The organism is Staphylococcus sp. FSL W8-1207 (genome assembly GCF_038003745.1).
Lineage (GTDB): Bacteria > Bacillota > Bacilli > Staphylococcales > Staphylococcaceae > Staphylococcus > Staphylococcus equorum.
In genome coordinates this window covers 1725657-1780978 of sequence record NZ_JBBOPU010000001.1, presented here as the reverse complement: position 1 = coordinate 1780978, position 55322 = coordinate 1725657, and the positions used below count along the sequence as shown (strand labels likewise).

Below are 55322 nucleotides of genomic sequence, written 5' to 3'. Positions count from 1 at the left end.
TTATCGGTATTGGTGGAGGTTTAGTTATTGCGACAGGTAGTACACTTGGAGGCACATCAGTTATAGCTAAGATAATTAATAAATACTCAGAAATTAAAACATCGCAAGGCATCTTTGTGTTGGATGCACTCGTCGTTCTATCCTTTTTGATGGTACTTCCTTTACAAAATGTGTTATTTACAATCATTATGCTATTTGTAACCGAAAGAGCGACATCGTTTATCATAGAAGGATTTAATCCTAAAAAAGCAGTTACGATTATATCAAGTAAAAGTGAAACAATTAGCGATAAAATTAATGCTTTTACAGGAAGAGGCTCTACGATATTAACTGGTAAGGGCGGCTATGCTAAGAGTGAGACGCATATGCTATACGTGGTAGTGCCACAGTCTCAAGTGACGAGAGTGAAAAAGCTTGTTAACGAAGAAGATGAAAACGCCTTTTTAGTAATCCATGATGTGAGAGATGTTTTAGGTAGTACTTTTATAAATGTAAAATAAATTTATAAAAGTATTGATTTAAAAAAGAGTTAGGAGGTATAAGTTTTCTAGTTTCATTGAATAAATCATTGTTTCAATGAAAATATGTTTTGTATTCAGTTGAATATATATATAATTATTGCACTTTTGACACTTGGTAGTGTATACCTTATTAGCTTGTTTAAGTGTATATAGTGATTTTATGTTGTGCAGTCTCTTTTATAAAATTTATCCTTTAAATACTAATTAAAATTTGCTAAAGTTAAACGTGTTGCAAAATTCAGAAAAGAGGGACAAATTATGAAAAAGGGATTATTTGGTTGTTTGGGTTGTTTAGGTGTCTTGATTGTAATTGTGGTGATTATTGTGATTATTACTGCTGTTATGGGAGGCGGAGAATCAGATTCTAACAAAAATGAAACGAAAGAAGCTAAGATAGGAGAAAAAGTAAAAGTTGATGATTTAGAGTATACAGTTAATAGTGTTGAAACAGCATCGACAGTAGGCAATCAATACGTTTCTAGCAACGCTGACGGTATGTACATTGTAGCAGACGTGACTGTTAAGAATAACGGTGATAAAGCTATCACAATTGATACAGAATTATTCAAGATTCTGAACGGAGAAGCAACGAATGGTGCAGACTCAGCTGCCTCAACTGATGCTAATACGTCAGCCTCAAATCCTAGTGATATCGGGTTCTTTTTAGAACAACTAAATCCAGGAAATGAAAAAACTGGCAAAGTAGTTTTTGATGTATCTGAAGAAACTGCTCAATCAGATAAAACAAAAATGCAAGTAAAATCGGGTATATTTGGTAGCCAAAAAGCAAATATCAATATACAACAATAGGTTGAAAGTCTTCTGCGAATTGTTCGTAATTAGTGGAAGTAAAATAAAGGCGCTTTCGTTGAATTCATAGTAAAGTGAATTTATTCGGAGGTGTTTTTTTCTAAGAAAAAGTAACTGATGGAATTATTGAAAATACATATAAAAGATTAAACACATAAAATACGAAAATTTGGAGAGAAAGCCATTATTTTGTTGATTTTTAGATGTACAATAATTTAATGTTAACTCAAAGAAATACATTATATTTATCTATTGATATAGTTGATAAAATCATAAAAGAGTCTTATGATATGGAAACAGCCTTGAATTTAGTTTTATATATTAAATTATGGTATAGAAAAGTAAAAAAGAATGCCGTAATTACAGCATTCTCAAAATTAAACAGTTCGTTATTATACATAGCAAGTCCCCTCGAAGGGGGTGTTCAAGAACTGTGGTATCGCTGGTTGAAGACTTTCAAGTCCCTGATGAGTCCCTAAAATCACATCGCACCTAAAATCTCTAAAGTTTTATCATTTTCTTCTTTATATTTTTCTTCCAATAAATGAGAATAAATTGAAGTAGTTATTGATATATTTTTATGCCCAAGTCGTTTGGATATATAGTAAATAGATATACCTTTTGCAAGTAAATAAGAACAATGGGTGTGTCTGATTGCATGTGAAGTTATGGGTGGTATACCTATATGTTTACATGCTTTTTTTAATGTTTTATTAATAGCATTAGATGATATGATTGTTCCCATTTCTTTGAAAATGTAACCATCATAACTGATTACTTTTTCTTCTACAACTTTTAAAATGTGTTTCATATCTGATTTTGCTATATTAACGTGTCTAGGTGAAGAATCTGTTTTATGCTCATCTATATATAACTGATTTTTTATTTGATCTATATATTCCATCTTCATGTGCTTAACACCACTTATACGGCAACCAGTACAAATCATGATATATAGTGCTAATCCAGAACGCGTATTTTTATTTCTTAAATGGTCTTTTAGTTTTTCATATTCAGATAAGGATATATACTTATCTGTTTCGAGTTTAGTTTCGTTACCTGCTTTATAATTGACTTTATAAGTAGGATTTTTATTTATCAATCCATCATACATAGCATCATTTAACGCCGAACGAATCGCGCCGTTGGTTTTGCGTATGGTTTCTTTTGCATGAGTTTTTGAAAATTCGTTAATAAATTTTTGGTATATCTGTCTATTCAACTTAGAAAGTTCAATATTTCCTATTTTATTATTTTGTATATGTTGCAAAGTAAACTTATAGTGTCGATAAGTAGAGGGTGAAACAATCGGTTCCTTATAAGTTTCGCACCAATTTTTGAAATAATCTGCAAAAGTTAAAGATATATCGAAATTATAGCCCTGTCTTAATTCGTTCAACTTATCTAATCCTGCAGAATCAGCTTCACGTTTTGTTCTGAATCCTTTTCTTCTATAGCGTTTGCCCTCATGTTTAAATTCATATTGCCACTTTTTACCATCATAACAACGTGTTTGCATGTCACTCCTCCTAAAAAAGATAAAAATATATAGGGCAGAGGTAACTGCCCGTGGAATTATTCTTACGGTTATGTAAAACCATTTAAACTAAGTGGGGCATGTATACTTTAGATATATCCTCACCATGAATTTTTGTCATTTTTAGTTTCGCTTTTTTCAATAAAAAAGTACATAAAATTATAATTGTAACCATGCTTAAAGCATATAGCATATAAAAAATCATAGTAAACGCTCCATTATTTTAATAATATTTCATCTTCATCGTATGCATCGACAGAATGGGACACAAAGACGTGCGTTTTCAAAATTAGGCTATTTGAATTACTTTTACATTGTAGGTCTGAAATATGAAATTTAAATTCTTCAAAAACATTATCATTTGGCTCGATAATAACTTCATTAGACAAAGCATAAGCGGACAATTCATTGTCTAAAACTGCGAATTGACTATCTTTATCTGGATTATCGTAGCGTTCAATTAAAGTTAAAACGACTTTATTTATAGTTTGTTCAGAGTTACCACCTTTAATATTAATTCGACCTTCAATTTCACCTTTAGGGTAAATGCTTTTAGTAGCTATTAAAGTATTTATTTCCAATGACTTTATACCAATTGAAGTTAAAACTTTTTCAAACATTATATTACATTCTCCTTCGCTCTAAAATTTTATATTCAAGTATACTGTAACATTACAAAAATATATAGGGTACAAAAAATACCTTGAATGTTTTAAATGTATTGAATTAAACTTATAATGTACTTAATATAACTCGAGAAGGATAAGCTCTGGGTCCCCGAATGTGGGTAAGCGACAGCTGAGAATTCCTATGATCCAGAGGTTATCTTTTTTATTTGTCTTTTTTATAGCCTCTATTACATTTGAGTTCTTTTTAATTTCACCTATAATAAATTCGACCATTTGTTGTGAATAACGCGTTGAGTTTCCAAAATGATATGAGTATTTTTCTGTTCATCTATAGAATAACCTTCATTAGTCTGCTCAAGGATAGAGACACGTGTATATATTGCAACTTTTTTCATATTGTACAGCTTCTTTTATAAAAATTATCCTTTAAATCCCCTTTCATGTTTGCTAAAGTTAGACCCAACGCTTAAAAATTAGAAAAGAGGGACTATTATGAAAAAGGGATTATTTGGTTGTTTAGGTTGTTTAGGTGTTGTAGTCGTAATTGTTATCATTATTGCGATTATTTCCGCTGTCATGGGAGGCAGCGACTCAGGTGGCGAGTCAGGTGGTAAATCAGACTCGAGCAAAGACGAAAAGAAAGAGTTTGCAATAGGCGAGAAAGTCAAAGTCGATGAATTAGAATACACAGTCAACAGCATTGAAACAGCAGACACTGTAGGCAATCAGTACACATCAAGTAAAGCAAATGGTAAGTATATTGTCGCAGATGTAACTGTTAAGAATAACGGCGATGAGTCAATCATGATTGATACTAACCTTTTTAATATATTAAACGGCGATGCAACGAACAAAGCAGACGGGACAGCATCGACAAACGCCAACTCATCAGTGGAAAACCCAGGCGAGATTGGATTCTTTTTAGAACAGCTTAACCCAGGCAATGAGAAAACTGGAAAAGTCGTTTTTGATGTATCTGAAGAAACTGCTCAATCAGATAAAACAAAAATGCAAGTTAAGTCAGGTATGTTCGGTAGTCAGAAAGCAGAAATCAATTTAAACTAATAAACATAAAGCCTCATGTGATGTGGGGCTTTTTTCTTTTTGCCTAAAAGCTGCAATCTCTTAAAAAGTTGATGTAACTGTCACTCTTTCGATGCTCATAGTGAGTGAGATATTTCTCAAGTCCACTATCAAGGTGCTTATCTAATACACGCATACAGACCCACACAGCACTAAAACTGATACTGAATTTATTAGCTATCTCATAAGAGCTATTCTTCCTATATTCATAACGCTTATGTAACGGAAACAGTAAACAGCTTGCAAACGTGTCGGCCTCATATTCTTCACGTGTGTAGGTGCCAGTTCCTTTTTCACGGTCGTATAATGACTTCCCAGCATGATTGAGCTTGATATGGCCATACTCATGAGCAAGCGTAAAACGCTGCCTGCTTATACTCTTCAAAGCGTTATATACAATAAAAGACTTACCTGCTTTCTTAAAATGAAAAGCCTCATCTGATTGGCCGATAAAAGCGACCTCAGACCTTTTGACAACTGCAAGTTGAGCAAACTCGCCAAACGTAAACAATTGTACATCTTCATCATCGCGTATCATATCTTTTATAGGTACAGGAAACTTTCCCTCTATATAGAATGAGCCCGCTTTTTCTATCGCACGCATAAATGCTTGATTTTCTTCATAATCCACCCAAAAACTCCCTTTATTACTTGTCGTCTTTTGTTATTTCGTCCCAGTTATCAAAGAAAGCCTCAAAAACCTTAATAGCTCTCTTCCTGTCCTCCTCACTCATATTCTGAGCGGCTCTTTGCATGATACGAATATCTTCGGGCAAATCTTCGCCCTTATGATTTTCTTTTTCACGGTCTAGTAAAAAATCGACAGACACGTCGAAGTAGTCGGCAACTTTTTTAAGTCTATCTACGCCTGGAGTGCTTTTCTTCCATCGAGCAATTTGCCCGTTAGAAAAATCTAATTTCCTTTCAAGTTCTGCGATTGTAATATTATTTTGTGAGCATAAATTTTTTATGATTTGTACCGTATTCATGGGCTTTCTCCTTTTTTAACATACCTAAATATACAAATTATCTATTTTTTCTTTGACATTAGACTATACGTGTATTAAAGTAGGTATATGCTTTTGATTAGCTTACAAACACAGCGAATAAAAATTCAGTTCGCCAAAACGTATATTTAAAAGACTGTGTTTGTGAGGCTTGGGAGCTATTAGATAATTTAATAAATCTAAAAAATAACTAAACTGTCAAATGGACGAGTCTGTTTAATTAGCTAATAACTATGTCTTAATATTAGCATATAATCTATTTTAGGTAAATGGAAAACATTAAAAGATATGCTAATTATCTAATTTGCATGACGTCGACAGTTAAAGGAGGTCAGAAAATGGAAGATTTCGGGGCGTTTGTCCGCAACGAATTGAAAAAAAGAGGAGTCTCTCAAAGAACGATGGCAAAAGATTTAAATATCTCAGCCCCGTACTTAAGTGACATTCTCAACAATCACAGGGACGCGCCAACTCAGAAGCAAAGAATTTTTAATTATTTAAACAGTAAACACATTAAATGTTAATAGGAGGAATTGAAATGCAAAACATGCAAACGATTGAGATTGAAAGCAATTCGCAATTAGGACCAGTAGTTTCAAGTAGAACAGTAGCAGAAGAAATTAACAGAAGACACACACATGTACTGAGAGACTTAGAAAAAATACTACTCAGCCCAAATGTGGATTCAGTAATTATTCCTAGTGAATATAAAGATAGTACAGGTAGAAAGTTAAAAGAATACCTTTTAACTAAAGATGGTTTCACTTTGTACATGTTTAACATTCAAGGTCATAACGATTTTAAAATGGCTTATATTAATAAATTTAATGAAATGGAACAACAAATTCAAAATAAATTGCCAGGATCGTATAAAGAAGCTTTAACTGAATTACTAGTAAAAGTTGAAGAAAACGAAAAGTTACAACTTGAAAACAACAAGAGCAAACAGAAAATCGCTGAATACGAACCTAAAGCATCTTATCTTGATTCAATTTTACAAAATAAAAGTCTAGTAACAGTAGGACAGATAGCTAAAGATTATGGCATGTCTGCACAAGGACTGAACAAACTACTTCACGATTTAAAAGTACAGTACAAACAATCTGGTCAGTGGTTACTTTACTCCAAACACCATGATAAAGGGCTGACTCATTCATCTACAACGGAGATTGAACATAAGGATGGAAGCACCTCGGTGAGAATGAATACTAAGTGGACACAAAAAGGGCGTTTGTTCATATATAACTTATTAAAAGAAAAGGATGTATTACCAATAATCGAACAATAGGAGGAAACGGAATGAATGAAGTAAAGAAAGATATTTTAGTTAATTTAATTGAACGATTACCTAAGCATGAATGGGACAAAATTGTAATAGAAGTAGAAAAAGCATACAGCCATAAGACCATCAAGGTAGAGCTTGACAGTCCGAGCTGTGAATTAATTAAAAAATCACTTAGTTAAAACTTGAATGAAACTAGGGTGAATTCTGTAATTGAAATCTTTGTATCTGATATTAATGTAATCATATTCAAATATTTTATGACCCACTTCTTCAAACCATAGATTAGGACTTTCATATTTATTATCTATTAAGACATTAGGACATACTGATAAATTAATCCATTCACCAAGTAAGCAAGCATAAACGCGTTTAGTCAATAATTGGCACCTCCTTTTAGGAGAGTGTATCAGAAACTAAGGAGGAAATGGAATGGAACAAACAATAACAGTAAATGCAAGTATACCTGATACTCATGTATTAGTAGAAAAAGAAGAATTCCAGAAACTTGTAGAACTCATGTTAGATCCCGTATGGGACATGAACGATTTGAAAAAGAAATTAAAAATGTCTTCTGAAGACACAATTAAACGAAAGTTATTAGATAATCATAAATTTAAAAAAACACTGAAAGCACAAGGTATCGTTCATTACCCTAATCAAGAATTTAACAGATGGAGATTTAATGCAAGAAAGATGAACAGATTTATCGATGAACACTTTGAAGCTATACACGGAAAGGGGCGATAACATGAGAGGTTTACTAGCATTATCAACAGCAGTAGTAGTATTCTTCATAGCTTTGATATTCACGAAAGATTTTATCCACTTATTCCTAATCTACTGGGTAGCCGTTTGCTTTAGTTACATGGCTTGGGACAGTTGGATTAACTATTTAAAGACAGAAAAAAAGACTGAAAAGCGCTGCAACGCTTAACAGTCGAAAGAAACTTAAGTAAAAATATACAGCTTAAATATACACAATTTTAGGAGGATTAGTCAAATGCAAAAAAGTCACGAAAGTGAAGTTGTTGCTTACCTTGTTAAAGAAAAAGATGGTAAACAGCGTTATATCACTAATAAGCCTAATCATCCAGAAGACGCTAATTACAATATTCAACGCAGAAATGCTAAGCGATTGACCGGCCTTGAATCTATAGATGTCGAATGGCAAGACCACTTAATCGAAAAAGAGTTGACAGTAACAACCACATATTATCAAACATTCAGTATAGAAGAATTACGGGAGGTAGACAATGACTGAACAAACATTATTTCAACAACTTAATTCAAAAGACGTGAACGATCATGTCGAAAAGAAAAACGGATTAACTTATCTAGCTTGGTCTTATGCTCATCAAGAATTAAAACGAATCGACCCTACATTTGCAACAAAATATCACGAGTTTCCACATCCAGATGTAAACAGGGATGACTACTTTGTGCCATATCTTGCTACACCAGAAGGATATTTTATACAAACGTCAGTAACTGTTAAGGGTCAAACGGAGACAGAATGGTTACCAGTATTAGATTTTCGTAATAAAGCACTAGCAAAAGGTAGTGCAACTCCATTCGATATCAACAAAGCACAGAAAAGATGTTTCGTTAAAGCTGCTGCATTGCATGGTCTCGGTCTTTACATTTACAACGGCGAAGAAGTGCCGAGTGCTAGTGATAACGACATAACAGAATTAGAAGAAAAAATAAATCAATTTGTAACTATCTCACAAGAAAAGGGTAAGGACGCAAATTTAGATAAAACGATGCGTTGGCTTGGAATTTCTAACATCAACAAAGTATCGCAAAAAGAAATTGCTAATGCACATGTGAAATTAGATGCAGGATTAAAACAATTAGATAAGGATGATAAAGATGATAAATAGATTTGTTGGAGTAGGACGTTTAACAAAGGACCCAGAATTCAGAACTACACCAAGTGGGATAAGTATTGCAAACTTCACATTAGCATGTAACCGTCCATTTAAAAATAAAAATGGAGAACAAGAAGCAGACTTCATTAACGTTGTAACGTTCCGCAAACAAGCTGAAAACGTTAATAATTACTTGAATAAAGGTAATTTAGCTGGAGTTGATGGTCGTATTCAATCAAGAACTTATGACAACAAAGAAGGACAACGTGTTTTCGTTACTGAAGTTGTAGCAGATAGTGTTCAATTCTTAGAACCTAAATCGCAATCAAACGGACAATCTCAACAACAAAGCGGACAAGCTAAACCGCAACAAGCACCAGCTAAAGATAATCCGTTTGCTAATCCTAATGGACCAATTGATATTACAGATGATGATTTACCATTTTAATTGTACACAATGTAAATAAGGTGATTAAATGCCAATAATAAAAAACTACATCCAACAAGATGACGGCACAATAACAGCTGTCATCGAGGGTGTGACATTAGAAAATAAAGATTTCTTATTGTTAGATAACGGACTTGAAGTTGAGTGTGAAGTAAGCATCACAGATCCATACAAAATAACTGATAAGCAACGTAGAAAGATATTCGCACTTATGAACGATATAGAAGCTTATACAGGACAACCAAAGGATTATATGAGGAATGTATTCCAAGAGTATGTTCGTGTCTTATACGCCTATGAGAATCGAATATCACTAGCTGATTGTTCACGTAAAGTAGCTGGTCAAATTATAGATGTAGCGATTGAATGGATATTTGAAAATGATATACCACTTAAATTTAAAACAAGCGACCTTATCAAGAATGACAGAACATTTTTATACATGGCTACTATCAATAGAAAGTGTGTAATCTGTGGCAAACATGCAGAACTTGCACATTATCAAGCAGTAGGTAGAGGGCGTAATAGACGCAAGATAGAAAACTTTGGTAATAAGGTGCTTGCATTATGTCACTCCCACCATCAAGAACAGCACACGATTGGTATGGATAGCTTCAATAGTAAATATCATTTAACTGATAGTTGGGTGGATGTAGACGAGAAACTAAATAGAATGTTGAAAGGACTGAAAGTAAATGACAGATAGTATTAAAAGTTCCGTCTCGGGTTATGGATTAGTTTTCAAAAGAGTTATGAAAGATACAGATATAAGTATAGAAGCTAAAGCCTTGTATAGTTACTTGTCTGCTTATGCAGGAGCAAATGAAACAGCTTTTCCGGGCGTAAGTTTAATATGTCACGAGCTTAATATAAGTGATAAAAGGTTTCAGAAGTATAGAAAACAGCTCGAAGATAATGGCTACTTATCAATTGAAAGAGAAAGAACAAGTAATGGCTTCAGTAAAAATATTTATACCATAGAACACAATCCCGTATCAGGTCATTTCGTACCGGTACAAAACTTACCGGGAAGAAATCTACCGGGACAAAACGTAGGTACTACAATTAACAGTATTAAGAATAACAATAATACAAGTGACGTGACGGCAAAAATATTTGAATACATTAGTAATAATTTAGAGATGATACAAAGTCCATTGAAGATAGATGAAATAGAGTACGAGATCAATATGATAAAAGATGATGCTTATGAAATAACTAAGATAGCTGTTGATTACTGTAAAGAAAATAACAAAGGCATACCTTACCTAATATCTATATTAAAGAATTGGAATAAAGAAGGCATAGATACGGTAGAAAAAGCTAAGGCTAAAGTAGAGCCTAAAAAACGTAAGCAACCTAAAAAAGAATCAGACAACTTCCTCGAAAGGAAACGTCAAGAATTAATGGGAGGATAAACCATGTCAATGACTAAAAAAGAAGCTTTCGAAATCATTGGGATGTTAGCCAATGTATACAACATGGAATTGAATGATACTAAATTCAATTTGTGGATTAACTTCTTATGTGAAGATGGCGATTATGAACCATCAATGAAGATGGCTAAGAAATATATAAAAGATGGCAACGTCTACCCACCTAAGATACCTAATATCATGCGTAAGTTTCCTAAGACATTTAAAGATGATGGGCCAGATGAAGAAACTAAGCTGCATAGATGGAAGATGGATAACGACCCAGAATACGTTAAGCAACGTAAACAGGCGTTAGAACAATTTAGACGTAAGGTAGCAGAATTTGATAGAGGTGATGACATTGATTAACGAGCAATATGAAATTGAAAGTACAGTCATTGCCAGTCTATTACAGAAACCAGACTTACTAGAAAAATTAAGAATTAAACCTTACATGTTTCAAGATGAACATTTTAAAGGATTCATGGAATATGTGCTGGATCAAGGCAAAGTTGATTTGAATGAGATATATCTGAAAAGCATTAAGGATAAAGAATTTCTAAACAATGATGTCATAGGTCAACTATACAAAACAGATTTTATTGGTTACGGATTCTTCGAAAGATATCAACAAGATTTATTACAGAATTATCAAATCATTAAAGCGAACCAACTTGCTGATGATTTTAAACAATCTGCTACACCTGAAACGTTTAATGAAATGGTGGAACAACTTAAAGATTTAACGAGTATCGCAACTAAAAAAGAAGATGGTACGCAACGCTATGCTAAGCAGTTAGTTGAAGATTTGTATAGTGATGAACCAGTAGAACGTGTGAAAACAAAGTATCAACTTATGGATTATAAGATTGGTGGATTTGAACCGAGTCAATTAATTGTAATAGCAGCACGACCTAGTGTTGGGAAAACTGGTTTTGCTTTAAATATGTTATGGAACATTGCTAAGCAAGGACATCAAACTTCATTCTTTAGTATCGAAACAACAGGTAAAAACGTATTGCAAAGACTGTTAGCGACTATCACAGGCATTGAGTTGAATCGTATTAAGAATGTGCAAGACCTAACGCCAGATGAATTAACTCAATTAACAGGTGCGATAGACCAAATTCTTAAGTTAGATATCAATATCAATGATGATAGTACAACAACACCTCAAGACATTAGATCTCAAGCAATGAAGCAAAGCGATAAGCCACAAGTTATATTCATTGATTACCTACAACTTATGGAAACAGACACGAATGTTGATAGACGAGTAGCAGTTGAAAAGATATCTCGTGAATTGAAAATCATAGCGAATGAAACAGGTGCAATTATAGTGGTCCTTTCACAATTAAACCGTGGTGTTGAATCACGTAATGATAAACGCCCAATGTTATCTGATATGAAAGAGTCTGGTGGGATAGAAGCAGATGCAAGTATGGCAATGATGTTGTACCGAGATGACTATTACGAGCAGGAAGATGTAGATGATTCTGGTAAATCAATTGTTGAGTGTAACATCGCTAAAAATAAAGATGGCGAAACTGGTGTGATTGAGTTTAATTTCTTTAAGAAAACGCAGAGGTTTTTCACATGACAATAGGACAATTCCAAACATTACTGGGCTACCTATACAGAGAGATATACAAAGGCGATAAAGACGTTCAATCGTGTTTACTTGAGCTAGGTTACACAATTAAGAGATTGCTTAAAAATGGGCGCTTAACGCCCTTTGATGATTATGAAGAAAACAAGAAAATTATCTTTAAAAACTATAAAGGTGTGAATATAGATGGGGTTAATTGAAGGTAGTAAGAACAAATATTACTTATACCGAGATAACGATGAAAAAGTAGTATCTGTCTTACCATTGTCACCAAATGTGAATAGCGTCGGAAATATAACTGGCGCTTACTTCTCGGGTGGAGTTAAGAATATGACTGATGATGAGTTATTAAATTTTAAAGCAGCACATAATTTATTTTACGAACAAGAGTTAGGTTCGCAAATAAATATATTTGATCTATAGGAGTGAAGACATGGAAACAATCGAATTGAAAGTTGATGCGCCTATGTCATCACCTAGACCACGATTCAGAAATGCCGGAAAGTTTGTACAGACTTATATGCCTAAGAAGTATACAGACCATAAGAAAGACTTACAGTGGCAAATGCCAATGTTAATGATAGATGAACCAATCAAGTTAACAATAGAGTTCCATTTCCCATTATTGAAGTCATGGAGCAAGAAGAAGCATGTAGCAATGGTTGGACAATATAAGCGAACTAAACCAGATATAGATAACTTAATCAAAACAGTGTTAGATGCTGCTAATGGTCACTTATGGAATGACGATAATCAAATAGTAGAGATTACAAGTTTCAAGAAGTATGCAGAAGAAGCAAAGGTAATCATGCATTTAGATATAGAAGGTGATTTCGATGAATGAAGAAACGATAAAAATTAGATACAACGTGACATATGAAAAGTCATATACTTTCCCATCACATGCTAATGACGAGGATTGTGATATAGAGGAACGTATCTACAATGAAATGCTAACTAAAGAAGATGAATACACTGACGCAAAAGTGATTAGATTTGAAGAACCGACAATTATAGATAGAGGATTCTAGGAGGACAACTAATGAACATCAATTTAAGTAGAGCAAAAGATGATAAAGGTAACTTATGTTTCGTGATGATAGATGATAACGAAGAAGTATTTGTGGATGTAGAAGATTACAAGGAAGCGAAACAACTCGGTATCCATTACTTGAGAATTAAACATCATGCTAAAAAAGGTAGACGACACTTAAAAAACTACGTTAGAAAGTATGACCAACGTCAAGGTGTGGACAGACTCAATGCAGAGGACAGAGAGCGTGCTGAACGTAAGGTTGAGTTGGAAGAACATAAGCAACGTAAGGAACAGGAACGTCTGCAGATGATAGAGAGAGCTAAGCGTAGAGATGAATATTGGTTCGAAAATACATGGAATCAAATGTTTAAGGGGTGGGGTTAATGAAGATTAGAGAATTAGATCCTAACAAAGCACAATACATTATTGTACATGACTTAGGTAAAGGTGAATATAGCTATGGTATGAGAGTGATAGGCAAAGTGATTGAATTACGTTACAACTTCGACAAAGAGATTGAGAGTGCAATTATAGAATCTATGCCTGAACATCAATATGAAATTACGGAAGATAACAACTTTGAATTATGGAAAGATTACATTGCTAATAAGACTGAAAGTGTTAAGGGGTGAACTGTATGGGACAGAAACAACTTTATGAATACGTGATATACAAAGGTGATGAAATTATATGTGCTGGTACACGTAAGGAATGTGCAGAAAAGTTAGAGGTTAGTGAACAGACAGTTGGTTTCTTATCTTCTGGTGTAAATAAGAGACGTGCAGCGAATAGTAACAGACCGAATAGCATTAGGTTAATAGCAGAGAAAGTATTGATATCTGAGATAGAGAAAGAGCTAGCGATATGATCCTATCAGATACTATAAAAGTTAAATATAAATTAAATACATGTGGGCTACAGACACATGAAATTGCAAAGTTACTACGTGATAAAGGTGTTAAAGGATTCGTAATATCTTCGAATGATAGAAATGTAATCGTAGCAGTACCACGTGAGGATATAAAACGGAACAGGAAGATAATGGAGGATTTGCGCATATGAAACAATTCACAGTTTGGCTAGCAGTCGTAATCATACTGACAATCGTGCTATTGATAATGTGGACAACTATGTAAGGGAGTGGTGAGGGTGAAGAAGAAATTTACAATTGAAGTTGAAATGGAAGAAAGATGGATTGATTGTTTTATGTCGATGTTAAATAAAATGGAACACCTCGGTAATTTAGGAGTTTCCAGAGATGTTTCTATCTACTCAGATGGTGATGGAGATTTTCGACCTAAATTTAAAGCAGATGTAGATTGGGAAAAAGTAGAATCTGATATAGAAGATAACCATTATGATGCGGGGTAGTATGAACGTATTTTAAATCAATAAGGAGTGATGGCGAGTGAGTTATGAATATGTAGACTTCGGAGAACAACGTGATTACAAAGCAGAACGAGATACATTGAAAGATGATGTTTTAGCTTGGGCAGTTACTTGCAATAATTTAGAACAAGAAAATAAAAAGCTAAAAGCAGAACGTGACAAATTCGAAAAAATGCTCAATAAAGAATGCGAATGTGGCTATAAATTGGAAGGTCAATTGCATGATATGACAAAACAACGAGATACTTTAAGCGACGATCTATCTTGGTATAAAGCAAAGGTTAGTAGGTTGGAAGAGATTAGAGAGATTAAAGATAGTGCTTTAAAAGGTGCGGACATTAAAGTTAAAACGTTGGAACAACGACATTCAAAATTAGTAGATGAAAATACAAGATTGCAAAATGAATTATACACAATGGGATTAAATCAAGATGAAGCAGACGACAAAACAAAGAAATTGGAACGGGAGAATGAGGAACTTAAAGAAAGTCATATAAAACACATTGCTGATATGGAAAATTACTACAAAGACAGAGTGCAAGAACTCAAAGAAGAAAACAAAGACAAAAATAGAATAATATCAAAAAGATTAGAACACGAGAACAAGGAAAACATTCAGTGGTACCAAATGCATAAAGAATGTGCTGATGCTGTGTATAACAAGAAGATGATGTACGAATCCCTACTATCCGAAATCTCCCAACACATCGGCAACAAACCATCGAGCAGCACGTATAAGTATTTTAGAGCGAAGTTGGATGGTGTCGGGATTAAGGTGGGTGAGTAAATGTATTCTTTATTAGAACTTGAAAATGTATATGCCAGCCTCAAAGAAGGAATGAGTAAATTTCACGATTTTAAATTCGATACTTTACTGATAGTTGCAGCGATAACATTAGGAACTAATCATATTTGTAAAGCTATAAAAAATACTGAATGTAACAATGATTCCACAATAAAATATATAGATTAGATGATGACAACATCATGGGATGAACATTGATGAGAAAAGAGAAAAAAGCTAAATCAGTTTATTAACCGAAAATAGCTGAAATGAAAGGTGCAAGATAAGCCATGAAGCATAATATTGTAAATAACACATAAATAAATCCCTTAATTTCGTCACTCATAGATTCAACCCCTTTTATAGAATCAAGAAAGTAATTTTAAAATAGTCCAGCAATGAAGTCAATAATATTATAAAAACGAAAATCAGGGAGGACAAATAACATGAATGAACTAATCAAATTGGTAGAACAATGGAGTATAGGTAAAAACTTACACAAAAATAATTCAGATAGACAAGCATTGAAATTCTATGAAGAGGCTGGTGAAGTTGGTGCAGCATTATCACGTAACAAGATGGATGATCTAAAAGACGGTATAGGCGATACAGTCGTAACTTTAATTATATTGGCACAACAACATGGAATGACATTAGAGGAGTGTTTACAGTACGCGTATGACGAAATCAAAGGAAGAAAAGGAAAGACAATCAATGGAACGTTCATCAAAGAATCAGACTTGTAAAGATATAGACATATTACAAAAAGTTAAAGAGGTGTTACAGCGTGACTAATTATTTAATCCGACACATAACCGACTCTACAGGTCATCCGTTTGTAGAAGTTATTAAGCCACGTGAGAATGAGTGTTACGAGATTGTGAGTGCAGATAGTAAGGAAGAAGCTGAAAAGGTAGCTAAAAAACGTTAAGGAGGTTGGTTTGTAATGATAACTGCAATGATAAGTATTTACGCGATAAGTTTTCTGTTTCTTTTGCATCCAGTTATAGATGGATTTCTTTTAAAGAAAGAACGCAATAAACAAATCAAAGTGTATGTAGATGAAACAAACAAAATAGCTTTTATTGCACCTCAGAAGAAAGCAAGCCAAGAAGATATAGAAGAAATATATCAAAGTATAATATATTCCTATGATGAAGTCATTATGGTGTCACAGGATGTCATTTTTAAAGGAGCGTATCGTAAAGAATGAAAGCATTGGAATTGAGCAGGTTAGACCGTAAAAAACTAGAGGACTATATAGAGAATTTTGAGCAATATAAGAGAGAGCTTAAATTCACTGAGTACCTCATATTAGAAAACCATGAGCCTGAGAATTTAGAGGGCGGACAAAGTAACATGATAGGCAGACCTGTCGAGAATGAAGTTATTAAGAAGAATGAGGATAAGAAGTACAGACACCTCAGAGACGTAGTACATGGCGTGCAGGCTTTGTATAATAACTCAGATAGTGAAACTCAAGAGCTTATACGTTTAAGATATTGGGATTGTAAGCTCGAGTTGAGCAAATGGGAAGATTTAGCGGAATACTTCCATGTATCAGACAGAGCAATATACAGAAAAAGAGCTTTTATACTCGACCAATTAGCGAAAAACATCGGTTTTGTTTAAAGTTGGCAGTTTACCCCTCTTTAACTGCACTAAAAAAAGCCTTATTATGATATTATGTTCTTGTTTGGACAGCAAGAGCTACTCCTTTGGTATTTAGTGTTATTAGTTTCAAGTTGTTTACTGGTACTGAACGACCTTTACTAATTCTTTAGTCAAAAAGATTCAACCTTTCGTAATTTTTGCATGGTTACAAACATATTTCTCCTTTAGGTCGGCTGAGAGCAAACTCAGTCGGCTATTTTTATGATAAAATATTAATCAAAATAAAAAATGGGGGATTGTTATGGATAGATTAGATATTAACGAAGATTATTTTAAATTGTACGAAAACAGATTATATCACGTGTTTATTATCAATCCAGAGGCTCATAGTCGCTTTTATGGCAAAAAGTACGCTATTATCATAGAAAATAAAAATCAAATTATGTTTCCGTTAGACAAAGATGAAAATATTGAGAACCAAGTAGAATCTTATATTAAAAATTTTGATAAAGAATTAGAATATAAACATTAATTAGAAATCTTTACCCAGCACCCATTCCCATTGAGGTGCTATTTTTATACATGAATTTAAATGAGCTATTAGCATAATGAGGTGGTAATATACGATGATAGACTTAAATAAACGACAAAAAACATTTGCAGAAGCTTACGCTATTCCAGGTACTAGTACTTATGGTAACGCTACTAAGTCAGCTATTAGTGCAGGTTATAAAGAAAGTAGAGCGGAAGTTACTGGTAGCGAGCTAGTAAGAAATAGTAAGATACGAGAATATATAAAGGGTATAGAACAAGAATTATTCGATGAACAAATTATGAGTGGCAAAGAAGTGTTATATCGACTCACTCGAACTGCAAAAGCAGAAAATAAAGAAGTTGAACCTATGATAGTTAAAACAGGTAATTACAAAGAAAATCCAGATACCAGTAAAAGACAACTTGTTTATGATGAAAGAGTTGAACTAGTAGCACGTGAACCTAAGATGAGTGACCAAAACAAAGCACTTGAATTATTAGGTAAATATCATAAGTTGTGGACTGAGAAGCAAGAAATCACACAGCGCAATATTGAATTAAACATAGGTGAGTATGATGACGACAGCGACAGTTAATCTGAACATACCTAAGCCAAGTGAAGTATTTAACCGAAACATATTTGAGGTGCTGACAGATTACAGTCATTTCACAGAGGTGCATTATGGCGGAGGCTCGAGTGGCAAATCGCATGGCGTTGTGCAAAAGGTAGTTATCAAAGCGCTGCAGCAATGGAAACACCCTCGAAAGATATTGTGGCTCAGGAAAGTAGGCGCCACGATTGCAGACAGCTTATTTCAAGACGTGAAGAGTTGCCTTATTGACTTTAAGGTGTGGGACTTATGCGAATGGAACAAAACAGACAATAGAGTCATATTGCCTAATGGTGCAGTATTCCTGTTTAAAGGCATGGATAACTCAGAGAAGATTAAATCAATCAAGGGCATTAGTGACGTTGTGATGGAAGAGGCATCAGAGTTTAACCTGAATGACTACACACAGCTTACATTACGTCTGAGAGAGCGTAAGCATTTAGATAAGCAAATATACTTAATGTTTAACCCTGTGAGTAAGCTCAACTGGGTATACAAGTATTTCTTTGAGGGCGAGCCTCTCAACAACACATTAATAAAACAATCAAGCTATAAAGATAATAAGTTTCTTGATGAAATGACAAGACAGAATTTAGAAGATTTGGCAAAGCGCAACCCTGCTTATTACAAAATATACGCATTAGGCGAATTTGCTACGCTCGATAAGCTGGTATTCCCTAAATACGAAACAGCTATATTGAATACAGAGCAGCTGAGTCATTTGCCGTCATATTTCGGGCTCGATTTTGGTTATATTAATGACCCGAGTGCTTTCATGCACGTCAAGATAGACAGCAAGAACAAGAAACTCTACATCATAGATGAATACGTCAAGACAGGCATGTTAAATGATGAGATTGCAAAGACAATCAAGCAGCTAGGCTATAAAAAAGAAGAGATTACAGCCGATAGTGCAGAACAGAAAAGTATTGCAGAGCTTAAAAAGCTAGGCATTGAGCGTGTAAGGCCTACTAAAAAAGGTAAAGGCTCGATTGTTCAAGGCATTCAGTTCCTGCAGCAATTCGACATCATAGTTGATGAGCGTTGCTACAAGACAATTGAAGAGCTGAACAACTACACATGGAAAAAGGATAAGCAGACCGAAGAATATTATAACGAGCCTGTAGATACTTACAATCACTGTATAGATGCTCTCAGATATAGCGTAGAGCGTTTCTACAATGTAAAACCTGAGCGCAAGAGCAAAGCAGCGAAGAACGTACAGGCAATTAAAAGAATGGGCTTATAGGAGGTTAGGCAATGGCGACAGTGAACAATTACGAGCGCGATGTAGATTACAAGAATCACAGAAATAAAGTTTTCAGACGTGATGCAAATGAGGTGTACACGTACGATGGAACAAGCGCAGAGCTGCAGCAAGACACTGACAGGTTGAGCGAGTTCATTAAGCATCATTTATCAGTACAGCGTCCTAGACTAGATATGCTTAACGACTATTATGAGGGGCTCAACTTCAACTTAACGAGAAGTACTTACAGACGTGAGAATCATAAGGCTGATAACAGAGTATCGCATGATTACTCATCTTACATTACAGACTTTATAAATGGTTACTTTTTAGGCAATACGATACAAGTAGAAACGGACGACGAGAAAGTTGCGGAAGAGCTTGAGCACATGACAGACCTAAACGACCTAGACAGTCATAACAGGTCGATTGGCCTAGACTTGTCTATATTCGGTCGTGCCTATGAGTACATCATACGCAATCAAGATGATGAAATAAGAGTCTATAAATCAGATGCACGAAATACATTTCTTATATTCGATACGAGCATTGAAGAAAACAGCCTTGTAGCCATTCGTTACTGGTTAGCAGAGACGAACGAGCAGCAAGAGGACATTTACAACGTTGATGTGATTACACCTGACGCGACTTACTTCTGCAGAGCCAATACGACAACAAACTTAAAGCTCATTGAACGTAAGCCAGCTGAAAGGCATATGTTCGGACGTGTAACAATCACTGAGTTTAGGAACAACGAGAAACGCCGAGGCGACTTTGAACGTGTTGTTCCGTTGATTGATTTGTATGATAACGCACAGGTCGATACAGCAAACTACATGAGCGACTTAAATGACGCGATGCTATTAGTTAACGGCAATTTAGACTTGAGCGACACAAACGTTGTGAAACTTCAAAAAGAGGCTAACATGCTACATCTTGAGCCGCCTGAATACCAGAGCGACGATGGCAAGGTAACAGAGGGCAAAGTTGACGCTAAATACATCTACAAAGAGTACGACGTTAACGGCTCAGAGGCTTATAAAGATAGAATCAACGCAAACATACATCTATTTACGAATACACCTGACATGAGTGACGAGAAATTCTCAGGGCAGCAATCGGGTAAAAATTTGCCCCTTACGTTAAAAATAGCGTAATGATAATCGGGTTAAAATTGGAAAGCTAATTTGTTTTTATACTACCTACTCAACCTCCGTATGTGATATAATGCTCATATGGGAGATGATTTCATGAAATATAATAGATTAACAGTTATTAATGTTTACACTAAAACAAGACCTAACGGGAAAAAAGCTAAATTTGCATGGTGTAAATGTGATTGCGGGAATGAAAAAGAGTTGAATTTATCAAGAGTCAGGACGGGTGTTACAAAGTCATGTGGTTGTCTTTCAAGAGAGAAAACAACAGAGAGGAACACAACACATGGGATGAGAAAGCACCCTGCTTATGATACTTACAATGGTATGATGTCTAGGTGTTACAATAAGAATAAACAGTCTTATAGGCACTATGGCAATAGAGGCATCAAAGTATGTAAGCAATGGCATGACATCGAAGTATTTCTAAAATGGTGCGACAATAACGGATTTAAAAAAGAGTATCAATTAGACCGAATAGACAACAACCAAGGTTATAGTCCTGAAAATTGTCGATTTGTTACACCTACAATAAACCTCAGAAATACTAGAAGGAATGTTATAGTAGAAGGCTTTTCGCTTAAAGAATATTTAGACAATTTGGGCGAAAAACATAATATAGGTTTTCCAACTCTTCGATACAGATACTACACAATCAAAAAAGAAGGATTAGAGCCTTCTGAAAAACTGTTGATACATGATTCTAGGTGGATAAAAACAAAACGCTAATCAATTACCACTGCATTAAGAAATTAATGTAAGGTTTAACGACTAGATAGAATAGCCTGAACAAAACGACCTAATTGGGTCGTTTTTTGTATGGCGAAATATCCACGAAATCCGACACCTAAACAAGTGAAGTTGTAGGTGATGATATAGTCTGACCTAAGTATGAACTAACATACTATAATGCGGGGAAACTCCTAGAAGTAGAGGATAAAGAGCCTTTACGATAACAGTTGTGGAAGCAATGAAATATAAGCTATTCGGTTTAGAGCAACGTACAGCAATTAAAGAGGGGCTGTTTAAAAAAGGTCTCAGACGACGCTACAAGTTGATTGAAGAAATGCTCAAATTAAATAGTGAGTTAGAGCGTAACAAGACTTTACGTGATGTAACTTATACGTTCAATCGTAACTTACCTAAATCACTAAGCGAGAACATACAGGCTGTGAGTCAATTGTCAGGCATTGTGTCAGATGAAACGAAACTCAGCCTCTTATCATTCGTGGACGATCCTAAAGCAGAGCTTGAACGCTTGCAGCAAGAAGAGTCAGACGAGCTTGAGAGAGCTGACAAGCGCGAGTACAGTTTCGGAGCTCCAGCAGATGGCACAGGCCAAACGAAAGAGTGATTGAATGGCAGACCTAACAAGTAAGGACTACTGGCACAAACGAGCAACGCGTGTTATTCAGATAGAGGCTAAAAAAGACGATGAGGTTATCGACGAGGTACGCAAGATAACAAATTCAACAATGAGCCAACTATCAAATGAGATATACAGCTTTTATGCTAAGTACGCAACAGCTGAGGGCATCACAGTCGACGAGGCCAAAAAGAAGATACAGAAAACAGACATAAAAGAGTTTGAGGCTAGAGTCGCACAGTATGTGAAGAACAAAGATTTCAGCGAGAAAGCAAACTCAGAGCTCAGACAATACAATACTAAGATGTATGTAAGTCGTGAGCGCATGTTGCTGCAGCAGCTATCAGCTATCATGGTTAATGGCACAGCACTCACTGAGGTAGAAATGAACGAATACCTCGAGACATCAGTTGATAGAGAAGTTGAAAGGCAAGCAGGCATATTGGGCGATGTTCGAGTCAAACCTAATCAAGTCAGAGCGATTGTAAACGCTGACTTCCACGGTCAGACATGGAGCGAGCGCCTGTGGGGCGATATGGAGCAAACACGTAAGATGGTACTCAAGACAGTACAAAATACGCTGCTACGAGGACGCCACCCTAACGAGTTTGTTCCTGAGCTATCAAAGAAGATGGGCGTTACAACCTCAGATGCTAAACGTTTACTAATTACAGAAACGGCTAGAGTGCAGTCAGAGGCGCAAAAGTTACACTATCAGGAAACAATGGGCGCAGATGCTACAATCGAGTTTGTGGCTAAGCTAGATGACCGCACAACAGATGAATGCAGAGGTGCCAATGGCAATAAGATAAAAGTATCTGAAATGGTCGCAGGCGTGAACGTTCCGCCGCTCCACCCTTATTGCAGGTCGACAACAGTGCCTGCAGTTGATGACATTGACGACGAGCTTGAGGCTTTCTTCAAAGAGCGCGAGGGCAAATACAGCCTGAAAGAGCTTGACGATATAGAGGCGGAAGAGAACGAGCCCGATGAGCCTGACGAGCTTGTATTCAATGACAACCTGACTGAGGCAATCGGCGAAGAACAAACCGACGAGCTAAAACGTAAGTTTGATACAAATAAAGATGCTGAGGGCGCTGCTGAGTTCCGTAAGATTTGGAATCATTATGCTGACGAGCTGAAACTCGAGAAAAGGCCTAAAAACAGAGGTGCACACTATGACCCGAGCGCTAATAAAGTACGCATGAACACTGACAATCTTGCTGAGCGCGATGTATTAGGCAGAGGAGCCAATCAGCGTGAGGGCAAAGATAAATACAGCACAGTAATTCACGAGTTCGCACACATGCTCGATTATAATACACAGCGTGATTTTAAAGGCGCTAAGAATATGATTTACGGCAGTTATTCGTCAGAGCCTAACAACTATGAGCCTGACGATAAAGGCGACATTGAGACGTTGGCCGAGGTCATCAAGAAAGAGCTTGATGCTAAAGCTAAAGCTGAGCAAAAAGAGCTTAAGTATCAGTATGACAATAATATAACTGACGGCTGGAGCAGTCCAAGCAAACCTAAACTGAATGACGGCCGCAGAGCGCTCGTTAAAAGGTATAAAGAACAATATCATCTAGGGGACACGGCAGGTCTATCTGATATGCTTGAGGCTGCTACAGGTGGTAATTTTAAAATTGCTTATGGTCATGGCAAACCATATTGGAAGAAACACAGAGTATATAAAACACCCTTACAAGCTAATAACGAGGCGTTTGCAGAAATGGCAGAGGCGTTTATTGAAGAGAATAAAAGGGAAATATTCAAGAAAGAGCTGCCGCAATCCTATGCTCTATATATCAAAATGTTAAAAGTTATAGTAGAAAGGTTGGGCTTATGATGAAAGATCCGTACAAAGAATATACAGACATGTTCGGCGAGGAGCCGCCTGCAATGTTCCTGAGAGGTTTATCAGTCGAAGAACAAGACGAGGTTATCGCTGAACGCGTGAAAGATGGCAAGAGTTTCGGCGAACATGCCAATGAGGAGGAGTTCCTTTCATAATGAAAGCTATTGAATGTTTACGCTCGATTGCTGAAAGCCTTTATGGCATACACAAAGAGTTGATAAAACTTAATCAGACGCACCCGAGCAATCAAGCACAAAAAGAAAATAAACCTAAAAACACAAGAGAATTAGATCCTAAAGACTTTGGATAGCTGCTTACCTTAACTGGTAGGTGGCTATTTTTTATGACCTGAATAAGTCATTAAACTGTTCTAAATTACTGTACGGGCTTACACGAACTGAACGCCACACATGAAACTTATGACTGACTGGGCTTAATTGACTGGTTGGGCTTACAGCAGATTGTGTGGTCAAGGTAAACGGCAAGACTGGACGGGAGGACAAATGACAATGACAAATCAAACTAAAGATAAATTGAAATTAAACTTACAGCATTTTGCTGAGGGCGGCGAGCCTCAAGACCCGCCTGCACCACAAGACCCGCCTGCAGACCCGAAAGACCCTGAGCCAACAGACGACACTTTCACAAGTTCAGAAGTTGACTCTAAGGTCAGTAAAGCTGTAGAGAAAGCATTACAAAAGAAAAAGCAGGAACATCAACAAGAGTTAGAGGACGCTAAAGCAGAGGCACGCAAACAGGCTGAGAGCTATGCAAAGCTAACTGAAAAAGAGAAACGTGATAAAGAGCTTTCAGACCGCGAGAAACAACTCGCTGATAAAGAGCGAGAGCTTAACTTGCGCCACCTTAAAGCAGACGTTGAGACAGACCTGAAAGGCAATGAGCTACCTGCAGAGTTTGCTGATACTTTAGTCACTTTGGAAGATAACGAGAAGATTAAAGAGGCTATTCAAGGCATCAAGCAACAGTTCGATGCTGCAGTACAGGCACAAGTCAAAGAGGTTACTCGACAAGGTACGCCTGCAAGCAACAGCTCAAGTTTTACTAACAAGAGCAAAGGCTCTAACTCGATACAAGAAATGGCAAGAAACGCACGAATTATTAAATAGAAAAATGGAGGCACCAACTTATGACTAACAAACTTAAATTAAACTTACAACATTTCGCACAAATCGACACACCACCGCAAGACTTTAACCCTGATAACGTGTTAATGCACGAACAACCTGACGGCACTTTATTAAATCAATTTAACGAGCCTATCTTACAGGACGTGCTAGAAAACTCGAAAGTTATGCAATTAGGTAAGTTCCAAGATATGGGCGGCAATTCAGAGAAATCATTCTCATTCTGGGCAGATAAACCCGGCGCTTACTGGGTAGGAGAGGGCGAGAAAATCCAAACGTCTAAACCTACACACGTAGAGGCATCAATGCGCTCTCACAAATTAGGTGTCATTCTTTTAGCATCTCGCGAATACTTAAATTACACTTACGCTGATTTCTTCGAGGCTATGAAACCTCAAATCGCAGAGGCATTCCGCAAGAAATTTGATGCTGCAGGTATCTTGAACGTTGAGAATCCATTCAACCAATCAATCGACACAGCAGCAGTTAACTCAGGCAACGTTGTAACTGGCGGTATCAGCTACGACAACTTACTAGAATTGCAAGATGTGTTACTTGAGGACGATGTAGAGGCAAATGGCTTTATCTCTAAATCTCAAAACAAAACGGCTTTACGCCAAGCGCGCGAATTAGATTCAAACGGCAACCCTGTCGGCGAGTCTATTTATGACCGTTCTAGCAACACGATTGACGGCATTCAAGCAGTAGACTTGAAGAGCTCAGACATGCCTAAAGGCACGTTATATGCTGGCGACTTCGACCACTTATATTACGGCATTCCGTACAACATCAGCTACGAAATCTCTACACAAGCGCAATTATCAACAATCCAAAACGCTGACGGCTCGCCTGTAAACTTATACGAGCAAGAGTTAATTGCATTACGTGCAACTATGGACGTAGCGCTATTGATTGCTAAAGATGACGCGTTCGCTAAATTAGAAGATGGCGAAACGTCTACGACAACTACTACATCAACTACAGCATCGGTTTAATAGCCTATGACTAAGTTCATAATGTGTCAGCCAGCAGTACAGCGCTTTGAGTGGGAAGTAGCGACGGCAGTATATGACTTACAGCAAAACGGCGTAAAGGTTTCAGACATTGTTGTCTTGTTCTCAGAGCATGACAGCAGTGTCATCGAGCGTCTTAAAGCTAAATTTGATATTAATATTCATGTTTATGCTGATAACCGCCCTGATAAGTCATACATTCCCTCCCTAAAGCCTTACTTGATGTATAGGTACTTGCTGGAAAACTCAGACCGAGAAAAAGAAACGTATTACTATATCGACAGTGATGTAGTTTTCAATTCCATACCTGACCTGAGTGAACGACCTATCAGCCCTGAGCGATGGTACGGCTCGGATTGCTCAGGATATATGGACTTAAATTATATTTATAGCTGCAGGAACGCACAGAAAGTCATACAAGTCCTTACAGACATTGTAGGTATTAAGTTATCTGATATAGAAAACATGGACTGTATAGGCGCTCAGTACGTCCTGTGTGAGCCTAAAGCTCATCAGTTTGGCAAGATATATAAAGACTCAGCTAAAATGTGGCGATTTGTTAAAGATTTAGACACTGATTTTCAGAAATGGACGGTCGAAATGTTCTCGACACTTTACAACATGGCCTACTTTGGCATTACGCCTGTAGCTCATGAGGTGCTTGACTTCATTTTCCCAACTGACGACATTGAGCGTTTTAACGACGTGCATATCTTGCATAACGCAGGTGTGACAGCAGAGCATGACCACCTTTTCAGGAAGTCAGACTATATCAATAAATCGCCTTTTACGGCTGATTTAAGCCATGTTGATAGGACAAAGGCAAGTTACAGATATGTAGAAAAACTAAATAAGGCAGGTGCACATTATGAAGTATAGAGTTTTAGTTCCATTTAGGGACAAAGAATCAGACACGCCTTATGTGAAAGGCGACTACATCGACAACTTATCTATCAAGCGTTATAAAGAGCTAAGCAATCAAAAGAAAAATGCTTATGATACTAAGTTCATAGCAATTGATGTGGTGGATAACTCGAAAAAAGCTGACTTATTAGAGATTGCTGAGGCACACAACATTAAAGTCTCAGAGGATAATACGAAAGCTGAAATTTTAAAAGCATTGGAGGGGTAACGCATGGCACGCCTTGAAGATGTTAAGACAATTATTGGCATTACAGACAATAAGCAAGACAAGCAGCTTGAGAAGTTAATCAAATTGACTGAACAGCGTTTGCTTGCTTTCCTGCCTCCCGAAGAGACAACAGTACCTACTAGGCTCGGTTTTGTTGTCGAAGAGGTAGCAGTTAAGCGTTACAACCGTGTCGGGGCTGAGGGTATGAGCTCGGAAACGCTCGATGGCCACTCTACAAAGTTTCAAGATGACGACTTTGAGGAATTTATGGTTTTCATTGAGCGCCTATATCCGAGCAATAACAGCTCATACAAAGTCGGAAAGGTTACATTTTATTGAGATACGATAAAAGAGTGACGCTCGCCTTTAGAGGCGACTCAGCCTATAACCCTGACACTGGTAAAACCGAAGAGCCTGAACAAATCATTTACACAGATAAGCCTTGTCACAGGTCGCCTTTATCGCCTCAGCGCACAGCAGTCACATTCGGCAATGTGCAACGTGACGTGAGTCTCATACGCTTGCAGGGCCAAGTGAGGGGCAAAATCAATCATGCCTATATGGACGACCGAGAGTACACCGTTGTTCAACATACCTACTACAGACACGACACAGTGATGTATTTAGAAGAGGTTAACAATGGTAAGAGTTAAAGGTGCAGGCAGATTGATAAAGGCACTTGAGACGGCTGAGGACGACATAGAGGACGACGTGGACTTTATCCTCAAGAAGAGGAGTCAACAGTTTCGCGCTGATACAGTCAAAGAGGCTGCACGCGTTATGACTAAAGGCTACTGGACGGGCAACCTAGCCCGATTGGTAGAGGACACGAAAGAGGGCAAATTGAGTTATCTCATAACATCAGGCGCGCACTACTCAGGTTTTCTTGAGTACGGAACGCGTTTCATGGCGCCCGAGACCTTTATGCGTCAGATATATCAGAAATATGATAAGCAAATACATGCCGACATAGAGCGACTCATAAATAGTTAGGAGGTTAGAAAGTGGCTAAGCAATCAATAAAATATGAACTATTTAATTATCTTTATAAAGCGTTCAGCGAGCTAGGTGCACCTGTCGTCAGAGAAGTTGACCAATACACAGAGCTAGGCTATCCGTTCATTGCGATTGAAGAAATACAAGACCTTGTATCAGTTCAATCATTCGACAATTACGGTGGCGAGCCTAAAGCACGTATTCACTTATGGAGCGACGCGAATGACCTACAGACGCATGACAGGCTTTATGTTCAGATTCAAGATATTCTCATGAAAACTGAACAGCTACCCTCCTATCAAGTTTCGCTAGTTAGCATTAACACGAATAATGTTACAGATGATACGACAAATACAAATTTGATGCACACGATCATTGATTCAGAATTTCAAACACTTTAGGCGCGCCTCATAGCAGGTGTGCCTTTTATTATTAAATAAATGGAGGTCATTATATATGGCGATTAAACAAGGTACTGACGAGCTTGCATTAGTTCGTAAATTAGGCGATGCAACAGAGGCATATAAAATCATGTGGATTACTGAGTTAGAACGTGAAACAGAACGTGACTCAGACCAAGAGGCGACAATTGACGGCACAGTGACATCAGGCGGGACATTAGAGTCAACTGTAACTATCACGTCTTATATGGACGTTGATGACGAGTTGAGTGACGAAATCGAGGACGCTGCCGAAGATGGCACAGAGTACGAGTTATGGATTCTTAACAAACGAGTTAAAGGTACAGGCGAAGATTCTGAAAAGTACAAAGCTGAATACCGTCAAGGCACATGGGCGAGCATCACACGTACAAACGAGGCTGACGCTATTGCTGAATTTGAATCTGAATTTACTGTTAAAAGTAAAAAAGTAAGAGGTTTTGCAACATTACCTACAGTGATTGAAGAAAATAAAACAGCTTACGGATTCCACGACACGACAGCCGATGACCCTGCAACGACAACGACTACTACAACAGTAGCACCAACTACAACAACGACTACTACAGCAGCAGTCTAATAGCACAGGCGGGCATATAGCCCGTCTTTTTCTTAATAAAAAATAAAAATAAATGAGGTAATTATATTATGGAAATTAAATTTAACGGCAAAGAAATCGAATTATCATTTGGATTTAAATTCATGAATGACATTGATAAGAAACTAGGAATGGAAATGAATCAGTTAACTATGGGGCAAGGTATCTCAATGTTAGTACCTAACTTGCAAGAAGCAAACCCTGTATCAATTGGGCATACGATTGTAGCAGCAACTTCACATCACAAAAAATCCCCTAAATCAGACGAAGAAATCTCAGAAGTGTTGGACGAAATAGCAGAAGAACAAGGGTATGAGGCTTTCGCCGAAGATGTACTTAAGGAGCTGGGAAAGCGCTCTATGACCCAAAGCCTCGTACCGAAGGAATACAGACAAGAGAAGAAAACAGCAGCGAAGAAATAGAAAAGCAGCCTAAACTCACTTATGACAAAATAATTATTCTTTGTATGAGTGAATTAGGCATTTATGATTTGAAAGAAATAGAAATGATGACGCTCACTGAGTTCAATTTTCGCATGTACGCTCGAGAATACGAGCAACTCAAAGAAGAGTACGATATTTATCGACTGGCCTTTGCTATCCGTGATGTTAAATCAGAGCAGAAGAAAAAAGGTGGCAAAAAAGGCGAAAGTGAGTATAAATTCAGTGGTGCAGATGACATTGTTCACTATCAGCAAAACATAGAGCGCTTGAACAAAGGCGAGCCTGTGCAGATGGGCGAAGAATCTGAAAAAGATGACAACATGCCCTCGCTTGATGTGCTGAAACAAATCAAAAATCAACATAAATCAAAGTAAAGGAGGGACTACATGGCAGATTATCAAATAAGCACGAGTATTGACGCTAAAACCTCCAAATTTAGAAAAGCTTTTAATCAAGCTAAACGTATTGCTGAACGTTTTAAAGGAACAGCTGAGAGCATGAAAGATACTGAGGTTGGTGCAGATACGTCAAGTTTTAGAGCTAAGATGAAAGCAGCTAGGCGCTCAATGGACTCATTTAGCAGCATGAAAGCTAAGTCAACGTTAGATGTGAACAGTTCAGCAGCATCAGCACAAATTGCTCGTTTCAAAGCCATGCTGAAATCAATCCCGAACAAACACCGTACACGTTTAGACGTTGACGGAAACCCTGCAAGAAAAGCTATTAATGCAGTTCATAATGCTATCGACAATTTCGGTGGGTCACTTGATAAATTGGCAAATGACGTAAGGACTACTGGCACGGTTTTCAGTAGTATGTTCAGAGGTGTCATGCTATCTAGCATAACTATGCTCGTACCTGCAATCGCGTCATTAGTACCTGCCTTAATGGCAGTATTGAACGCAGCCGCAGCCGTGGCAGGCGGAGCAGTCGGTATGGTTGGCGCGTTCGCAACAGCAGGAGCTGGAGCCGTTGGTTTCGGAGCTATGGCAATGACTGCTTTAAAAATGGTTGAAGATGGAACATTAACTGTAACGGAAGAAGTGCAGAACTATCAATCAGCAGTGGAGAGCCTCAAGTCAGCATGGCAAGGGCTTATTGCTCAAAATCAATCAGAGATATTCAACACACTAGCTAATGCAGTGAACACTGCAAAAGTCGCACTTGCAGGCTTGTCGCCGTTCCTATCAGGTGTAGCTCAAGACATGGAGGTCGCAAGTGCAGCAACGCTTGACTGGGCTAAAAACTCACAAGTTGCATCAAACTTCTTTGACATGATGGGCTCAACTGGTGTGCGTATCTTCAACAACATGCTAAGTGCAGCAGGTGCATTCGGCTCAGGTCTGATTGCAGTTCTGACGAATTTAGCGCCACTGACTGAATGGGTATCTAAAGGCTTTGAGAACATGGGTAAATCATTCAATCAATGGGCTACAAGTGTTGAGGGCAGTACAGCCATTCAAGATTTTACAAACTTTGTGAAAACGAACTTGCCTATCATAGGTGAGATATTCAGCTCAACGTTTAGAGGTATTTTTAACCTTATGAAAGCATTTGCGCCTAACTCGCAATTAATCTTCACATCGTTAGCCCAAATGGCTAATCGTTTTCAGCAATGGAGCGCAACAATAGCAGAGTCTGATGGTTTCCAACAATTTGTTGATTATGTACAAACAAATGGCCCAATTGTACTAAGTGTTATAGGTAATATTATTAACATTATAGTTAATTTAGCAGTTGGTATGGCACCACTTGCAGCAGCTGTTTTAAGAGTTGTAGACTCGTTCACTCAGTGGCTTGCAAAACTTACTGAGTCAAATTCAGTTATGGCAATGATCATTGGCGTAGTAGCTACATTGTCAGGCATTTTCATGGCTTTAGCGCCCGCAATCCTTTTTGTGACTCAAACGGTCATACCTTTAATAGGACAGTTTATCAACTTTGCTAGGCAATCAGGACTACTCAGAGGCGTACTAACTGCTTTAAGAGGCGCGTTTACATTAGTTTCAACTAGCATGTTAGCTATCATTGGTGTAGTTGCATCTGTAGTCATGGCTATCGTTGAATTGTGGCAAACCAACGAACAATTTAGAAGTAACGTAATAAGTATTTGGAATAATGTAGGCACTATTATCTCCGCGGTAGGTACAGTGCTTATGGGCATATTCAACGGCATTGTTACCGTTTTAGGTGTATTAGCTCAAGCGTTTATGCCTGTAATTGCAGGTATCGCTCAAGTTGTTGCAGCTGTCACAGGTTGGATAGCTTCATTTATAGAGGCTAATCAGTGGATATTAACCGTAATTTCAGTTATCGGGACGCTTGTAGGTATATTCTTTATGGTGCAAGGTGCAATCGCTATTGTGTCAGGTGTCGTAAGTGTTCTTAGTGGATTATTCGGCGTGTTAGCGAGCGCAGCAGGCGTTGTTGCAGCTGCACTAGGTGCAATTTCAGCGCCCGTATGGATTGTAATAGCGGTGATAGCAGCACTCGTTGCAATTGTCATTGTACTTTATAAAAAGTTTGAATGGTTCCGTAATATCGTTGACCCTGTTATCGATTCATTGAAACGTCTTGCTGATATTATCATAAATGGATTAGGCAAAGCGTTGGATTGGTTGACTGACAAATTAGGCATAACAGGGGACAAAGCAAAAAGTACTGGAGATAAAATAGGCAATTCTCTTTCGTTGGGTACGCAAAAAGCATCTACGGATTCTATTGCAAACACGACTTCAATGCAATCAGGCGTTACGAACAACATGAATTTAATGAAGAGTAACTCTATGAATGCTATGTCAGGCATGAGTTCAGGCGTATCAACAAACATGAATAGCATGAAAAATAGTGCTACAACAGCATCAGGTGGGATGAACAATAGTGTAACTCAAAATTTCGCAAAAATGCACTTGTCAGGAAACACAGAAACTAGCTCAATGAATTCAGTTGTGACAAATAATCTAAATAGCATGAAAAATGGTTCCACAACGGCTGCTAGTGGCATGAGCGACAGTGTTACAAATAATATGAATAGCATGAAAAATGGGGCAAATGCTGCTACATCAGGCATGGATACAGAAACGATTAACAAATTTATGAATATGAACTCAGGTAGTACCTCTCAAACTGATTCTATGAACAGTTCAGTATCTAGCGCCATGAATTCTATGAGTAGTACTGCAAGTAGCAGCGTATCAGGTATGGACTCAGACGTTAGTAGCCAGTTTAAAAATATGGCGGACAACGCAGGCTCAGCTATGCGTCATATGGTGTCACGTATTGAGTCAGGAATGGCACAAGTAGAATCCATAATGAGTTCAGGCTTATCAGGCGTATCTTCTAATTTCACTAGCAGTATGAATGAGTTACAAAGTACAACATCAAGTGCGATGTCAAACATTACAAGTACGGTATCTTCTCAAATGTCCTCAATCCGTAGCGCATTTACTGAGGGCATCAGTAGTATCAGTAGTGCGTGGCAGTCAGGCATGCAAAATGTGAGAAGTATCACATCTAGCTCAATGAGCCAGATTAGAAGTATTGCAAGCTCTACGATGAGTGCAACAGTGAGCGTGTTCAGAAGTGGCGGAAACCAAATTGTCTCGGTAGTCACTAGCTCGATGAATCAATCCGTTGCTCGCATGAGAGCAGCACAAGGGCAATTCACTTCAGCAGGCTCGTTTGCAATGCAAGGATTTATATCAGGTATGAACTCACAGCGTGGCGCAGTAATGGCTACCGCAGGAAGTATTGCAAATGCTGCAGCTTCTAAAATTAGAAGTTCATTAGATATACATTCCCCGTCACGTGTGTTTAAAGATATTGGTTATTACACTATTGCAGGTATGCGTGTAGGTATGGAAAAAGAGGGCAGAAATGTTGTAAGTGAAACTGCTCAACTTGCTCAAAGATTAACAAATAGTTTCAATCCTAACTTGCAAGCTAAACCTGCAGTTAAAGGTATTAATCGCGAACTGAACAACCTATCGACTCGTGGGCATGTAACAGCAAGCCACACGACGACAGTTAAGGCTGAGCCGAGCACAATGAACTTACGTATACAGCTAGACACTGACGACGAAGTCCTAACAGCTAAGGTAAACGGCGTAAATGCACGTGACGGCGAAGTTCTATCATTCTAATAAGGAGGTGTGACCTATCGACCTAAAAATCACACGACAAAATGGCGACACGTTCACATTAGGTGAGTATGGCGTCGAAGTCAGTGACGTTGTGATTAGTGGTGTAGAAATGGAAGAGCAAACACAAAACATACAAGGGCTGCATGGCTCTTTCGATATGGGGGCAACTTACAAGGGGCGCGAGATAAGCGTTCCCTTTTCTTTTCAAGGTCAAAACATGGCCTCTTATCCACTATTTAGAGACTTGATATACAAGATCACAACAAGCACAGAGTCATACTACATTCAGGAAATGCGTAGACCGCAAGTAGCAGGCTACACTTTCAAAGATACAAAAGACTCGAACGCAATATCTCAAGACCAATACGGCAGAGATACAGCGTACGATGAAACGCAATCCAGCAATGAAATTTCAACAGGCAAACGCTATCTTGTTAGGCTTTCAGGCGCTACTGAGATAGAGCAGAATAAACACAATGCTAAAGGCAAAGGCGAGCTCACGTTTCATACGACTGAATTGCCCTTTGCTGAAAGTGTTGGGACGTCAACAGATTTAGAGCGTGACGGTTTGCATTATACAGAAAACCCCATTTGGTCGTACGGCATGGGGCTCAGCCGAGACCCTGCTACAAGGCAGTATTCATTTGATGTGAACACAGCAACATCATTCGATGTGTACAACTTCGGCGATGTGCCGATTGACCAATTCAACCAACATTTAATTTTAAGGCTCACTTTTAATCAGGAATTAAACAGCACTATCAACTTTGGCTTTAACGGCCTTAATATTGAGATTGACGGTGCTGCAGCAAACATCGGAGTTGGGGACGTCATCACTTATGAAGTTGGCGGATATTTCAATAATGGATTAAGTATTCTAAATGCTACAAATTACCAACAACCCGCGCTGGACGTGGGTTTAAATAAATTAATGTTTGACGGCACTTATGACCTGACTATTGAGGTCGAGTGTCGTTTTTACTACTTATAGGAGGTCATGACAGTATGGCAAGAAAAGAAATCACTTTGCCTTTAAATCTTGAGAACATGGAAAACCATAACTACATGAACAAAGAGCTATACAGTTTAATTGATGAAACTGACAGACGCATAAGCGAGAACATGTGGGGAGAAATCAAAGACGCAAACACGATGAAGATGCTTGAGCCTGTACAAACAGCTGCAGACCTGCCAAACGAGGCACGCGACAAAGCGCTTATCACAGTCATTGACGAGCAGCGTGTTTATGGTTTCGTACAAGGCGAATGGCAGCCTTTCAGCGAGATAGACCTCGACCCGTTCGAGCCTTTCAAAGATGAGCTCGCTGCAATCGTTGCTGCTTATGAAAAGCAGATACAGAGCATCACAACTGAGGTGCAGAATACTAAGACCTCAGCCATCGACTCTATACAAAGCACACAGACGCAATCTGAGGCGAGTATTACTCAGACGGAACAAAGCGCCGTAAATTCTATTAATCAAACACAGACGGACACTGAGAGCCAAATAAGCACAATAAGAGCAGAAATGACAACACAAGCCTCAGACCTGACAGCATTATTCAATGACCATATGGCTCAACTCACTAGCAAGCAAGACACAGCGCTTGCTGAGGTGGATAGTGCTAAACAGGCAGCTATCACAGCTCTTGAGGACTTCCAAAATACAGACACGACTGAGTGGCAGAAATATAAATTGACGGAAGATAACGGCGCTTTCAAATCTTTAGATGTAGGCATTGATATGCTTACTTTAAAAGCTGGAAGTTATGAATCGAGCGGTTTTGTCAACGACCCTTTAGACGATGCAGGATTTTATGAGGTTACTGTAACAGAGTCTTACAACCAAAGAAAAGTTATTCATGCAATTCACAGCTACTCGAATAGATATTTTGTAAAAACAATCCACACGGACGGTGCAGATAATGGTTGGAAAGAGCTAACAGGTATGACAAGAACTGTTTTGTTTGAGGGACAAGCTAAAACTACTGGAGAGTTAATAAACCTTAATACTTCTTATGAAAACTTTACTGAGTTAAGAGTGAAATTAAACCGTACAGGTGGTAATGAAATTTTCAATTTTGATGCCGAGAGTGGTGTAGGTATTTCTATCAATTATTCAAATGTGTACGGGGATAACAGCGAGGGCAAACTTTACGAAATGACGCTCAATAAAAACTCTCCTACTGAATTAGAGATAACTTCACAAAGGTCGCTGACTTTTAGCGGTACAGCATCTGACGATAGCGGAATCACTATATTAAAAATATGGGGGATTACTTAATGGAAGATGAAATTAAGACAATTAACATTAAAGTAAATGAAAATAATGAGATAACAGCTTACGCAATCATAGGCGGCGTGAATGGCATAGATATTCCTGTTGATGTTCTTCCTGATAGTTTTAGAGAAAATTTTGACTTTAAATATTATTTATATGTTGACGGCAATATTAAGACTAACCCTGATTATGTAGCACCTGAAATTCATTTATAGGAGGTATTACATGGCTTTAATTCTTAAAGACCTAAACGGAAATGCCTACCCTGTTGAAACAGTAACCAATCACACAGTACGCATGAACAGTGACGGTATGCTGACATTCAATGTGATTGAGAACGAGCAAACGGCGCATTTCATCAACGATATATCTAAACTATGGCAGGTAGAGAACATCACAGGTAAACCTGACGACATGGTTTATGTTGTCGTTATTGCAAACAGAAAAACATATAAAGACAAACAAGTCGTGCAAATCACAGCTAAAGAGGCACAGTTCGACTATTTAGAAACACACAGAGTGTATGAGAACGTCACAGGGAGCCGTACAGGCGTCGACTTCCTGAACTTGATATTTGATGACACACCTTATAGTTATGTGCTGCTTGAGGGCGTGTATGCGAAAGAGTGGGAAAATGCAGGCGATGGGCAAAGCAAGTTTGAAATGCTCCTCAATTGGCTAGACCGTTACGGCTTTGAGTTTCAGTATGTAGCATCTTCAAAAACATTCAGGCTGGGCAAACGCATTTCGCGTCGTCCAGCTTATTACATTTCTAAGAAACTCAACGCAAACGATATAAGTTTTGAAGAGGACGCAACAAACTTTTATACCTATGTTCAAGGCTATTTTGATTATGACGGCTCTGACAATATTCATGCAGCTAACTATAAGCTGGAATATCCTAAAGGGAAAACGAGCCCAATGATAGAGCTGTTCGGTATCAGAGAGGCGCCACCTGTTACAGATGGCCGAGTTACCGATGAGGAGCTCATGCACGACATGATGAGGCAACAAGTTGAGCAGTCACTGAAAATGAGCATTGAGCTTGATTTCGTAACGCTCGGCAAAAATTATCCTTTTGCTCAACCTGAAATTGGCGACGAAATACCTGTCATAGATGACACAATCGACTTTAATAGATTGCTGAGAATACAAGAGATTAAGACAACACGAGACGCGCACCACAAAGTCACTAAGCAAACTATCGTAGTCGGCGACCCTAAACGCGAGACGAGATACAAGCAAGCACAATCGGGCGTTATATCTAACATGAATGATTTACTTACAGGACGCGCGAAAATAAAAGGATCAGTGCTACCTGCAGCAATCAAAGAGTCTACTCAAATGTTAATGGACACAGCAAGTGAGTTGTCATTCAGTGAACAGGGTATCATGGCCGTTGATAAGGATAACCCTAACTATGTGACGCTATTCAACTCAAGTGGTTTAGGTGTCAGTAAAGATGGCGGGCAAACGTTCCACAACGCAATCACACGCGGTCAGATAAATGCTGATTTGATAACAGCAGGCTCAATTAATGCGGATTACATTAGAAGTGGATCGATAAACGCTGATTTAATAACAACTGGTTCGTTGAACGCTGACTTGATTACCACAGGCTCTTTAAACGCGGATTACATCAGAGGTGGAACGTTAGACGCAAACCTTGTGAATGTGGTTGGGGGCGATGGCGACAAGTACATCACTATGAAAAATGATGAAATATCTCTATATGGTACTTATACAAGAACTTTCAGAGGTGTGACTGAAACCGACAGTACCTTTACGCGTTTTAAACATGGTCATTTAAGGTTCAGGAATAACAATAAAGACAGGTCTCTCTATTATTCTGATTTTGGTATATCTACTTATCTTGATGGAGAGGGGCCAGATGGAGAAGAAACATCAGGAACTCTAGTGTTTTTCGATTATTATTACGATTCTAACGCTAGAGGTACAACTTTATATAGTACGCATGGCAATGTAGCTCTAAAATCATTTGATAATGGAATTGTTTTAGATAGTAACAAAAACATGTATCTAGGTACAGGTTCAGATGGTGTTGTAAAAGTAGTTTCTGAAGTTAACGGAGATAAGACGCAGACTGAATACAAGCCTATTCTTGCAAGTGCTTTCCAGTATGGCTCTAGTGAGAGATTTAAACAAAACATAGTGTCGTGGGAAACTAATGCTACTGAAATCATTAAAAAACTAAAAATTTATGAATACAACCTTAAAGGGGAAATTAATGATGGTATTTCTCAAAAACATCATGGTGTGATTGTAGAACGCGAAACACCTGATTTCTTCATAGGGGCTGAGGGTGAGAGTGTAAATAGCTATGAAATGATTTCCACCCTTTTAAAATCTAACCAAGAATTAAACACAAGACTAGAAAAACTGGAGGCAGTTATAAATGACAAATAGCCAAGAAGATATTGAAAAAGCAGTATTACAAAGTAGATTATTTGAAGAAATTCAACGCAGTGTGAAGTTGCAGACTGAGCTTGAGGCAACAGCTAGAGAACTAGAGGCGTACAAATCGCAAGTAGAACATAACGACGAGTAATAGGCAGGTGTAATTAAATGGACGTTCAGTTACGCCAAACGCAAAACGAAGAAATGGCCGAAGTTAAAAATAGAATATCTACTTTAGAAACAGAACTCGAAGATTTAAAAGCGAAATACTGGACGATAGACGATAAAATTGACAGTTTAACCAAAAAGCAAGAAGAAAGTCACAGTTCCTTATTTGAGACAAACAACCAACAAAATGATTTGTTAAATAAAATCTATTATCAATCGCAGGCACAAACAGAACAAGCACAAAAGAACGAGGCACGTTCTATAGACCTTCAAAAATGGTTGTTAGGTGCATTGTGGGGGCTTGTGGCATTAGTTATTATATTCGTTATTACTTCAAGTTTAAACGCTTTATTTGCTTAATGAGAGGAGGTGAATAGTATGTTCCTAGATTGGGGTTCTTGTGTATTATACGGCGTACATTGGGGGCTAGTGCTAATAGGCATTGGCTAGTCAATAGCAAGCAGGTCATCACTTATTGTGGTGGCCTTTTTATTTTAAATTAATAGGGGTTTTTATATATGGAACAAATTATCGCATTTGCAGGTGTGATTTCAGTTATCATAATCGCATTAGTACAAGTATTAAAGAAATTGAATGTAGTACCTAAAAATTGGCTACCCGTTGCAGGTATGTTTGTCGGTGTAATTATTGGCGGTTTGTCTGTTTTCATTCCTGAAATCGTCACAGAGTTATCCCTCGGAGGTCGTTTATTGGCCGGTCTTATCAGTGGCTTAATGGCTACAGGTATTTGGGAAACGTTCAAAAATCGCGAGGGCAAAAACGTTAATAAATTAGGAGCAGGCAGCGAGTCAAAAGCGCCTAAGAAATAGGAGGTTAAAAGATGAAAAAACAAGATGCAGTAAACTGGGCAGTTAAACAGATAGGCAAGTCGATAGACGCAGACGGCGCACACGGCGCACAATGTATGGACGAAATCATTGCTTTTTGTAAGGAACATTTTGATTGGCACCCTACAGGGGACGCGATTGATTTAAGCACGCAGGATTTACCTGACGGATTCCAACGTATCAAAAATACAGATGAGTTCATACCTCAACAAGGCGACATAGGCATTATGGACAGTGGCGAATACGGGCATACGAATATCATTGTAGCTGCTAACCAGCACTATTATGACAGTATTGACCAAAATTGGTATAATGCATCAGATAAGGGGAGTCCTGCAGCATTTGTTCAAAACCATGACTATGATGAGTTTTGGGGCGTCATTCGCCCAACTTACGAGGACGCAGAGCAAGGTGTAACAACTGAGTCAACTAAGCTACAGGTCATTAATGACAACATCAACTATACGATGAACAAGCGTGTAGGCTCAATTGACGGCGTGGTTATTCACAATACAGCGGGTAGCAGAACAGCAGTGCAAGACTATAACGCTTTAAATAACGCCTCTGTTGCACGCTATGAGGCAGGCGTGGCGCATTATTATATAGACCGTTTCACTATTTGGCGTGCTATTGATACTTTCCGGATTGCATGGCATGTAGCAGACACATACGGCAACGGACATTATTTAGGCTATGAGGTAAATGAGTCAATGAGTGCAAGCAATAAAGATTTCATGATGAACGAGCAGACAACGTTCAAACAAGCTGCAATTGATATGATGTATTACGGCATTGAGCCGAACACCAAAACGGTTAAGCTGCACAATCAGTTTGTCGCAACAGCTTGCCCTCACAGAAGTATGGCATTGCATGTTAATTTCGACCCGATTAAGCAAGGCGCACCATCGAAAGCGAAACAACGAGAAATGCAGGACTATTTCATCAAAGAGATTAAGAAATACTATAACAACCCAACGTTAATCATTGGCGTGCCTGACAACATACCAGACACGGTAACAACTCCGACTAATGTAGAAATGAAAGCACCTGTACAGTCTAAAGGTAAAAAAGTCGGTAATAAATGGCGCAGAAATGAACACGGTATTTTGTGGAAATCTGAAAAAGCTACATTTACAGCATCAACAGATATTTACACGAGATACTATGGGCCGTGGACAGGTTGGCCAGTTGCAGGCCTATTACATTATGGCCAATCTATCAATTATGATGAAGTGTACGACTATGACGGTTATATTTGGTTAGCGTGGACTGTAAGCAGTGGGGATAGAGTCTACATGCCTATAGGCTACAGTAACGGACAAGGTAAACGTGTAGGTCCCGCATGGGGAGATTTTAGTTAATTATAAATAAACACCACGTTATCAATACTATATTATATTTTAGGGTAGGCGCGTACTTGCGTTTGCCCTATTTTTTTATGAAAGCTGTTTACGGCACAATATTAAACATATAGAATTGTATTCACGGAGGGAATGTTATGTTATTACATCTTAAGAATATAATTAAAGGATTAGGTATTGGGTGCCTGATTTTCTTAATAACATTTGTTGCAGTTGGAAGGGATATGATACTAGGTGCATTAGTTATGGGAGTAGCGGGCTTTTTAGGGTATTATTCTTCTTTTCTATATGAAAGCAGAGTAGACGGTCAGAGATAGGCCGTCTTTTTATGCATAAAGTTGAATACACAAATTTTCACAAGGGGATGTAAAAGTGGAAAACATAATAAAAACGCTACTAATCGTATTCATAGTACGACTACCAGCGTTAATAAAACAACTTAGAATTTGGCACCTCGGTTTCATAGACCGAAACCTTAGCAACAAAGATAAGTGGTTCACTTATACCTAGTCCCATTAATTCGGGCTACCCTTTTTCAAGTATTATTATAATATGAAAATCAGGGGGGTTCAACTTATCATGATTATTACAATAGCAATTTGCGTGATAATAGTGTTTTCACCCGAGATCATTAAAGGATGCAGGAAATTACATTTTAAGTATTTAGATAAAAAATAAACACACAGAAATGATGTTGCAATATTGTGATTAACCATTAATAATTATATTTGTAGTCAAGAGAGGCAAGTCTTCTACATATATACTAGGGGGGATAAATTAAATGAAATTTTTTGCAGGATTCATTACATCAGTTGTAATTATAGCATTATCACTCACAGGAATTTATGCATATAAAGAGCTTAAGCCTGTAGATAAAGAACAACCACAACAAACTGAAAAAATTGAGGACACTTCTACATCGCAACAAGGTAACCAATCAACACAAGAACAACCGCAACAAACTGCACCAGCAACAATACCATCACAAGAACAAGAACAGCCACAACAAGGTTCACAAGATTCCGTACAAGATATTAAACAAGGTAAGTCAGATATCCAGTACATACAAGGTCAATACGACGGGTTAATACACCATATGAAAGAAAGAGCAAGTCAAGGCGCTGATGCAGACGAGATGCACGAACTACAATCACAACTAGATGACTACGCAACACAACATGCAAACGAACTAAACTTTGACCAAGGATGGGCACAATAATTTTAAATAGGAGGATATGTAAAGCATGAAGAAACTAATATTTTTAGTTATACCTGCACTGGTTTTGATGTTAGCAGGTTGCAGTAAAGCAGAAACAGAGGACAAAGAACAGAAAAACGAGGGAAAGCAGAATACTCAAACACAAGAAAAGCAGAAACAAGACAAGACATCAACAAAGCAAAAGGAACAAGAAAGTGAAGAAACCCAACAGGACGATCAATCAGCTGCGGCACAAAAAGAGGACTTGCCGACATCTTCTGGCGCAAGTTCAAAACAACAAATAGAGTTTAATAGAGAAATGCAAAAGCAAAGAAAAGCAGAAAAACAACCACAACCGGACAAACGAGGTGGCACCGCATTGATTACGCCACCTGAAACTGAGAAAGAAAAAGAAGAACTTAGAAAAAGACAGCAGGAACAGCAAAAACAAAGAGAACAACAAGAGCAAGAAACTCAACAAACTCAACAAGTTCCTAACAAGCAAGAAACTCAACAAACTCAACAGACACCGACAGAACAAGCGCAACGAGAGGTAGGATCTAAACATAAGGTGGTTGAACCTGAAGAGCCAAAACGCGAAACAATTGAAGAATAGACACATGTGAAGTGCAGGCGATGACAGAAACTACTCAACGGCTCACAGAGCGCATAAATGAAGTATTAGAGTCAAACGTACCAGCTAACAGAATACAGGCAATAACAGGCCTGCAACGTTCACTTATAAGTAAACTGTGACGTGGCGAGGTTAAACTTGAAAACGTAACATTTAAAAAAGCTATGACGTTATATGAGTATTCTGATACAATTTTAAAAGAGCCCAGCCTCAAATGAGGTTAGGCTCTTATTTTTACAAAGAAAGGCTTTTTCTAAATTTTTCCCCTGCATCATATTGCAGGGGATTTATATTTTCTCTATTTTGATTTGTACTTGCTAGGTATATTGCTAAAATGGCAAAAATGATTAGTACAATACTGCTTAACATTATGCCTATTCCAAATTTGTTAGTGTCAAATACTAAACTTAAAAATACCAGCAACAGCAAAATACAGAAAAAGGCATAAACCCCATAAATCATAAAGCTACCCATAAATAAAACTTCCTTAATAGCATAGAATAAAAAAGCCCACTTATATAAGTGAGCCAGTGAAGAGCATTTTAAATTTTGATACTGTCGAGATATGTATCATAAGACTACCGTAACATATACTGAAGACGCAATAAATTATACTAAAGTATGATTTCCTATAATAGAGTAGTTTTTGAAGGTTTAAGTAAAGAGCTTCCATTACATAAAATTACTTTACATAACAGAATTAACGTGCAAAAAAGTGTTATTAAACTATCATTAAGACTCTAACTATAGTGTGAGCTATCTCTTATTGAAGTGATTCTTTATTATTTGTTGTAGTATACAAAACATTTTGATAATATGTGTAATAGGTATTTTCTGTCATAAATTTACCCACCAAGAGTTATTAGGGACATCTCTTTAAGAGGTGTCTTCTTTTGTTGTCTTTAAAGGGTTAAAATATAAAATTAAAGGGTAAAACTATTGACGGAGTGTAACATTCCAACGCTTCCTATTGCAGGATAACACTACTCTGTCCAAGTAGTGTTTTTTGTTTAATAAATAACATAACGTGGTATATATAACTACAATTGTTGTTAGACATATTGTTGTTACGTTTAAATATTTGTAGGGTAGGCACTTATGTGCTTGCCCTATTTTTAATAAAATATGTATAAACTATTTACATATAATATAAATAGGGTACTATGAAGTAGAGATGTATTAGAGAGGTGATTTTATGACTGAGATTAAAGAAATAGCCAAATATTTAATAAAATCATATGAAATAAATAATAATGCTGAGTTTGAAAAAAGTGAACTTAAATTACAAAAATTAATGTATTTTGCTCAGAGAGAGGCTATTGCTATTACAGGCGAACCTTTATTTGAAAATCAATTTGAAGGTTGGCAGTATGGCCCTGTGTTAACAGAAATTCGACACTTTTTTGAAGAAGATCAAACAAAAACCACAATAGATTTAGACGAAACGTCAAAGTATATTATTGATAACACAGTAACTCGATATGGTAAATATGAACCTTGGTATATAGCTAATTTAAGTCACAAAGAAGCATCGTGGAAGAAAAGTAGAAAAGGGCTATCTGAGAATGAAAAAGGGAATAATTTGATTAAACTAAAAGATATAAAAAAAGATGCTGAAAATGTCAGGTTATACGACCACTTGTATGATATGTATATAGATGAATTTGAAGATGCAGATGAGGAGAATATGCATTTTGGCCTCTAACAATCAAAGACAACCTAGTGATTATATAAATAAGATTATTAAATCTAGATTCCCATACTACGATAGCCGAACTCAAAGAAAACAGTTTAAAGTTAGGCCGATGTTGATAATAGGTTCAGAAAGGGATAGTTTCCAAACAGACTTCACTGCCTTTCCTATTTCTTCAGTTTCTAACAAGGATAATTTAAATGCCGATTTTGATATTAATATAGGTTGTAACCATTGTCCTAATTTAAAGCACATAACTTATTCTAATTGTTATGTGCGAGTACATAAGCCTACTACTGTTAATTCGAATGATATTTTAAATGAAAAAGGAAATGATGATATTTGCAAAATTTATCCTATTAAGTACAAAGAGATAAATGATGCTTGGGTTAAATTTAATAAAACTTTATTCTAAAAATACTCATCAACTGATGTTTTTTTATGTTATATTATAGATACTTCTTTATTTCCTTTAATATTTAAGAAGTCCTTTTAGTATTTAGACAGCCTATATCCATAATAGGTTGTCTTTTTTATATACTCGTTGTAATAGATTTAATATTCTGATAATATAATCTTGTGGTTTCGCTTAACTATCATATTATTTCGCTAGACATCCTTTAAAGGGTGTCTTTTTTTCTGTTTTATTCAATTTAAATATATGGTATATTGTTTTCAGGATAGCTCTTTCCTACTTTTATGTTTCACGTAGACATCTCTTATGAGGTGTCTTTTAATTTATAAGTTAATCATTATTAAAGAAAATATTTAGAGAAATTAAAAAACACTAAAAATAGAAATTAGCAATGTTAGGTATAGCGTATTCATTGAAATATTTAAAAATTATTTCGCAAATAAATTTAAGAGTCCCCAAAGAGTCCCTGAAAATTAGTTTTATATGGTACGCTATGGCATAGCAAAATAAAAAGACCCTTGATATAACAAAGGTCTTGGATTCAAAAGGTGTTTAATTATATACTATTAGTCCCCTCGAAGGGAATCGAACCCCCATTTTAAGAACCGGAATCTTATGTGTTATCCATTACACTACGAGGGGTTAAAAAACACGCTAATACAAGTGTACAAATCTTAGAAGTAACGGTCAATAAGAATAATGTAAGTTTCGTGAAATTTCGAGCTTTAATTTTTGACCATATTTGACTTTTGAGTTAAAATAAATTTATCAATTAGAAATGAGGAGGCAATATTAATGAATTTAATACCTACAGTAATTGAAACAACAAACCGTGGGGAACGTGCATATGACATTTACTCACGTTTATTAAAAGACCGTATTATTATGTTAGGTTCACAAATCGATGATAATGTAGCAAACTCTATTGTTTCACAATTATTATTCCTACAAGCACAAGATGCTGAAAAAGATATCTATCTTTATATCAATTCGCCAGGCGGAAGTGTGACGGCTGGATTTGCAATTTATGATACAATTCAACACATTAAACCAGATGTACAAACAATCTGTATTGGTATGGCTGCCTCAATGGGTTCATTCCTACTTGCAGCAGGAGCAAAAGGTAAACGTTTTGCTTTACCAAATGCTGAAGTAATGATTCACCAACCACTTGGTGGTGCGCAAGGTCAAGCAACAGAAATTGAAATTGCTGCGAATCATATTCTTAAGACACGTGCCAAATTAAACCAAATTTTAGCAGAGCGTACTGGTCAGTCAATTGAAAAAATTGAAAAAGATACAGATCGTGATAATTTCTTATCAGCTGAAGAAGCTAAAGAATACGGTCTAGTTGACCAAGTTATGGTTCCTGAAGCATAACGCTAAAATTAATATAAAAGCTTAATTAAAAAAGACAAGCCACATCATGTGGCTTGTCTTTTTTTAATCATTATTCTACTAAATCTTCTAAAGCTATTTTTAAATCTGGATATTTAAATTTAAAGTCTATAGCCTGTAATTTATTTGGAATTACTTTTTGTGTGTCCAATACAACTGTAGACATTTGGCCTAAAGCTAATCTTAAGGCTAATGCTGGTACCCAAGTGAAATGGGGACGATGTGTGACGCGTGCCAATGTATAGCCAAATAAATTTTGATGTTCAACAATAGGCGCTGTAAAGTTGAAAACGCCATGTGCATTTTCGTTGTTAATTGTATAGAGTATGGCTCTTGTTAAATCATCTAAATGAATCCAAGAATACCATTGTCTACCTGAACCGAGTTTACCACCAAGGTAAAATTCATATGGTAGTTTCATCAAAGGTAAGGCGCCTCCATCTTCTGCTAGGATCATGCCAAATCTACCAATCACAACACGTGTGCCTAATGATTCAAACTGACGTGCGCGACGTTCCCATTGGTAAACTACTTCTGATAAGAAATCAAAAGGGAGCGATTTATATAATTCTGTATAAGTTCGATCGTAATCTGGCTTGTAATAACCAACTGCACTCGCATTAAAGAATACTGAAGGTTTTTGTTTGCGGTTTTTAAACAAGTCGAATAATGCTTGCGTAGACTGTAAGCGGCTCAACATAATTGCTTGTTTATGTTCTTTTGTCCAACGTTTCATTAAGCTTGCACCTGCAAGATTAATAACGATGTCAATATCAGGAATTTGAGATTCCCAATTCGTTTTAGACCAATTAACGTATGTTATTTTTGGGTGTGAAGTTGATTTGTCTTGTCTAGTAAGAATTGTTATATGCGCGTCACTTTGCTTGATAGCTTCAACGAGTTGGGTACCAACCATACCTGTGCCACCTGTTATTAAATAATGTTTCATTATATCACCTCATAAAATAGTAATGCTTTAGACTGTAATGATTAAAAAACGACTCAAGCTAAATTTTTCTGACATAATTCTTTCGAAAATTGTTCAAGAATATGTCATTTAGTCATCTTAAGAAGTATTTAAAATAATATTGGATACCGTTATAATAAGGGTACCTTCGATATTAATTAATCATCTCTTAATTATTTCGAGTATACCCCATAATATACCAACGAAGGTAAAATTTTGACTCCCTTTAGTAGTGGCCTATGCGATTATCGTATAGGCCTATATTTATATGCTAACGTAATTAAAGATTTATAACTATCTTTTTATTTATAAATTGCTTATATAAACGTATCCCTAATAAATTTTTTAATGCTTTACTATTAGATGAAAAGAAATATTAGACTGAAAATAACTAATAGAAGGAAAATAATAAAACTAAAGAAAAGATTACGTTTCTTGGAAGTAGGCTTTGGTTCATAGTTGTCATTTTCAACCATCAATTGACGAAGGCCTTTTTTGTTAGGGTGACCCTGCTGCTCAAAATCATTTAATAAATCATGTTTATTCATATTTAGCTCACATCCTGTTATGATAATAGTGAAACATGTAAAGTAACAATTGAAATTAAATAAAAGTATTGAAAATATAGTTTGATTTAGATTAATATTATACTGAATCATAAAATGTTAAAGCATAGTTGTATTTTACAACAGATATGACATCAAGATAACAGCCATATTAAAAAATAGTTAATCGGTTTGATTAGTATAAAAAATAGTGTAAAATATACATTTGTTAATGAAAGTACATTTAGAATAAATATAAAAGTTATGATATAAATTGAAGTGAGGGGAGCTTATGCCAAAGCATAATCAAAATAACAAGAAAATGAGCAGTTTTGCAAAAATTGTGAGTACGATTATTGTCTTGTTATTAGTAGGTGGATTAGTTTTTGCCATTTTTGCCTTTGTAGATCATTCGAAACAAGCCGACGAACGTTTAGCTGATCAAAAGCAAGAAGAAAAAGATAAGAAAAAAGAAAAGGCTAAAGAAGAAAAAGATAAGGAAAAAGAGAAATCAACAGAAGAGTCACAAGAAACGCAACAAACCCAACAACAAACTCAGCAAGCTCCAACTACGCAACAAACACAGCAGACACAACAAACTCAACAACAAACAAAACAACCTGCAACAGCCGAACGTACAACAGAAGAAGAAAAAGACTCTCCTGAGAAAACAAAAGAAGAAACAACTGAAGAACGCTCTACCGAAGAGCAAACTACAGAGGAACGTACTACAGAAGAACGCACTACAGAAGAACGCACGACTGAAGAGCGTACAACAGAGGAAAAAACACCTGAGCCATCTACAGAAGAAAAAACTTCAGAACCTTCAACTGAAGAGCAAACACCTGAACCTTCAACAGAAGAAAGAAGTAGTCAAGCTGACACACAAGAAAGATCAACACAAAATAGTAACTCGAATTCATCAGAAGAAGATTAAAGTTGTTCATAACGGTTTAGTAAATATAATTGTATAAGCTATTAAAAAGAAGCACTCGTTCTCACGGGTGCTTCTTTTATATTGTCAACAAAGACTACGACTTTGCTGGCGTTTTTCTATGCTATTTCTGCAGTCATAGCCTTAGTCTATAGTATTCAGCTAGGATTTTTCTTGAAGGAGTCAGACCAAAGCGTTGTCATTTTTTAAACCAATCAATCATTCATCATTAGTAATTAGTTGACCCCTTATAAAGACAAACGCAGACTTTATTTTAATTAACTTGAAGCGCAGGGTGCTTATAATTTCAAATAAAATAAAAGCTAATGTGAATCAAATTGAATTAAAATAGGAAGTTTAATAAGAAAGTAAGGAGCGATGACAAGAGTATTAAGGTAATGCAACCACTCAAACAACCGAATGGGCCACAACCACAACCGATATTTTTTGTATAATTATATGATTGGTGTTGGTGTGTACCAGCGTATGGTTTTTGACTATGCTTATTAAAATGATCTGGGTCCTTATATCGTTGGTCATCCGGATCGATAACCTCTGGTTGATCTTTTTGTGACATAGTTTTTCCTCCAAAATAGTATTATAAAACTATTTTAATGATAATAGGACAACCATTCAATCATTCACGCTTGTAAAAGCATAAGAATGTGAATAATATGTGTTTATATTATAGTATGTACTATAAAAAAATAATAAGTATGAATGATTAATTGATGTTTTTAACGGGTAATAAATTATTGTAGGTAGTTACAAAAGTAACAAAAATTTTAATGGTCAATAGTTAATAATTAATAGATAGGTATTTCTCTTGCAATTTTAAAAATATAGTAGTAGTATTGCTGTTATAAGAGGTTATATTTTTTTGTCCCACCAGGGACGTAAAAAGTCAATCTATGGTTAGAACTTGACCCTTTAAATGGAAATGGAGGTGGATAGTAGTGAAGGACTTGATAAAAATTCAACAAAAGTTAGTTCCAGAAATTGTTGAAAAGATGTATCGTCGTTTTTCAATACTCACTACTATCTCCAAGCATCAACCCGTAGGTAGACGAAGTTTAAGTGAATACATGGATTTGACTGAACGTGTACTGCGTTCAGAAACAGATATATTGAAGAAACAAGAACTTATCAAAGTTAAACCAACAGGTATGGAAATAACTGAAGCAGGTGAAACAACGATTCGTCAATTGAATAGCTATTTCAATATTTATTCAGACGATCATCATCTTGCGCAAGTTATTAAAGAGCAGTACAACATCAAAGAGGTTTACGTCATACCTGGCGATACAGATGCTGATAAAACAGTTAAGATTGAGTTGTCACGTCAGGCGGGACAACTTGTAGAAGATGTTCTTTACGAACATGCAATAGTTTCTGTGACTGGTGGTTCAACGATGGCATATGTTAGCGAAGCCATGCACAAGCAACCGTACAACGTATTATTCGTACCTGCACGTGGAGGACTTGGTGAAAATGTTGTATATCAAGCGAATACGATTGCTGCAAGTATGGCGCAGCAAACGAACGGTGATTATACAACACTATATGTACCAGATAATGTAAGTGAGACAACATATAATACGCTTATGTTAGAACCATCAGTTATCCATTCACTTGAGAAAATTAAGGAATCCAATATTACGATCCACGGCATTGGTGATGCGCTGAAGATGGCGCGAAGACGTCAATCACCTAGTGAAGTTATAGAGAAACTTCAACATCACAATGCCTCGGGAGAAGCATTTGGATATTATTTCGATGATCAAGGTGACATTGTCCATAAAGTGAAAACGATTGGACTACAATTAGAAGACCTTGAGTCGAAGAAGTTTATCTTTGCCGTAGCTGGGGGTAAATCAAAAGGAGAAGCTATTAAAGCTTACCTTTCAATTGCACCCAATAACACTGTATTAATCACAGACGAAGCTGCGGCAAGAGTAATCGCAAAACAATAGTAATAAAAGGGGAAATACACTTTTTAAATATCATTTTAAAGGAGGCCATTATAATGGCAGTTAAAGTAGCAATTAATGGTTTTGGTAGAATTGGACGTTTAGCATTTAGAAGAATTCAAGACGTAGAAGGTATTGACGTAGTAGCAGTTAACGATTTAACAGATGACGAAATGTTAGCTCATTTATTAAAATATGACACTACACAAGGTCGCTTCACAGGAGAAGTTGAAGTAGAAAAAGACGGATTCCGTGTAAATGGACAAGAAGTTAAATCATTCTCAGAACCTGAACCAAGTAAATTACCTTGGAAAGACTTAGACATCGATGTTGTTTTAGAATGTACTGGTTTCTTCGCTGATAAAGAAAAAGCAGAAGCTCACATTGACGCTGGCGCTAAAAAAGTATTAATCTCTGCACCAGCAACAGGCGACTTAAAAACAATCGTTTATAACACTAACCACAGTGAATTAGATGGTTCAGAAACAGTTGTTTCAGGTGCTTCATGTACTACTAACTCATTAGCTCCAGTAGCTAAAGTTTTAAATGACGACTTCGGCTTAGTTGAAGGTTTCATGACTACTATTCACGCATATACTGGTGACCAAAGTACTCAAGATGCTCCACACAGAAAAGGCGACAAACGCCGTGCACGTGCAGCTGCTGAAAACATCATCCCTAACTCAACAGGTGCTGCTAAAGCAATTGGTTTAGTAATCCCTGAAATCGATGGTAAATTAGACGGTGGCGCTCAACGTGTTCCAGTTGCTACTGGTTCATTAACTGAACTTACAGTTGTATTAGAAAAAGACGTAAGCGTTGAAGACGTTAACGCAGCAATGAAAAATGCTTCAGACGAATCATTTGGTTACACTGAAGACGAAATCGTTTCTTCTGACGTAATCGGTATGACTTACGGTTCATTATTCGATGCAACACAAACTCGTGTTATGACAGTTGGAGATCACCAATTAGTTAAAATAGCTGCTTGGTATGATAACGAAATGTCTTACACTTCACAATTAGTTCGTACTTTAGAATATTTAGCTGACCAATCTAAATAATTCGGATTAAAAAATTAATTTAACAAGCTTAAATGTTGTTAAATTTAAACAATAAGCTTAGGAGTAAGCGGGGAGCACATCGCTTCTCCGCTTATTTTACTTTATTGTTCCATTCAGAGGAGGAAGCTTATATGGCTAAAAAAATTGTAACTGACATAGAATTAAAAGGTAAAACTGTACTTGTACGTGCAGATTTTAACGTACCAATGAAAGACGGCGAAATCACTGATGATAACCGTATCGTTCAAGCATTACCAACAATAAAACATATTATTGAGCAAGGTGGAAAAGTAGTATTATTCTCTCACCTAGGTAAAGTTAAAGAAGAAAGTGATAAAGCAGAATTAACTTTAAAACCAGTGGCTACAGCATTAACTGAAAAATTAGGTAAAGATGTTGTGTTTGTACCTGAAACACGCGGCGAAAAACTAGAAGAATCTGTTAAAGCACTTAACGAAGGCGATGTACTTTTAGTTGAAAATACACGTTATGAAGACGTTGAGGGTAAAAAAGAATCTAAAAATGATTCTGACTTAGGCAAATACTGGGCTTCACTTGGCGATGTATTCGTAAATGATGCTTTCGGTACAGCTCACCGTGAGCACGCGTCTAACGTTGGTATCGCATCTAATTTAGAAACAGTTGCAGGATTCTTAATGGAAAAAGAAATTAAATATATCGGTGGCGTAGTTGAAAACCCTGATAAACCTGTAGTTGCAATTTTAGGTGGCGCTAAAGTTTCTGACAAAATTGGTGTCATCACGAACTTATTGAAAATTGCTGACAAAGTACTTATCGGTGGCGGAATGTCGTACACATTCTTCAAAGCGCAAGGTAAAGAAATTGGCTTATCATTATTAGAAGAAGATAAAGTTGACTTTGCTAAAGAATTATTAGACCGTGCTGGCGATCAAATTGTATTACCAGTAGATTGTAAAATTGCTAAAGAATTCTCAAATGACGCTGAAATCACAGAAGTATCTATTGATGATATCCCAGCTGATCAAGAAGCAATGGATGTTGGTCCGAAAACAGTAGAATTATTTAAAGAACAATTACAAGGTGCGCATACAGTTATATGGAACGGACCAATGGGTGTATTTGAATTAAGTAACTTTGCTAAAGGTACGATTGGTATTTGTGAAGCAATCGCTGAATTAAAAGATGCTAACACAATTATCGGTGGCGGCGATTCAGCTGCAGCAGCAATTTCATTAGGATATGCAGATGACTTCAGTCACATTTCAACTGGTGGCGGCGCTTCATTAGAATACCTTGAAGGTAAAGAGCTACCGGGCGTTATCGCAATTGCTAACAAATAATTGCACGACTAAATATGCAAGACATGATTATAGCGTTTAAAATATTAATCATAAATTACTAATAGGAGTGTTATATAATGAGAAAACCAATTATCGCAGGTAACTGGAAAATGAATAAAACAGTTCAAGAAGCTAAAGATTTCGTTAATGCATTACCAACATTACCAGATACTAAAGAAGTAGAATCTGTAATTTGTGCACCAGCAATTCAATTAGACGCATTAGTTACTTTAGTAAATGATGGTAAAGCACAAGGATTACAAATCGGTGCTCAAAATGCTTACTTCGAAGATAATGGCGCATTTACTGGTGAAACTTCTCCAGCTGCATTAGCAGACCTTGGTGTTAAATATGTTGTTATTGGACATTCAGAACGTCGTGAAATCTTCAAAGAAACTGACGAAGACATTAACAAAAAAGCACATGCTGTATTTAACCATGGCATGACACCAATCATTTGTGTTGGCGAAACTGATGAAGAACGCGAAAGTGGAAAAGCAAACGAAGTTGTAGGCAACCAAGTGAAAAAAGCAGTAGAAGGTTTATCTGAAGAGCAATTACAACAAGTAGTTATTGCTTATGAACCAATCTGGGCTATCGGTACTGGTAAATCATCAACTTCTGAAGATGCTAACGAAATGTGTGCATTTGTAAGAGAAACAGTTGCTGAGTTATCTAGTCAAACAGTAGCAGATGCAACTCGTATTCAATATGGTGGTAGTGTTAAACCTAACAACATTAAAGAATACATGGCTCAATCAGACATCGATGGCGCATTAGTAGGCGGCGCATCACTTAAAGTGGATGATTTTGTACAATTGTTAGAAGGTGCAAAATAATATGGCGAAACAACCAACTGCATTAATTATTTTAGATGGTTTTGCAAACAGAGAAACAGAACATGGTAATGCTGTAAAACTAGCTAATAAGCCTAATTTCGACCGTTACTACAGTAAATATCCAACAACGCAAATCGAAGCAAGTGGTTTAGATGTTGGTCTTCCTGAAGGTCAAATGGGTAATTCAGAAGTTGGTCATATGAATATTGGTGCTGGACGTGTAGTTTATCAAAGTTTAACGCGTATCAATAAATCTATCGAAGACGGTGATTTCTTTGATAATGAAGTATTAAACAACGCAATTCAACACGTTAAAGACAATAATTCAGCCCTGCATCTCTTTGGCTTATTATCTGATGGTGGTGTTCATAGTCATTATAAACACTTATTCGCATTATTAGAATTAGCTAAAAAGCAAGGTGTTGAGAAAGTCTATGTTCACGCATTCTTAGATGGACGTGACGTAGATCAAAAATCATCACTAAAATATATCGAAGAAACGCAAGCTAAATTCGATGAACTTGGCATTGGCCAATTTGCATCTGTTTCAGGACGTTATTACGCAATGGATCGTGATAAACGTTGGGATAGAGAAGAAAAAGCTTATAATGCAATCCGTAATTTTAAAGGTGAAACTTTTGAATCAGCTAAAGCTGGTGTCGAAGCTAACTACGAGAAAGATTTAACAGACGAGTTTGTTGAACCATTTATCGTAAAAGATCAAAATGACGGTGTGAATGATGGCGACGCAGTTGTTTTTTATAACTTCCGTCCAGACAGAGCAGGACAACTTTCTGAAATATTTACAGACAAAGCTTTCGAAGGTTTCAAAGTTGAACAAATTGACGATTTATTTTATGCAACATTTACAAAATATAACGACAATGTGAAAGCAGAAATCGTTTTTGAAAAAGTTGATTTAACAAATACTATCGGTGAAGTTGTTCAAAACAATGGTTTAAAACAATTGCGTATTGCAGAAACAGAAAAATTCCCACATGTCACTTATTTCATGAGTGGTGGACGTAATGCTGAATTTGAAGGTGAACGTCGTCGTCTAATCGACTCACCAAAAGTTGCAACTTACGACCTTAAACCAGAAATGAGTGCATATGAAGTTAAAGATGCATTAATTGAAGAATTAAATAAAGGTGACTTAGATTTAATCTTATTAAACTTTGCTAACCCTGACATGGTTGGACATAGTGGTATGCTTGAACCAACGATTAAAGCAATAGAAGCTGTAGACGAATGTCTAGGCGAAGTGGTTGATAAGATTACAGAAATGGGTGGTCATGCTATCGTTACTGCAGATCATGGTAACTCAGACATGGTATTAACAGATGATGATAAACCTATGACTACACATACGACGAATCCAGTTCCAGTTATCGTTACTAAAGAAGGCGTAACATTGCGTGAAACGGGTCGTCTAGGTGACTTAGCACCAACATTATTAGATTTACTCAATGTAAACCAACCAGAAGATATGACTGGTGAATCATTAATCAATCATTAATTTAATGAATTAAAATTTAGAGTG

78 protein-coding genes, 1 tRNA gene and 1 pseudogene (1 of these 80 only partly in view) are annotated in these 55322 nt (G+C 36.9%); 69 read left to right on the top strand and 11 right to left on the bottom strand.

The window, feature by feature from the left end:
- Positions 1-500, top strand: partial view of a YitT family protein gene (locus NSR03_RS09085; protein ID WP_021339461.1) — the 3' portion only. 346 nt of this gene lie to the left of the window's left edge; 500 of the gene's 846 nt are visible here — the last part of the coding sequence; the start codon falls outside the window, past its left edge; its stop codon occupies positions 498-500.
- A gap of 279 nt (positions 501-779) precedes the next feature.
- Positions 780-1331: a DUF4352 domain-containing protein gene (locus NSR03_RS09080; RefSeq protein ID WP_069820649.1), complete on the top strand. Its 552-nt coding sequence runs from the start codon at positions 780-782 to the stop codon at positions 1329-1331.
- Positions 1332-1812: 481 nt separating this feature from the next.
- On the opposite strand, the gene NSR03_RS09075 is transcribed toward NSR03_RS09080, so the two are convergent.
- The 4 genes from NSR03_RS09075 to NSR03_RS09065 all read right to left on the bottom strand — a co-directional run bounded on the left by NSR03_RS09075 (position 1813) and on the right by NSR03_RS09065 (position 3892).
- A complete protein-coding gene (locus tag NSR03_RS09075) occupies positions 1813-2850 on the bottom strand; it encodes a tyrosine-type recombinase/integrase (protein WP_069820651.1) in 1038 nt (345 codons plus the stop codon).
- A 236-nt stretch (positions 2851-3086) separates the two neighbouring features.
- Entirely contained in the window at positions 3087-3488 is a 402-nt protein-coding gene (locus NSR03_RS09070; protein ID WP_069820652.1) for a sporulation protein, read from the bottom strand.
- 123 nt (positions 3489-3611) lie between these two features.
- Positions 3612-3770, bottom strand: a complete 159-nt coding sequence (locus NSR03_RS14470; RefSeq protein WP_369477843.1) for a hypothetical protein — start codon at positions 3768-3770, stop codon at positions 3612-3614.
- Positions 3752-3892: a hypothetical protein gene (locus tag NSR03_RS09065; protein ID WP_176721764.1), complete on the bottom strand. Its 141-nt coding sequence runs from the start codon at positions 3890-3892 to the stop codon at positions 3752-3754. Before NSR03_RS09065 ends, NSR03_RS14470 begins: the two co-directional genes overlap by 19 nt.
- A 97-nt stretch (positions 3893-3989) precedes the next feature.
- Here NSR03_RS09065 and NSR03_RS09060 point away from each other — a divergent pair, with 97 nt between their 5' ends.
- Positions 3990-4562, top strand: coding sequence for a DUF4352 domain-containing protein (locus tag NSR03_RS09060; protein ID WP_069820653.1), 573 nt, complete (start codon positions 3990-3992; stop codon positions 4560-4562).
- Between the two features lie 43 nt (positions 4563-4605).
- Here NSR03_RS09060 and NSR03_RS09055 read toward each other — a convergent pair whose 3' ends face one another.
- Together NSR03_RS09055 and NSR03_RS09050 are read right to left on the bottom strand one after the other, a co-directional pair.
- Positions 4606-5211, bottom strand: coding sequence for an ImmA/IrrE family metallo-endopeptidase (locus NSR03_RS09055; RefSeq protein WP_081333656.1), 606 nt, complete (start codon positions 5209-5211; stop codon positions 4606-4608).
- A gap of 16 nt (positions 5212-5227) precedes the next feature.
- The gene (locus NSR03_RS09050) at positions 5228-5569 is read right to left on the bottom strand and encodes a helix-turn-helix domain-containing protein (RefSeq protein WP_069820654.1); all 342 of its coding nucleotides are present in this window, start codon (positions 5567-5569) and stop codon (positions 5228-5230) included.
- A 356-nt stretch (positions 5570-5925) separates the two neighbouring features.
- On the opposite strand from NSR03_RS09050, the gene NSR03_RS09045 reads away from it, so the two are divergent.
- Genes NSR03_RS09045 through NSR03_RS09035 form a run of 3 tightly spaced genes read left to right on the top strand, consistent with a single transcriptional unit; the run spans position 5926 to position 7051 of the window.
- On the top strand, positions 5926-6111 hold the full coding sequence (locus tag NSR03_RS09045; protein WP_069820655.1) for a helix-turn-helix domain-containing protein: 186 nt from the start codon (positions 5926-5928) through the stop codon (positions 6109-6111).
- Positions 6112-6125: 14 nt separating this feature from the next.
- Complete coding sequence (locus NSR03_RS09040; RefSeq protein ID WP_069820656.1) at positions 6126-6875, top strand: phage antirepressor KilAC domain-containing protein; 750 nt, start codon at positions 6126-6128, stop codon at positions 6873-6875.
- Between the two features lie 11 nt (positions 6876-6886).
- Entirely contained in the window at positions 6887-7051 is a 165-nt protein-coding gene (locus NSR03_RS09035; protein ID WP_176721765.1) for a hypothetical protein, read from the top strand.
- Here the strand turns inward: NSR03_RS09035 and NSR03_RS09030 are convergent.
- On the bottom strand, positions 7040-7249 hold the full coding sequence (locus tag NSR03_RS09030; protein WP_069820657.1) for a hypothetical protein: 210 nt from the start codon (positions 7247-7249) through the stop codon (positions 7040-7042). The two genes, NSR03_RS09035 and NSR03_RS09030, sit on opposite strands and share 12 nt — an antisense overlap.
- A 52-nt stretch (positions 7250-7301) precedes the next feature.
- Between NSR03_RS09030 and NSR03_RS09025 the strand changes: the two genes are divergently transcribed.
- The 54 genes and pseudogenes from NSR03_RS09025 (at position 7302) to NSR03_RS08760 (ending at position 42614) form a co-directional block, all read left to right on the top strand.
- Positions 7302-7619 carry a DUF771 domain-containing protein gene (locus tag NSR03_RS09025; protein WP_069820658.1) on the top strand — a complete coding sequence of 106 codons (318 nt, stop codon included), beginning with the start codon at positions 7302-7304 and terminating at the stop codon, positions 7617-7619.
- Position 7620: 1 nt separating this feature from the next.
- On the top strand, positions 7621-7806 hold the full coding sequence (locus NSR03_RS09020; RefSeq protein ID WP_069820659.1) for a hypothetical protein: 186 nt from the start codon (positions 7621-7623) through the stop codon (positions 7804-7806).
- 66 nt (positions 7807-7872) lie between these two features.
- A complete protein-coding gene (locus NSR03_RS09015; RefSeq protein ID WP_069820660.1) occupies positions 7873-8133 on the top strand; it encodes a DUF2483 family protein in 261 nt (86 codons plus the stop codon).
- Positions 8126-8755 carry a Sak single strand annealing protein gene (locus NSR03_RS09010; RefSeq protein ID WP_069820661.1) on the top strand — a complete coding sequence of 210 codons (630 nt, stop codon included), beginning with the start codon at positions 8126-8128 and terminating at the stop codon, positions 8753-8755. Before NSR03_RS09015 ends, NSR03_RS09010 begins: the two co-directional genes overlap by 8 nt.
- A complete protein-coding gene (gene ssb / locus NSR03_RS09005; protein ID WP_069820662.1) occupies positions 8745-9191 on the top strand; it encodes a single-stranded DNA-binding protein in 447 nt (148 codons plus the stop codon). Before NSR03_RS09010 ends, ssb begins: the two co-directional genes overlap by 11 nt.
- 28 nt (positions 9192-9219) lie before the next feature.
- On the top strand, positions 9220-9897 hold the full coding sequence (locus tag NSR03_RS09000; protein ID WP_069820663.1) for a putative HNHc nuclease: 678 nt from the start codon (positions 9220-9222) through the stop codon (positions 9895-9897).
- Positions 9887-10609, top strand: coding sequence for a DnaD domain protein (locus NSR03_RS08995; protein WP_081333657.1), 723 nt, complete (start codon positions 9887-9889; stop codon positions 10607-10609). Before NSR03_RS09000 ends, NSR03_RS08995 begins: the two co-directional genes overlap by 11 nt.
- A gap of 3 nt (positions 10610-10612) precedes the next feature.
- On the top strand, positions 10613-10975 hold the full coding sequence (locus NSR03_RS08990; RefSeq protein WP_069820664.1) for a hypothetical protein: 363 nt from the start codon (positions 10613-10615) through the stop codon (positions 10973-10975).
- Complete coding sequence (locus NSR03_RS08985) at positions 10971-12206, top strand: DnaB helicase C-terminal domain-containing protein (RefSeq protein WP_394802331.1); 1236 nt, start codon at positions 10971-10973, stop codon at positions 12204-12206. The genes NSR03_RS08990 and NSR03_RS08985 overlap by 5 nt, the downstream gene beginning before the upstream one ends.
- Positions 12203-12415, top strand: coding sequence for a hypothetical protein (locus NSR03_RS08980; RefSeq protein ID WP_069820666.1), 213 nt, complete (start codon positions 12203-12205; stop codon positions 12413-12415). The genes NSR03_RS08985 and NSR03_RS08980 overlap by 4 nt, the downstream gene beginning before the upstream one ends.
- A complete protein-coding gene (locus tag NSR03_RS08975) occupies positions 12402-12638 on the top strand; it encodes a DUF3269 family protein (protein ID WP_069820667.1) in 237 nt (78 codons plus the stop codon). Before NSR03_RS08980 ends, NSR03_RS08975 begins: the two co-directional genes overlap by 14 nt.
- Positions 12639-12648: 10 nt before the next feature.
- Positions 12649-13059 carry a RusA family crossover junction endodeoxyribonuclease gene (locus NSR03_RS08970; protein ID WP_069820668.1) on the top strand — a complete coding sequence of 137 codons (411 nt, stop codon included), beginning with the start codon at positions 12649-12651 and terminating at the stop codon, positions 13057-13059.
- A complete protein-coding gene (locus tag NSR03_RS08965) occupies positions 13052-13246 on the top strand; it encodes a hypothetical protein (protein WP_069820669.1) in 195 nt (64 codons plus the stop codon). Before NSR03_RS08970 ends, NSR03_RS08965 begins: the two co-directional genes overlap by 8 nt.
- Positions 13247-13257: 11 nt before the next feature.
- Positions 13258-13635, top strand: coding sequence for an SA1788 family PVL leukocidin-associated protein (locus tag NSR03_RS08960; protein ID WP_069820670.1), 378 nt, complete (start codon positions 13258-13260; stop codon positions 13633-13635).
- Positions 13635-13883, top strand: coding sequence for a hypothetical protein (locus tag NSR03_RS08955; protein ID WP_069820671.1), 249 nt, complete (start codon positions 13635-13637; stop codon positions 13881-13883). Before NSR03_RS08960 ends, NSR03_RS08955 begins: the two co-directional genes overlap by 1 nt.
- 5 nt (positions 13884-13888) lie before the next feature.
- On the top strand, positions 13889-14119 hold the full coding sequence (locus NSR03_RS08950; RefSeq protein WP_056935517.1) for a hypothetical protein: 231 nt from the start codon (positions 13889-13891) through the stop codon (positions 14117-14119).
- Positions 14116-14313, top strand: a complete 198-nt coding sequence (locus NSR03_RS08945) for a hypothetical protein (protein ID WP_069820672.1) — start codon at positions 14116-14118, stop codon at positions 14311-14313. Before NSR03_RS08950 ends, NSR03_RS08945 begins: the two co-directional genes overlap by 4 nt.
- A gap of 87 nt (positions 14314-14400) precedes the next feature.
- Entirely contained in the window at positions 14401-14622 is a 222-nt protein-coding gene (locus NSR03_RS08940; RefSeq protein ID WP_069820673.1) for a hypothetical protein, read from the top strand.
- A gap of 37 nt (positions 14623-14659) precedes the next feature.
- The gene (locus tag NSR03_RS08935; RefSeq protein ID WP_069820674.1) at positions 14660-15427 is read left to right on the top strand and encodes a hypothetical protein; all 768 of its coding nucleotides are present in this window, start codon (positions 14660-14662) and stop codon (positions 15425-15427) included.
- Positions 15428-15613: a hypothetical protein gene (locus tag NSR03_RS08930; protein ID WP_069820675.1), complete on the top strand. Its 186-nt coding sequence runs from the start codon at positions 15428-15430 to the stop codon at positions 15611-15613.
- A gap of 257 nt (positions 15614-15870) precedes the next feature.
- Positions 15871-16170, top strand: a complete 300-nt coding sequence (locus tag NSR03_RS08925) for a MazG-like family protein (protein ID WP_069820676.1) — start codon at positions 15871-15873, stop codon at positions 16168-16170.
- Between the two features lie 41 nt (positions 16171-16211).
- A complete protein-coding gene (locus NSR03_RS08920) occupies positions 16212-16355 on the top strand; it encodes a DUF1381 domain-containing protein (RefSeq protein WP_141714480.1) in 144 nt (47 codons plus the stop codon).
- Positions 16356-16370: 15 nt separating this feature from the next.
- A complete protein-coding gene (locus NSR03_RS08915; protein WP_002512144.1) occupies positions 16371-16637 on the top strand; it encodes a hypothetical protein in 267 nt (88 codons plus the stop codon).
- Complete coding sequence (locus NSR03_RS08910) at positions 16634-17056, top strand: DUF722 domain-containing protein (RefSeq protein WP_056935522.1); 423 nt, start codon at positions 16634-16636, stop codon at positions 17054-17056. The genes NSR03_RS08915 and NSR03_RS08910 overlap by 4 nt, the downstream gene beginning before the upstream one ends.
- A gap of 283 nt (positions 17057-17339) precedes the next feature.
- Positions 17340-17570 carry a hypothetical protein gene (locus NSR03_RS08905; protein ID WP_069820677.1) on the top strand — a complete coding sequence of 77 codons (231 nt, stop codon included), beginning with the start codon at positions 17340-17342 and terminating at the stop codon, positions 17568-17570.
- A gap of 94 nt (positions 17571-17664) precedes the next feature.
- On the top strand, positions 17665-18168 hold the full coding sequence (locus NSR03_RS08900) for a terminase small subunit (RefSeq protein WP_069820678.1): 504 nt from the start codon (positions 17665-17667) through the stop codon (positions 18166-18168).
- The gene (locus NSR03_RS08895; RefSeq protein ID WP_218086594.1) at positions 18146-19432 is read left to right on the top strand and encodes a PBSX family phage terminase large subunit; all 1287 of its coding nucleotides are present in this window, start codon (positions 18146-18148) and stop codon (positions 19430-19432) included. The genes NSR03_RS08900 and NSR03_RS08895 overlap by 23 nt, the downstream gene beginning before the upstream one ends.
- Positions 19433-19443: 11 nt before the next feature.
- Positions 19444-20577: pseudogene (locus NSR03_RS08890) on the top strand (phage portal protein); the annotation flags it as partial.
- Between the two features lie 90 nt (positions 20578-20667).
- Positions 20668-21318, top strand: coding sequence for a hypothetical protein (locus NSR03_RS08885; RefSeq protein WP_340719215.1), 651 nt, complete (start codon positions 20668-20670; stop codon positions 21316-21318).
- 241 nt (positions 21319-21559) lie between these two features.
- The gene (locus NSR03_RS08880) at positions 21560-21943 is read left to right on the top strand and encodes a phage portal protein (protein WP_256092603.1); all 384 of its coding nucleotides are present in this window, start codon (positions 21560-21562) and stop codon (positions 21941-21943) included.
- Positions 21944-21947: 4 nt separating this feature from the next.
- Positions 21948-23807 carry a minor capsid protein gene (locus NSR03_RS08875; RefSeq protein ID WP_069820682.1) on the top strand — a complete coding sequence of 620 codons (1860 nt, stop codon included), beginning with the start codon at positions 21948-21950 and terminating at the stop codon, positions 23805-23807.
- 163 nt (positions 23808-23970) lie between these two features.
- Positions 23971-24126: a hypothetical protein gene (locus NSR03_RS08870; RefSeq protein WP_176721766.1), complete on the top strand. Its 156-nt coding sequence runs from the start codon at positions 23971-23973 to the stop codon at positions 24124-24126.
- A gap of 199 nt (positions 24127-24325) precedes the next feature.
- Positions 24326-24943, top strand: coding sequence for a capsid assembly scaffolding protein Gp46 family protein (locus NSR03_RS08865; RefSeq protein ID WP_069820683.1), 618 nt, complete (start codon positions 24326-24328; stop codon positions 24941-24943).
- 20 nt (positions 24944-24963) lie between these two features.
- The gene (locus tag NSR03_RS08860) at positions 24964-25956 is read left to right on the top strand and encodes a phage major capsid protein (protein ID WP_069820684.1); all 993 of its coding nucleotides are present in this window, start codon (positions 24964-24966) and stop codon (positions 25954-25956) included.
- Between the two features lie 21 nt (positions 25957-25977).
- Positions 25978-26853, top strand: a complete 876-nt coding sequence (locus NSR03_RS08855; RefSeq protein ID WP_141714481.1) for a hypothetical protein — start codon at positions 25978-25980, stop codon at positions 26851-26853.
- Positions 26843-27106, top strand: coding sequence for a hypothetical protein (locus NSR03_RS08850; protein WP_069820686.1), 264 nt, complete (start codon positions 26843-26845; stop codon positions 27104-27106). Before NSR03_RS08855 ends, NSR03_RS08850 begins: the two co-directional genes overlap by 11 nt.
- A gap of 3 nt (positions 27107-27109) precedes the next feature.
- Complete coding sequence (locus NSR03_RS08845; protein WP_069820687.1) at positions 27110-27445, top strand: phage head-tail connector protein; 336 nt, start codon at positions 27110-27112, stop codon at positions 27443-27445.
- Between the two features lie 300 nt (positions 27446-27745).
- On the top strand, positions 27746-28099 hold the full coding sequence (locus tag NSR03_RS08840) for an HK97-gp10 family putative phage morphogenesis protein (RefSeq protein ID WP_069820689.1): 354 nt from the start codon (positions 27746-27748) through the stop codon (positions 28097-28099).
- Between the two features lie 11 nt (positions 28100-28110).
- The gene (locus tag NSR03_RS08835; protein ID WP_069820690.1) at positions 28111-28503 is read left to right on the top strand and encodes a hypothetical protein; all 393 of its coding nucleotides are present in this window, start codon (positions 28111-28113) and stop codon (positions 28501-28503) included.
- Between the two features lie 55 nt (positions 28504-28558).
- The gene (locus NSR03_RS08830) at positions 28559-29122 is read left to right on the top strand and encodes a phage major tail protein, TP901-1 family (protein ID WP_069820691.1); all 564 of its coding nucleotides are present in this window, start codon (positions 28559-28561) and stop codon (positions 29120-29122) included.
- A gap of 68 nt (positions 29123-29190) precedes the next feature.
- The gene (locus NSR03_RS08825; RefSeq protein WP_069820692.1) at positions 29191-29562 is read left to right on the top strand and encodes a tail assembly chaperone; all 372 of its coding nucleotides are present in this window, start codon (positions 29191-29193) and stop codon (positions 29560-29562) included.
- Positions 29563-29606: 44 nt separating this feature from the next.
- Entirely contained in the window at positions 29607-29957 is a 351-nt protein-coding gene (locus tag NSR03_RS08820) for a hypothetical protein (protein ID WP_069820693.1), read from the top strand.
- Between the two features lie 12 nt (positions 29958-29969).
- Positions 29970-33725: a hypothetical protein gene (locus NSR03_RS08815; protein WP_069820694.1), complete on the top strand. Its 3756-nt coding sequence runs from the start codon at positions 29970-29972 to the stop codon at positions 33723-33725.
- A 16-nt stretch (positions 33726-33741) separates the two neighbouring features.
- Positions 33742-34716, top strand: a complete 975-nt coding sequence (locus NSR03_RS08810) for a phage tail domain-containing protein (RefSeq protein WP_069820695.1) — start codon at positions 33742-33744, stop codon at positions 34714-34716.
- A 14-nt stretch (positions 34717-34730) separates the two neighbouring features.
- Positions 34731-36008 carry a hypothetical protein gene (locus NSR03_RS08805; protein WP_069820696.1) on the top strand — a complete coding sequence of 426 codons (1278 nt, stop codon included), beginning with the start codon at positions 34731-34733 and terminating at the stop codon, positions 36006-36008.
- Complete coding sequence (locus NSR03_RS08800) at positions 36008-36220, top strand: DUF2977 domain-containing protein (RefSeq protein WP_069820697.1); 213 nt, start codon at positions 36008-36010, stop codon at positions 36218-36220. The genes NSR03_RS08805 and NSR03_RS08800 overlap by 1 nt, the downstream gene beginning before the upstream one ends.
- Positions 36221-36230: 10 nt before the next feature.
- Positions 36231-38432, top strand: a complete 2202-nt coding sequence (locus NSR03_RS08795) for a tail tube TT1 domain-containing protein (RefSeq protein ID WP_069820698.1) — start codon at positions 36231-36233, stop codon at positions 38430-38432.
- Positions 38422-38574, top strand: a complete 153-nt coding sequence (locus NSR03_RS08790) for a hypothetical protein (protein WP_176721767.1) — start codon at positions 38422-38424, stop codon at positions 38572-38574. Before NSR03_RS08795 ends, NSR03_RS08790 begins: the two co-directional genes overlap by 11 nt.
- Before the next feature lie 17 nt (positions 38575-38591).
- A complete protein-coding gene (locus NSR03_RS08785; RefSeq protein ID WP_069820699.1) occupies positions 38592-38951 on the top strand; it encodes a hypothetical protein in 360 nt (119 codons plus the stop codon).
- A 158-nt stretch (positions 38952-39109) separates the two neighbouring features.
- On the top strand, positions 39110-39421 hold the full coding sequence (locus NSR03_RS08780; protein WP_069820700.1) for a holin: 312 nt from the start codon (positions 39110-39112) through the stop codon (positions 39419-39421).
- A gap of 11 nt (positions 39422-39432) precedes the next feature.
- Entirely contained in the window at positions 39433-40800 is a 1368-nt protein-coding gene (locus tag NSR03_RS08775) for an SH3 domain-containing protein (protein ID WP_069820701.1), read from the top strand.
- 137 nt (positions 40801-40937) lie between these two features.
- Entirely contained in the window at positions 40938-41117 is a 180-nt protein-coding gene (locus tag NSR03_RS08770; RefSeq protein ID WP_069820702.1) for a hypothetical protein, read from the top strand.
- A 464-nt stretch (positions 41118-41581) separates the two neighbouring features.
- Positions 41582-42019 carry a hypothetical protein gene (locus NSR03_RS08765; RefSeq protein ID WP_069820703.1) on the top strand — a complete coding sequence of 146 codons (438 nt, stop codon included), beginning with the start codon at positions 41582-41584 and terminating at the stop codon, positions 42017-42019.
- Between the two features lie 25 nt (positions 42020-42044).
- Positions 42045-42614, top strand: coding sequence for a hypothetical protein (locus tag NSR03_RS08760; RefSeq protein WP_069820704.1), 570 nt, complete (start codon positions 42045-42047; stop codon positions 42612-42614).
- Positions 42615-42866: 252 nt separating this feature from the next.
- On the opposite strand, the gene NSR03_RS08755 is transcribed toward NSR03_RS08760, so the two are convergent.
- Positions 42867-43106 carry a hypothetical protein gene (locus tag NSR03_RS08755; protein WP_002512175.1) on the bottom strand — a complete coding sequence of 80 codons (240 nt, stop codon included), beginning with the start codon at positions 43104-43106 and terminating at the stop codon, positions 42867-42869.
- A 721-nt stretch (positions 43107-43827) separates the two neighbouring features.
- On the opposite strand from NSR03_RS08755, the gene NSR03_RS08750 reads away from it, so the two are divergent.
- Both NSR03_RS08750 and NSR03_RS08745 read left to right on the top strand, forming a co-directional pair.
- Positions 43828-44337, top strand: coding sequence for a Panacea domain-containing protein (locus tag NSR03_RS08750; RefSeq protein ID WP_069812599.1), 510 nt, complete (start codon positions 43828-43830; stop codon positions 44335-44337).
- Complete coding sequence (locus tag NSR03_RS08745; protein ID WP_069812597.1) at positions 44327-44740, top strand: type II toxin-antitoxin system PemK/MazF family toxin; 414 nt, start codon at positions 44327-44329, stop codon at positions 44738-44740. Before NSR03_RS08750 ends, NSR03_RS08745 begins: the two co-directional genes overlap by 11 nt.
- Before the next feature lie 570 nt (positions 44741-45310).
- Here the strand turns inward: NSR03_RS08745 and NSR03_RS08740 are convergent.
- Positions 45311-45382: transfer RNA gene (locus tag NSR03_RS08740), tRNA-Arg, on the bottom strand.
- A 153-nt stretch (positions 45383-45535) separates the two neighbouring features.
- On the opposite strand from NSR03_RS08740, the gene clpP reads away from it, so the two are divergent.
- Positions 45536-46120 carry an ATP-dependent Clp endopeptidase proteolytic subunit ClpP gene (gene clpP / locus NSR03_RS08735; RefSeq protein WP_002508260.1) on the top strand — a complete coding sequence of 195 codons (585 nt, stop codon included), beginning with the start codon at positions 45536-45538 and terminating at the stop codon, positions 46118-46120.
- Positions 46121-46190: 70 nt separating this feature from the next.
- Here clpP and NSR03_RS08730 read toward each other — a convergent pair whose 3' ends face one another.
- Positions 46191-47087, bottom strand: a complete 897-nt coding sequence (locus NSR03_RS08730) for a TIGR01777 family oxidoreductase (RefSeq protein ID WP_046465086.1) — start codon at positions 47085-47087, stop codon at positions 46191-46193.
- An 855-nt stretch (positions 47088-47942) separates the two neighbouring features.
- Here NSR03_RS08730 and NSR03_RS08725 point away from each other — a divergent pair.
- On the top strand, positions 47943-48587 hold the full coding sequence (locus tag NSR03_RS08725; RefSeq protein WP_069820706.1) for a DUF4887 domain-containing protein: 645 nt from the start codon (positions 47943-47945) through the stop codon (positions 48585-48587).
- A gap of 340 nt (positions 48588-48927) precedes the next feature.
- Here the strand turns inward: NSR03_RS08725 and NSR03_RS08720 are convergent, their stop codons facing one another.
- Positions 48928-49161: a hypothetical protein gene (locus tag NSR03_RS08720; protein ID WP_002508257.1), complete on the bottom strand. Its 234-nt coding sequence runs from the start codon at positions 49159-49161 to the stop codon at positions 48928-48930.
- 379 nt (positions 49162-49540) lie between these two features.
- Between NSR03_RS08720 and NSR03_RS08715 the strand changes: the two genes are divergently transcribed.
- From NSR03_RS08715 to gpmI, 5 genes are all read left to right on the top strand, one after another.
- Complete coding sequence (locus tag NSR03_RS08715; protein WP_069820707.1) at positions 49541-50557, top strand: sugar-binding transcriptional regulator; 1017 nt, start codon at positions 49541-49543, stop codon at positions 50555-50557.
- A gap of 53 nt (positions 50558-50610) precedes the next feature.
- A complete protein-coding gene (gap, locus tag NSR03_RS08710) occupies positions 50611-51618 on the top strand; it encodes a type I glyceraldehyde-3-phosphate dehydrogenase (RefSeq protein ID WP_002508255.1) in 1008 nt (335 codons plus the stop codon).
- A 131-nt stretch (positions 51619-51749) separates the two neighbouring features.
- On the top strand, positions 51750-52940 hold the full coding sequence (locus NSR03_RS08705) for a phosphoglycerate kinase (protein WP_002508254.1): 1191 nt from the start codon (positions 51750-51752) through the stop codon (positions 52938-52940).
- 77 nt (positions 52941-53017) lie between these two features.
- Complete coding sequence (gene tpiA, locus NSR03_RS08700) at positions 53018-53779, top strand: triose-phosphate isomerase (RefSeq protein WP_002508253.1); 762 nt, start codon at positions 53018-53020, stop codon at positions 53777-53779.
- Position 53780: 1 nt separating this feature from the next.
- The gene (gene gpmI, locus NSR03_RS08695; RefSeq protein ID WP_069820708.1) at positions 53781-55298 is read left to right on the top strand and encodes a 2,3-bisphosphoglycerate-independent phosphoglycerate mutase; all 1518 of its coding nucleotides are present in this window, start codon (positions 53781-53783) and stop codon (positions 55296-55298) included.
- Positions 55299-55322: the final 24 nt, after the last annotated feature.

Excerpts from the sequence above, each read along its gene's own strand:
- NSR03_RS09080 (WP_069820649.1), top strand. The coding sequence starts at position 780 with ATGAAAAAGGGATTATTTGGTTGTTTGGGTTGTTTAGGTGTCTTGATT.
- NSR03_RS09075 (WP_069820651.1), bottom strand. The coding sequence starts at position 2,850 with ATGCAAACACGTTGTTATGATGGTAAAAAGTGGCAATATGAATTTAAA.
- NSR03_RS09070 (WP_069820652.1), bottom strand. The coding sequence starts at position 3,488 with ATGTTTGAAAAAGTTTTAACTTCAATTGGTATAAAGTCATTGGAAATA.
- NSR03_RS14470 (WP_369477843.1), bottom strand. The coding sequence starts at position 3,770 with ATGGTCGAATTTATTATAGGTGAAATTAAAAAGAACTCAAATGTAATA.
- NSR03_RS09065 (WP_176721764.1), bottom strand. The coding sequence starts at position 3,892 with ATGAAAAAAGTTGCAATATATACACGTGTCTCTATCCTTGAGCAGACT.
- NSR03_RS09060 (WP_069820653.1), top strand. The coding sequence starts at position 3,990 with ATGAAAAAGGGATTATTTGGTTGTTTAGGTTGTTTAGGTGTTGTAGTC.
- NSR03_RS09050 (WP_069820654.1), bottom strand. The coding sequence starts at position 5,569 with ATGAATACGGTACAAATCATAAAAAATTTATGCTCACAAAATAATATT.
- NSR03_RS09045 (WP_069820655.1), top strand. The coding sequence starts at position 5,926 with ATGGAAGATTTCGGGGCGTTTGTCCGCAACGAATTGAAAAAAAGAGGA.
- NSR03_RS09040 (WP_069820656.1), top strand. The coding sequence starts at position 6,126 with ATGCAAAACATGCAAACGATTGAGATTGAAAGCAATTCGCAATTAGGA.
- NSR03_RS09035 (WP_176721765.1), top strand. The coding sequence starts at position 6,887 with ATGAATGAAGTAAAGAAAGATATTTTAGTTAATTTAATTGAACGATTA.
- NSR03_RS09025 (WP_069820658.1), top strand. The coding sequence starts at position 7,302 with ATGGAACAAACAATAACAGTAAATGCAAGTATACCTGATACTCATGTA.
- NSR03_RS09020 (WP_069820659.1), top strand. The coding sequence starts at position 7,621 with ATGAGAGGTTTACTAGCATTATCAACAGCAGTAGTAGTATTCTTCATA.
- NSR03_RS09015 (WP_069820660.1), top strand. The coding sequence starts at position 7,873 with ATGCAAAAAAGTCACGAAAGTGAAGTTGTTGCTTACCTTGTTAAAGAA.
- NSR03_RS09010 (WP_069820661.1), top strand. The coding sequence starts at position 8,126 with ATGACTGAACAAACATTATTTCAACAACTTAATTCAAAAGACGTGAAC.
- ssb (WP_069820662.1), top strand. The coding sequence starts at position 8,745 with ATGATAAATAGATTTGTTGGAGTAGGACGTTTAACAAAGGACCCAGAA.
- NSR03_RS09000 (WP_069820663.1), top strand. The coding sequence starts at position 9,220 with ATGCCAATAATAAAAAACTACATCCAACAAGATGACGGCACAATAACA.
- NSR03_RS08995 (WP_081333657.1), top strand. The coding sequence starts at position 9,887 with ATGACAGATAGTATTAAAAGTTCCGTCTCGGGTTATGGATTAGTTTTC.
- NSR03_RS08990 (WP_069820664.1), top strand. The coding sequence starts at position 10,613 with ATGTCAATGACTAAAAAAGAAGCTTTCGAAATCATTGGGATGTTAGCC.
- NSR03_RS08980 (WP_069820666.1), top strand. The coding sequence starts at position 12,203 with ATGACAATAGGACAATTCCAAACATTACTGGGCTACCTATACAGAGAG.
- NSR03_RS08975 (WP_069820667.1), top strand. The coding sequence starts at position 12,402 with ATGGGGTTAATTGAAGGTAGTAAGAACAAATATTACTTATACCGAGAT.
- NSR03_RS08970 (WP_069820668.1), top strand. The coding sequence starts at position 12,649 with ATGGAAACAATCGAATTGAAAGTTGATGCGCCTATGTCATCACCTAGA.
- NSR03_RS08965 (WP_069820669.1), top strand. The coding sequence starts at position 13,052 with ATGAATGAAGAAACGATAAAAATTAGATACAACGTGACATATGAAAAG.
- NSR03_RS08960 (WP_069820670.1), top strand. The coding sequence starts at position 13,258 with ATGAACATCAATTTAAGTAGAGCAAAAGATGATAAAGGTAACTTATGT.
- NSR03_RS08955 (WP_069820671.1), top strand. The coding sequence starts at position 13,635 with ATGAAGATTAGAGAATTAGATCCTAACAAAGCACAATACATTATTGTA.
- NSR03_RS08950 (WP_056935517.1), top strand. The coding sequence starts at position 13,889 with ATGGGACAGAAACAACTTTATGAATACGTGATATACAAAGGTGATGAA.
- NSR03_RS08945 (WP_069820672.1), top strand. The coding sequence starts at position 14,116 with ATGATCCTATCAGATACTATAAAAGTTAAATATAAATTAAATACATGT.
- NSR03_RS08930 (WP_069820675.1), top strand. The coding sequence starts at position 15,428 with ATGTATTCTTTATTAGAACTTGAAAATGTATATGCCAGCCTCAAAGAA.
- NSR03_RS08925 (WP_069820676.1), top strand. The coding sequence starts at position 15,871 with ATGAATGAACTAATCAAATTGGTAGAACAATGGAGTATAGGTAAAAAC.
- NSR03_RS08915 (WP_002512144.1), top strand. The coding sequence starts at position 16,371 with ATGATAACTGCAATGATAAGTATTTACGCGATAAGTTTTCTGTTTCTT.
- NSR03_RS08910 (WP_056935522.1), top strand. The coding sequence starts at position 16,634 with ATGAAAGCATTGGAATTGAGCAGGTTAGACCGTAAAAAACTAGAGGAC.
- NSR03_RS08905 (WP_069820677.1), top strand. The coding sequence starts at position 17,340 with ATGGATAGATTAGATATTAACGAAGATTATTTTAAATTGTACGAAAAC.
- NSR03_RS08900 (WP_069820678.1), top strand. The coding sequence starts at position 17,665 with ATGATAGACTTAAATAAACGACAAAAAACATTTGCAGAAGCTTACGCT.
- NSR03_RS08895 (WP_218086594.1), top strand. The coding sequence starts at position 18,146 with ATGATGACGACAGCGACAGTTAATCTGAACATACCTAAGCCAAGTGAA.
- NSR03_RS08885 (WP_340719215.1), top strand. The coding sequence starts at position 20,668 with ATGGGAGATGATTTCATGAAATATAATAGATTAACAGTTATTAATGTT.
- NSR03_RS08880 (WP_256092603.1), top strand. The coding sequence starts at position 21,560 with ATGAAATATAAGCTATTCGGTTTAGAGCAACGTACAGCAATTAAAGAG.
- NSR03_RS08875 (WP_069820682.1), top strand. The coding sequence starts at position 21,948 with ATGGCAGACCTAACAAGTAAGGACTACTGGCACAAACGAGCAACGCGT.
- NSR03_RS08870 (WP_176721766.1), top strand. The coding sequence starts at position 23,971 with ATGAAAGCTATTGAATGTTTACGCTCGATTGCTGAAAGCCTTTATGGC.
- NSR03_RS08865 (WP_069820683.1), top strand. The coding sequence starts at position 24,326 with ATGACAAATCAAACTAAAGATAAATTGAAATTAAACTTACAGCATTTT.
- NSR03_RS08860 (WP_069820684.1), top strand. The coding sequence starts at position 24,964 with ATGACTAACAAACTTAAATTAAACTTACAACATTTCGCACAAATCGAC.
- NSR03_RS08855 (WP_141714481.1), top strand. The coding sequence starts at position 25,978 with ATGTGTCAGCCAGCAGTACAGCGCTTTGAGTGGGAAGTAGCGACGGCA.
- NSR03_RS08850 (WP_069820686.1), top strand. The coding sequence starts at position 26,843 with ATGAAGTATAGAGTTTTAGTTCCATTTAGGGACAAAGAATCAGACACG.
- NSR03_RS08845 (WP_069820687.1), top strand. The coding sequence starts at position 27,110 with ATGGCACGCCTTGAAGATGTTAAGACAATTATTGGCATTACAGACAAT.
- NSR03_RS08840 (WP_069820689.1), top strand. The coding sequence starts at position 27,746 with ATGGTAAGAGTTAAAGGTGCAGGCAGATTGATAAAGGCACTTGAGACG.
- NSR03_RS08830 (WP_069820691.1), top strand. The coding sequence starts at position 28,559 with ATGGCGATTAAACAAGGTACTGACGAGCTTGCATTAGTTCGTAAATTA.
- NSR03_RS08825 (WP_069820692.1), top strand. The coding sequence starts at position 29,191 with ATGGAAATTAAATTTAACGGCAAAGAAATCGAATTATCATTTGGATTT.
- NSR03_RS08820 (WP_069820693.1), top strand. The coding sequence starts at position 29,607 with ATGAGTGAATTAGGCATTTATGATTTGAAAGAAATAGAAATGATGACG.
- NSR03_RS08815 (WP_069820694.1), top strand. The coding sequence starts at position 29,970 with ATGGCAGATTATCAAATAAGCACGAGTATTGACGCTAAAACCTCCAAA.
- NSR03_RS08805 (WP_069820696.1), top strand. The coding sequence starts at position 34,731 with ATGGCAAGAAAAGAAATCACTTTGCCTTTAAATCTTGAGAACATGGAA.
- NSR03_RS08800 (WP_069820697.1), top strand. The coding sequence starts at position 36,008 with ATGGAAGATGAAATTAAGACAATTAACATTAAAGTAAATGAAAATAAT.
- NSR03_RS08795 (WP_069820698.1), top strand. The coding sequence starts at position 36,231 with ATGGCTTTAATTCTTAAAGACCTAAACGGAAATGCCTACCCTGTTGAA.
- NSR03_RS08790 (WP_176721767.1), top strand. The coding sequence starts at position 38,422 with ATGACAAATAGCCAAGAAGATATTGAAAAAGCAGTATTACAAAGTAGA.
- NSR03_RS08785 (WP_069820699.1), top strand. The coding sequence starts at position 38,592 with ATGGACGTTCAGTTACGCCAAACGCAAAACGAAGAAATGGCCGAAGTT.
- NSR03_RS08780 (WP_069820700.1), top strand. The coding sequence starts at position 39,110 with ATGGAACAAATTATCGCATTTGCAGGTGTGATTTCAGTTATCATAATC.
- NSR03_RS08775 (WP_069820701.1), top strand. The coding sequence starts at position 39,433 with ATGAAAAAACAAGATGCAGTAAACTGGGCAGTTAAACAGATAGGCAAG.
- NSR03_RS08770 (WP_069820702.1), top strand. The coding sequence starts at position 40,938 with ATGTTATTACATCTTAAGAATATAATTAAAGGATTAGGTATTGGGTGC.
- NSR03_RS08765 (WP_069820703.1), top strand. The coding sequence starts at position 41,582 with ATGAAATTTTTTGCAGGATTCATTACATCAGTTGTAATTATAGCATTA.
- NSR03_RS08760 (WP_069820704.1), top strand. The coding sequence starts at position 42,045 with ATGAAGAAACTAATATTTTTAGTTATACCTGCACTGGTTTTGATGTTA.
- NSR03_RS08755 (WP_002512175.1), bottom strand. The coding sequence starts at position 43,106 with ATGGGTAGCTTTATGATTTATGGGGTTTATGCCTTTTTCTGTATTTTG.
- NSR03_RS08750 (WP_069812599.1), top strand. The coding sequence starts at position 43,828 with ATGACTGAGATTAAAGAAATAGCCAAATATTTAATAAAATCATATGAA.
- clpP (WP_002508260.1), top strand. The coding sequence starts at position 45,536 with ATGAATTTAATACCTACAGTAATTGAAACAACAAACCGTGGGGAACGT.
- NSR03_RS08730 (WP_046465086.1), bottom strand. The coding sequence starts at position 47,087 with ATGAAACATTATTTAATAACAGGTGGCACAGGTATGGTTGGTACCCAA.
- NSR03_RS08725 (WP_069820706.1), top strand. The coding sequence starts at position 47,943 with ATGCCAAAGCATAATCAAAATAACAAGAAAATGAGCAGTTTTGCAAAA.
- NSR03_RS08720 (WP_002508257.1), bottom strand. The coding sequence starts at position 49,161 with ATGTCACAAAAAGATCAACCAGAGGTTATCGATCCGGATGACCAACGA.
- gap (WP_002508255.1), top strand. The coding sequence starts at position 50,611 with ATGGCAGTTAAAGTAGCAATTAATGGTTTTGGTAGAATTGGACGTTTA.
- NSR03_RS08705 (WP_002508254.1), top strand. The coding sequence starts at position 51,750 with ATGGCTAAAAAAATTGTAACTGACATAGAATTAAAAGGTAAAACTGTA.
- tpiA (WP_002508253.1), top strand. The coding sequence starts at position 53,018 with ATGAGAAAACCAATTATCGCAGGTAACTGGAAAATGAATAAAACAGTT.
- gpmI (WP_069820708.1), top strand. The coding sequence starts at position 53,781 with ATGGCGAAACAACCAACTGCATTAATTATTTTAGATGGTTTTGCAAAC.